54 protein-coding genes, 1 tRNA gene and 5 pseudogenes (1 of these 60 running past the window's edge) are annotated in these 55307 nt (G+C 64.4%); 24 read left to right on the plus strand and 36 right to left on the minus strand.

Going from position 1 to position 55307, the window contains the following annotated elements; all coding sequences use genetic code 11:
• The 10 genes from ACW9UL_RS11680 to sdhC form a co-directional block, all read right to left on the minus strand.
• Positions 1–376: branched-chain amino acid transport system II carrier protein (locus tag ACW9UL_RS11680; RefSeq protein ID WP_457787100.1), on the minus strand; the 376-nt coding region annotated here is incomplete at its 3' end.
• 459 nt (positions 377–835) lie between these two features.
• The gene (gene sucD, locus ACW9UL_RS11685) at positions 836–1723 is read right to left on the minus strand and encodes a succinate--CoA ligase subunit alpha (protein ID WP_021442499.1); all 888 of its coding nucleotides are present in this window, start codon (positions 1721–1723) and stop codon (positions 836–838) included.
• Positions 1723–2889: an ADP-forming succinate--CoA ligase subunit beta gene (gene sucC, locus ACW9UL_RS11690; protein WP_122107741.1), complete on the minus strand. Its 1167-nt coding sequence runs from the start codon at positions 2887–2889 to the stop codon at positions 1723–1725. The genes sucD and sucC overlap by 1 nt, the downstream gene beginning before the upstream one ends.
• A gap of 245 nt (positions 2890–3134) precedes the next feature.
• Complete coding sequence (gene lpdA / locus ACW9UL_RS11695) at positions 3135–4571, minus strand: dihydrolipoyl dehydrogenase (protein WP_021442501.1); 1437 nt, start codon at positions 4569–4571, stop codon at positions 3135–3137.
• 66 nt (positions 4572–4637) lie between these two features.
• Entirely contained in the window at positions 4638–5870 is a 1233-nt protein-coding gene (gene odhB / locus ACW9UL_RS11700; RefSeq protein WP_457787101.1) for a 2-oxoglutarate dehydrogenase complex dihydrolipoyllysine-residue succinyltransferase, read from the minus strand.
• Positions 5871–5936: 66 nt separating this feature from the next.
• On the minus strand, positions 5937–8768 hold the full coding sequence (locus tag ACW9UL_RS11705) for a 2-oxoglutarate dehydrogenase E1 component (RefSeq protein WP_397497246.1): 2832 nt from the start codon (positions 8766–8768) through the stop codon (positions 5937–5939).
• Positions 8769–9016: 248 nt separating this feature from the next.
• Positions 9017–9724 (minus strand): succinate dehydrogenase iron-sulfur subunit, encoded by a 708-nt coding sequence (locus tag ACW9UL_RS11710; RefSeq protein ID WP_021442752.1) that lies wholly within the window; start codon positions 9722–9724, stop codon positions 9017–9019.
• Positions 9725–9735: 11 nt separating this feature from the next.
• Positions 9736–11508 (minus strand): succinate dehydrogenase flavoprotein subunit, encoded by a 1773-nt coding sequence (gene sdhA, locus ACW9UL_RS11715; protein ID WP_021442751.1) that lies wholly within the window; start codon positions 11506–11508, stop codon positions 9736–9738.
• 3 nt (positions 11509–11511) lie between these two features.
• Positions 11512–11880 (minus strand): succinate dehydrogenase, hydrophobic membrane anchor protein, encoded by a 369-nt coding sequence (gene sdhD, locus ACW9UL_RS11720; protein ID WP_024308045.1) that lies wholly within the window; start codon positions 11878–11880, stop codon positions 11512–11514.
• Positions 11874–12260, minus strand: coding sequence for a succinate dehydrogenase, cytochrome b556 subunit (gene sdhC / locus ACW9UL_RS11725; protein WP_177342876.1), 387 nt, complete (start codon positions 12258–12260; stop codon positions 11874–11876). Before sdhC ends, sdhD begins: the two co-directional genes overlap by 7 nt.
• 349 nt (positions 12261–12609) lie before the next feature.
• Here sdhC and gltA point away from each other — a divergent pair, with 349 nt between their 5' ends.
• Complete coding sequence (gene gltA, locus ACW9UL_RS11730) at positions 12610–13890, plus strand: citrate synthase (protein ID WP_457787102.1); 1281 nt, start codon at positions 12610–12612, stop codon at positions 13888–13890.
• Between the two features lie 117 nt (positions 13891–14007).
• On the opposite strand, the gene ACW9UL_RS11735 is transcribed toward gltA, so the two are convergent.
• The 3 genes from ACW9UL_RS11735 to ACW9UL_RS11745 all read right to left on the minus strand — a co-directional run bounded on the left by ACW9UL_RS11735 (position 14008) and on the right by ACW9UL_RS11745 (position 15845).
• The gene (locus tag ACW9UL_RS11735; RefSeq protein ID WP_457787103.1) at positions 14008–14625 is read right to left on the minus strand and encodes an START domain-containing protein; all 618 of its coding nucleotides are present in this window, start codon (positions 14623–14625) and stop codon (positions 14008–14010) included.
• Positions 14626–14640: 15 nt separating this feature from the next.
• The gene (locus ACW9UL_RS11740; RefSeq protein WP_031303652.1) at positions 14641–14898 is read right to left on the minus strand and encodes a YkgJ family cysteine cluster protein; all 258 of its coding nucleotides are present in this window, start codon (positions 14896–14898) and stop codon (positions 14641–14643) included.
• 74 nt (positions 14899–14972) lie between these two features.
• Positions 14973–15845 (minus strand): NAD(P)-dependent oxidoreductase, encoded by an 873-nt coding sequence (locus ACW9UL_RS11745; RefSeq protein ID WP_457787104.1) that lies wholly within the window; start codon positions 15843–15845, stop codon positions 14973–14975.
• 96 nt (positions 15846–15941) lie between these two features.
• Here ACW9UL_RS11745 and ACW9UL_RS11750 point away from each other — a divergent pair, with 96 nt between their 5' ends.
• From ACW9UL_RS11750 to rhtA, 3 genes are all read left to right on the plus strand, one after another.
• Positions 15942–16490 carry a 3'-5' exonuclease gene (locus tag ACW9UL_RS11750; RefSeq protein ID WP_397497250.1) on the plus strand — a complete coding sequence of 183 codons (549 nt, stop codon included), beginning with the start codon at positions 15942–15944 and terminating at the stop codon, positions 16488–16490.
• 64 nt (positions 16491–16554) lie between these two features.
• Positions 16555–16836 carry a pyrimidine/purine nucleoside phosphorylase gene (gene ppnP, locus ACW9UL_RS11755; protein ID WP_003240864.1) on the plus strand — a complete coding sequence of 94 codons (282 nt, stop codon included), beginning with the start codon at positions 16555–16557 and terminating at the stop codon, positions 16834–16836.
• 138 nt (positions 16837–16974) lie between these two features.
• Entirely contained in the window at positions 16975–17826 is an 852-nt protein-coding gene (gene rhtA, locus ACW9UL_RS11760) for a threonine/homoserine exporter RhtA (protein WP_457787105.1), read from the plus strand.
• On the opposite strand, the pseudogene ACW9UL_RS11765 reads toward rhtA, so the two are convergent.
• From ACW9UL_RS11765 to ACW9UL_RS11780, 4 genes and pseudogenes are all read right to left on the minus strand, one after another.
• A pseudogene (locus ACW9UL_RS11765) lies at positions 17823–19589 on the minus strand (ABC transporter transmembrane domain-containing protein). The gene rhtA and the pseudogene ACW9UL_RS11765 overlap by 4 nt on opposite strands.
• Before the next feature lie 68 nt (positions 19590–19657).
• Entirely contained in the window at positions 19658–20092 is a 435-nt protein-coding gene (locus ACW9UL_RS11770; RefSeq protein ID WP_457787106.1) for a thiol-disulfide oxidoreductase DCC family protein, read from the minus strand.
• Positions 20089–20679 carry a DUF1287 domain-containing protein gene (locus ACW9UL_RS11775; protein ID WP_457787107.1) on the minus strand — a complete coding sequence of 197 codons (591 nt, stop codon included), beginning with the start codon at positions 20677–20679 and terminating at the stop codon, positions 20089–20091. The genes ACW9UL_RS11770 and ACW9UL_RS11775 overlap by 4 nt, the downstream gene beginning before the upstream one ends.
• Before the next feature lie 9 nt (positions 20680–20688).
• Positions 20689–21804: an ATP-NAD kinase family protein gene (locus tag ACW9UL_RS11780; protein WP_021442890.1), complete on the minus strand. Its 1116-nt coding sequence runs from the start codon at positions 21802–21804 to the stop codon at positions 20689–20691.
• 147 nt (positions 21805–21951) lie between these two features.
• Here ACW9UL_RS11780 and ACW9UL_RS11785 point away from each other — a divergent pair, with 147 nt between their 5' ends.
• On the plus strand, positions 21952–22131 hold the full coding sequence (locus ACW9UL_RS11785; RefSeq protein ID WP_021442891.1) for a PA1571 family protein: 180 nt from the start codon (positions 21952–21954) through the stop codon (positions 22129–22131).
• Between the two features lie 40 nt (positions 22132–22171).
• Here the strand turns inward: ACW9UL_RS11785 and msrB are convergent, their stop codons facing one another.
• Positions 22172–22567, minus strand: a complete 396-nt coding sequence (msrB, locus tag ACW9UL_RS11790; RefSeq protein WP_021442892.1) for a peptide-methionine (R)-S-oxide reductase MsrB — start codon at positions 22565–22567, stop codon at positions 22172–22174.
• Positions 22568–22846: 279 nt separating this feature from the next.
• On the opposite strand from msrB, the gene ACW9UL_RS11795 reads away from it, so the two are divergent.
• From ACW9UL_RS11795 to htpX, 3 genes are all read left to right on the plus strand, one after another.
• Positions 22847–24058, plus strand: coding sequence for a pyridoxal phosphate-dependent aminotransferase (locus ACW9UL_RS11795; RefSeq protein WP_021442893.1), 1212 nt, complete (start codon positions 22847–22849; stop codon positions 24056–24058).
• A gap of 6 nt (positions 24059–24064) precedes the next feature.
• The gene (locus ACW9UL_RS11800) at positions 24065–24517 is read left to right on the plus strand and encodes a hypothetical protein (RefSeq protein ID WP_457787108.1); all 453 of its coding nucleotides are present in this window, start codon (positions 24065–24067) and stop codon (positions 24515–24517) included.
• A gap of 89 nt (positions 24518–24606) precedes the next feature.
• Positions 24607–25479 (plus strand): protease HtpX, encoded by an 873-nt coding sequence (gene htpX, locus ACW9UL_RS11805; RefSeq protein WP_021442895.1) that lies wholly within the window; start codon positions 24607–24609, stop codon positions 25477–25479.
• A gap of 91 nt (positions 25480–25570) precedes the next feature.
• On the opposite strand, the gene ACW9UL_RS11810 is transcribed toward htpX, so the two are convergent.
• Positions 25571–26230 (minus strand): thiopurine S-methyltransferase, encoded by a 660-nt coding sequence (locus tag ACW9UL_RS11810; protein WP_457787109.1) that lies wholly within the window; start codon positions 26228–26230, stop codon positions 25571–25573.
• 103 nt (positions 26231–26333) lie between these two features.
• Between ACW9UL_RS11810 and ACW9UL_RS11815 the strand changes: the two genes are divergently transcribed.
• Entirely contained in the window at positions 26334–27101 is a 768-nt protein-coding gene (locus ACW9UL_RS11815; RefSeq protein ID WP_457787110.1) for a DODA-type extradiol aromatic ring-opening family dioxygenase, read from the plus strand.
• Positions 27102–27248: 147 nt separating this feature from the next.
• On the opposite strand, the gene ACW9UL_RS11820 is transcribed toward ACW9UL_RS11815, so the two are convergent.
• Positions 27249–28931, minus strand: a complete 1683-nt coding sequence (locus tag ACW9UL_RS11820) for a DEAD/DEAH box helicase (RefSeq protein WP_522731728.1) — start codon at positions 28929–28931, stop codon at positions 27249–27251.
• Between the two features lie 359 nt (positions 28932–29290).
• On the opposite strand from ACW9UL_RS11820, the gene ACW9UL_RS11825 reads away from it, so the two are divergent.
• Positions 29291–30082 carry a crotonase/enoyl-CoA hydratase family protein gene (locus tag ACW9UL_RS11825; RefSeq protein WP_457787112.1) on the plus strand — a complete coding sequence of 264 codons (792 nt, stop codon included), beginning with the start codon at positions 29291–29293 and terminating at the stop codon, positions 30080–30082.
• Positions 30083–30198: 116 nt separating this feature from the next.
• On the opposite strand, the gene ACW9UL_RS11830 is transcribed toward ACW9UL_RS11825, so the two are convergent.
• Positions 30199–30978: a spermidine synthase gene (locus ACW9UL_RS11830; RefSeq protein ID WP_457787113.1), complete on the minus strand. Its 780-nt coding sequence runs from the start codon at positions 30976–30978 to the stop codon at positions 30199–30201.
• Between the two features lie 137 nt (positions 30979–31115).
• Between ACW9UL_RS11830 and ACW9UL_RS11835 the strand changes: the two genes are divergently transcribed.
• The 6 genes from ACW9UL_RS11835 to ACW9UL_RS11860 all read left to right on the plus strand — a co-directional run bounded on the left by ACW9UL_RS11835 (position 31116) and on the right by ACW9UL_RS11860 (position 38146).
• Positions 31116–32444: a flavin-containing monooxygenase gene (locus tag ACW9UL_RS11835; RefSeq protein ID WP_021444506.1), complete on the plus strand. Its 1329-nt coding sequence runs from the start codon at positions 31116–31118 to the stop codon at positions 32442–32444.
• Positions 32445–32446: 2 nt separating this feature from the next.
• Positions 32447–33373, plus strand: a complete 927-nt coding sequence (locus tag ACW9UL_RS11840) for a bile acid:sodium symporter family protein (RefSeq protein ID WP_457787114.1) — start codon at positions 32447–32449, stop codon at positions 33371–33373.
• The gene (locus tag ACW9UL_RS11845) at positions 33373–34155 is read left to right on the plus strand and encodes an SDR family NAD(P)-dependent oxidoreductase (RefSeq protein WP_457787115.1); all 783 of its coding nucleotides are present in this window, start codon (positions 33373–33375) and stop codon (positions 34153–34155) included. Before ACW9UL_RS11840 ends, ACW9UL_RS11845 begins: the two co-directional genes overlap by 1 nt.
• Complete coding sequence (locus tag ACW9UL_RS11850; protein WP_457787116.1) at positions 34155–34895, plus strand: sulfite exporter TauE/SafE family protein; 741 nt, start codon at positions 34155–34157, stop codon at positions 34893–34895. Before ACW9UL_RS11845 ends, ACW9UL_RS11850 begins: the two co-directional genes overlap by 1 nt.
• Positions 34892–36679: an N-acyl-D-amino-acid deacylase family protein gene (locus ACW9UL_RS11855; RefSeq protein ID WP_457787117.1), complete on the plus strand. Its 1788-nt coding sequence runs from the start codon at positions 34892–34894 to the stop codon at positions 36677–36679. The genes ACW9UL_RS11850 and ACW9UL_RS11855 overlap by 4 nt, the downstream gene beginning before the upstream one ends.
• 120 nt (positions 36680–36799) lie before the next feature.
• Positions 36800–38146, plus strand: coding sequence for a class II 3-deoxy-7-phosphoheptulonate synthase (locus ACW9UL_RS11860; protein WP_397497269.1), 1347 nt, complete (start codon positions 36800–36802; stop codon positions 38144–38146).
• Between the two features lie 14 nt (positions 38147–38160).
• On the opposite strand, the gene ACW9UL_RS11865 is transcribed toward ACW9UL_RS11860, so the two are convergent.
• The 3 genes and pseudogenes from ACW9UL_RS11865 to ACW9UL_RS11875 all read right to left on the minus strand — a co-directional run bounded on the left by ACW9UL_RS11865 (position 38161) and on the right by ACW9UL_RS11875 (position 40394).
• A complete protein-coding gene (locus tag ACW9UL_RS11865; protein WP_457787118.1) occupies positions 38161–39393 on the minus strand; it encodes a winged helix-turn-helix domain-containing protein in 1233 nt (410 codons plus the stop codon).
• Positions 39394–39425: 32 nt separating this feature from the next.
• A pseudogene (locus tag ACW9UL_RS11870) lies at positions 39426–39908 on the minus strand (DUF3291 domain-containing protein).
• Positions 39909–40160: 252 nt separating this feature from the next.
• Positions 40161–40394 carry a DUF1127 domain-containing protein gene (locus ACW9UL_RS11875; RefSeq protein ID WP_457787119.1) on the minus strand — a complete coding sequence of 78 codons (234 nt, stop codon included), beginning with the start codon at positions 40392–40394 and terminating at the stop codon, positions 40161–40163.
• A 97-nt stretch (positions 40395–40491) separates the two neighbouring features.
• On the opposite strand from ACW9UL_RS11875, the gene ACW9UL_RS11880 reads away from it, so the two are divergent.
• Positions 40492–41346, plus strand: a complete 855-nt coding sequence (locus ACW9UL_RS11880; protein WP_021444561.1) for a LysR substrate-binding domain-containing protein — start codon at positions 40492–40494, stop codon at positions 41344–41346.
• Positions 41347–41376: 30 nt separating this feature from the next.
• Here ACW9UL_RS11880 and ACW9UL_RS11885 read toward each other — a convergent pair whose 3' ends face one another.
• Positions 41377–42129, minus strand: a complete 753-nt coding sequence (locus ACW9UL_RS11885; RefSeq protein ID WP_457787120.1) for a sulfite exporter TauE/SafE family protein — start codon at positions 42127–42129, stop codon at positions 41377–41379.
• Between the two features lie 100 nt (positions 42130–42229).
• Here ACW9UL_RS11885 and ACW9UL_RS11890 point away from each other — a divergent pair, with 100 nt between their 5' ends.
• The gene (locus ACW9UL_RS11890) at positions 42230–43192 is read left to right on the plus strand and encodes a LysR family transcriptional regulator (protein ID WP_122107714.1); all 963 of its coding nucleotides are present in this window, start codon (positions 42230–42232) and stop codon (positions 43190–43192) included.
• 119 nt (positions 43193–43311) lie between these two features.
• Here ACW9UL_RS11890 and efp read toward each other — a convergent pair whose 3' ends face one another.
• The 3 genes from efp to ACW9UL_RS11905 all read right to left on the minus strand — a co-directional run bounded on the left by efp (position 43312) and on the right by ACW9UL_RS11905 (position 45378).
• Positions 43312–43887, minus strand: a complete 576-nt coding sequence (gene efp / locus ACW9UL_RS11895) for an elongation factor P (RefSeq protein WP_031303472.1) — start codon at positions 43885–43887, stop codon at positions 43312–43314.
• 34 nt (positions 43888–43921) lie between these two features.
• Positions 43922–45064, minus strand: a complete 1143-nt coding sequence (gene earP, locus ACW9UL_RS11900) for an elongation factor P maturation arginine rhamnosyltransferase EarP (protein WP_457787121.1) — start codon at positions 45062–45064, stop codon at positions 43922–43924.
• Positions 45065–45171: 107 nt separating this feature from the next.
• Complete coding sequence (locus tag ACW9UL_RS11905) at positions 45172–45378, minus strand: hypothetical protein (RefSeq protein WP_122107712.1); 207 nt, start codon at positions 45376–45378, stop codon at positions 45172–45174.
• A 791-nt stretch (positions 45379–46169) separates the two neighbouring features.
• On the opposite strand from ACW9UL_RS11905, the gene ACW9UL_RS11910 reads away from it, so the two are divergent.
• Both ACW9UL_RS11910 and ACW9UL_RS11915 read left to right on the plus strand, forming a co-directional pair.
• Positions 46170–46406, plus strand: a complete 237-nt coding sequence (locus tag ACW9UL_RS11910; protein WP_119691472.1) for a type II toxin-antitoxin system ParD family antitoxin — start codon at positions 46170–46172, stop codon at positions 46404–46406.
• Complete coding sequence (locus ACW9UL_RS11915; RefSeq protein ID WP_457787122.1) at positions 46403–46720, plus strand: type II toxin-antitoxin system RelE/ParE family toxin; 318 nt, start codon at positions 46403–46405, stop codon at positions 46718–46720. Before ACW9UL_RS11910 ends, ACW9UL_RS11915 begins: the two co-directional genes overlap by 4 nt.
• Before the next feature lie 48 nt (positions 46721–46768).
• Here the strand turns inward: ACW9UL_RS11915 and ACW9UL_RS11920 are convergent, their stop codons facing one another.
• The 5 genes and pseudogenes from ACW9UL_RS11920 to ACW9UL_RS11940 all read right to left on the minus strand — a co-directional run bounded on the left by ACW9UL_RS11920 (position 46769) and on the right by ACW9UL_RS11940 (position 51578).
• Positions 46769–47650 (minus strand): RelA/SpoT-related domain-containing protein, encoded by an 882-nt coding sequence (locus ACW9UL_RS11920; protein ID WP_457787123.1) that lies wholly within the window; start codon positions 47648–47650, stop codon positions 46769–46771.
• Between the two features lie 5 nt (positions 47651–47655).
• Positions 47656–49761: an NACHT domain-containing protein gene (locus ACW9UL_RS11925; protein WP_457787124.1), complete on the minus strand. Its 2106-nt coding sequence runs from the start codon at positions 49759–49761 to the stop codon at positions 47656–47658.
• A gap of 81 nt (positions 49762–49842) precedes the next feature.
• The gene (locus tag ACW9UL_RS11930) at positions 49843–50613 is read right to left on the minus strand and encodes a hypothetical protein (RefSeq protein WP_457787125.1); all 771 of its coding nucleotides are present in this window, start codon (positions 50611–50613) and stop codon (positions 49843–49845) included.
• A gap of 53 nt (positions 50614–50666) precedes the next feature.
• Positions 50667–51317: a DUF4145 domain-containing protein gene (locus ACW9UL_RS11935; RefSeq protein ID WP_457787126.1), complete on the minus strand. Its 651-nt coding sequence runs from the start codon at positions 51315–51317 to the stop codon at positions 50667–50669.
• 50 nt (positions 51318–51367) lie between these two features.
• Positions 51368–51578 (minus strand): annotated as a pseudogene (locus tag ACW9UL_RS11940) (hypothetical protein).
• A gap of 30 nt (positions 51579–51608) precedes the next feature.
• Here ACW9UL_RS11940 and ACW9UL_RS11945 point away from each other — a divergent pair.
• From ACW9UL_RS11945 to ACW9UL_RS11955, 3 genes and pseudogenes are all read left to right on the plus strand, one after another.
• Positions 51609–51749: pseudogene (locus tag ACW9UL_RS11945) on the plus strand (DNA-binding protein); the annotation flags it as partial.
• A gap of 28 nt (positions 51750–51777) precedes the next feature.
• Positions 51778–51989, plus strand: a pseudogene (locus ACW9UL_RS11950) (tyrosine-type recombinase/integrase); the annotation flags it as partial.
• 51 nt (positions 51990–52040) lie between these two features.
• Positions 52041–52283: a type II toxin-antitoxin system Phd/YefM family antitoxin gene (locus ACW9UL_RS11955; protein ID WP_457787127.1), complete on the plus strand. Its 243-nt coding sequence runs from the start codon at positions 52041–52043 to the stop codon at positions 52281–52283.
• Positions 52284–52443: 160 nt separating this feature from the next.
• On the opposite strand, the gene ACW9UL_RS11960 is transcribed toward ACW9UL_RS11955, so the two are convergent.
• Positions 52444–52533 (minus strand) — tRNA-Ser (locus ACW9UL_RS11960).
• A gap of 94 nt (positions 52534–52627) precedes the next feature.
• The gene (locus tag ACW9UL_RS11965; protein WP_021444924.1) at positions 52628–52846 is read right to left on the minus strand and encodes a hypothetical protein; all 219 of its coding nucleotides are present in this window, start codon (positions 52844–52846) and stop codon (positions 52628–52630) included.
• A gap of 185 nt (positions 52847–53031) precedes the next feature.
• On the opposite strand from ACW9UL_RS11965, the gene ACW9UL_RS11970 reads away from it, so the two are divergent.
• Positions 53032–53721 (plus strand): crotonase/enoyl-CoA hydratase family protein, encoded by a 690-nt coding sequence (locus tag ACW9UL_RS11970; protein ID WP_397497292.1) that lies wholly within the window; start codon positions 53032–53034, stop codon positions 53719–53721.
• A 120-nt stretch (positions 53722–53841) separates the two neighbouring features.
• Here the strand turns inward: ACW9UL_RS11970 and nahK are convergent, their stop codons facing one another.
• On the minus strand, positions 53842–55307 hold the 3' portion of the coding sequence (gene nahK / locus ACW9UL_RS11975; RefSeq protein WP_457787128.1) for a hybrid sensor histidine kinase/response regulator NahK/ErcS'. Its footprint extends 1180 nt past the window's final position; the window shows 1466 of its 2646 coding nt (coding positions 1181–2646); its start codon lies off the right edge, out of view; its stop codon occupies positions 53842–53844.

Below are 55307 nucleotides of genomic sequence, written 5' to 3' on the forward strand. Positions count from 1 at the left end.
GGGTATAGAGCAGCAGCGACAGGCCGTCGTTACCGGTGAAGGGCGCCACGCCCATCTCGAAGGACACCACGGCGGTACGCGGGGTGGCGAACAGCGGGCCGATGGCCAGGTACACCGCCACCGCCAGAATGGCGCCGGCGAGCTTGCCGATGGGCGCGGTCAGGCGCTCCATGCCGCCGCCGACGCGGGCCAGGGCGACCACGGTAAGCAGCGGCAGGCCGACGCCGGTGAGTAGAAAGCCCAGCGCCGCCGGCAGCAGGTTCTCCCCCGCCGCCAGACCGGCGCTGGGCGGAAAGATGATGTTGCCGGCGCCGAGGAACAGCGCGAATGTCATGAAGCCGAGGGCCAGGAGGTCCGAGCCTTGCAAACGAGTCATAAAGGGGAATACCACAAGCAGGAAATCGAAGAGTTGCGGAGGTTTCCTTCAGGGATCGGGGAAACGTCGCCCGAGCGTTTGGCTCGAACCACTGCAGGCATCGCCAGGCGCTTGTGGCGCCATGGACACCGGATAGTTGCGATACTAACGAAACTTGCTCGTTAGCAGCACAGTTGCCGGACGAGCTGTCGAACTGGCGTAACTCCCTGTCGCATGCCCGACAGTTGCACGGCTCCGGCGACAACTGCCCTGCCCTGCCCCGCCTGCCTTCCTGTAGGAGCGAACGGGCGGCGTTCCGCTGTATTCGCGATTTCGCGATTTCGCGATTTCGCGATTTCGCGATTTCGCGACGAGCTTCGCGGATAAATCCGCTCTTTCGCAACATCGACAGGCGCCAGGAACAGGCCCAAACAAAAAGGCCACCCGAAGGTGGCCTTTTTGCGCAGAGTCAACGAAGGCTTAGGCCTTCTTGACTTCCCAACCGGTCAGCTCGGCCAGGGCCTTGCCGATGTCGGCCAGGGAACGCACGGTCTTCACACCGGCGTCCTGCAGCGCGGCGAATTTCTCGTCCGCAGTGCCCTTGCCGCCGGAGATGATGGCGCCAGCGTGGCCCATGCGCTTGCCGGGCGGAGCGGTCACGCCAGCGATGTAGGACACCACCGGCTTGGTGACGTTGGCCTTGATAAAGGCCGCCGCTTCTTCCTCGGCCGAACCGCCGATCTCACCGATCATGACGATCGCTTCGGTCTTCGGATCGTCCTGGAACAGCTTGAGGATGTCGATGAAGTTGGAGCCCGGGATGGGGTCGCCACCGATGCCCACGCAGGTGGACTGGCCGAAGCCGGCGTCGGTGGTCTGCTTCACGGCTTCATAGGTCAGGGTGCCCGAACGGGACACGATGCCGACTTTGCCCGGCAGGTGGATGTGACCCGGCATGATGCCGATCTTGCACTCGCCGGGAGTGATCACGCCCGGGCAGTTCGGGCCGATCAGGCGTACGCCCAGCTCGTCGCACTTGACCTTGGCTTCCAGCATGTCGATGGTCGGGATGCCTTCGGTGATGCAGACGATCAGCTTGATGCCGCCGTTGGCCGCTTCCAGGATCGAGTCCTTGCAGAACGGCGCCGGCACGTAGATCACCGACGCTTCGGCGCCGGTGGCTTCCACGGCTTCCTTGACGGTGTTGAACACCGGCAGGCCCAGGTGAGTGCTGCCACCCTTGCCCGGGGTCACGCCGCCGACCATCTTGGTGCCGTAGGCGATGGCCTGTTCGGAGTGGAAGGTGCCCTGCGAGCCGGTGAAGCCCTGGCAGATGACCTTGGTGTCTTTGTTGATCAGGATGCTCATTACTTACCCTCCGCGGCCTTGACGACCTGCTGGGCAGCGTCGGTCAGGCTGGTTGCCGCGATGATGTTCAGACCGCTGTCGGCCAGGACCTTGGCGCCCAGGTCGGCGTTGTTGCCTTCCAGACGGACGACCACCGGAATCTTCACGCCGACTTCTTTGACCGCGCCGATGATGCCTTCGGCAATCATGTCGCAGCGCACGATGCCGCCGAAGATGTTGACCAGAACGGCCTTCACGTTGCTGTCGGAGAGGATGATCTTGAACGCTTCGGTCACGCGCTCCTTGGTCGCGCCACCGCCTACGTCGAGGAAGTTGGCCGGCTTGCCGCCGTGCAGGTTGACGATGTCCATGGTGCCCATGGCCAGGCCAGCGCCGTTGACCATGCAGCCGATGTTGCCTTCCAGCGCGACGTAGTTCAGTTCCCACTTCTGCGCATGGGCTTCACGCGGATCGTCCTGGGACGGGTCGTGCATGGCGCGCAGCTTGGGCTGACGGTACATGGCGTTGGAGTCGATGTTGATCTTGGCGTCCAGGCAGTGCAGGTTGCCATCGGCCTTGATCACCAGCGGGTTGACTTCCAGCAGGGCCAGGTCGTAGTCCTGGAACAGCTTGGCCAGGCCAACGAAGATGTGGGTGAACTGCTTGATCTGATCGCCTTCCAGGCCCAGCTGGAACGCCAGCTCGCGGCCCTGGTACGGCTGCGCGCCGACCAGCGGATCGATGGTGGCCTTGAGGATCTTCTCAGGGGTTTCGTGGGCCACTTTCTCGATGTCCACGCCACCTTCGGTGGAAGCCATGAACACGATGCGACGGCTGGAACGATCGACTACGGCGCCCAGGTACAGTTCCTTGGCGATGTCGGTGCAGGATTCGACCAGGATTTTGCTGACCGGCTGACCGTTGGCGTCGGTCTGGTAGGTCACCAGACGCTTACCCAGCCAGTTGGCGGCGAAGGCCTTGGCGTCTTCCTTGCTCTTCACCAGTTTGACGCCGCCCGCTTTACCGCGGCCGCCAGCGTGGACCTGAGCCTTGACGACCCACTCGGTGCCGCCGATTTTTTCGCAGGCTGCTGCGGCTTCTTCCGGGGTGTCTACCGCGAAGCCCTTGGATACGGGCAGGCCGTATTCAGCGAACAGCTGCTTACCCTGATACTCGTGGAGATTCATGCTTGTCTACCGTCTTCGTTTAGGTATTGCGCATTCGGCGCTGTACTTGTGATACCGCGCCACCTGTGACTGCCTGAGCAGTCCGCCGGGCTTTCCGCGGCGCGTGTCGAGCACTCGACGCGGGCCACCCGCCGTGGTTCTGCTTGCAAACACCGCCGTGGCGATGAGGCGATTACGCGACGCCCCGCCTACCACGGCGGCTTACAACAATTTACGTGGCCGCACGAGGCGGCCACTCGTGACGCTTAGCGCTTCTTGCGGTTGGCGATGTGAATGGCGCCGCCATTCACCGCCAGGGCTGCTTCGTGCAGCGCCTCGGACAGCGTCGGGTGCGAGAACACCATCATGCCCAGGTCTTCGGCGCTGGTGCCGAATTCCATGCCGATCGCGCCCTGCTGCACCAGCTCGGCCGCGCTAGGGCCGATCACGTGAACGCCCAGCACGCGGTCGGTCTTGGCATCGGCGATGACCTTGACCAGACCACCGGTATCGTTGGCGGCCATGGCACGACCGCTGGCGGCGAACGGGAAGGTGCCGACGTTGACGGCAACGCCTTCGGCCTTCAGCTGCTGCTCGGTCTTGCCGACCCATGCGATTTCCGGGTGGGTGTAGATCACCGACGGGATCAGGTCGTAGTTCATCTGCGCCTTGTGGCCGGCGATGCGCTCGGCAACCATCACGCCCTCTTCCGACGCCTTGTGCGCCAGCATAGCGCCACGCACCACGTCACCGATGGCGTAGACGCCCGGCACGCTGGTGGCGCACTGGTCGTCGACGTAGATGAAGCCACGCTCGTCCAGGGTCACGCCGCTGTCGGCGGCCAGCAGATCGGTGGTCACCGGGCGACGGCCCACGGCCACGATCAGCTTGTCGAAGGTCAGCTTCTGCTCGCCTTCGGCGTCGGTGAAGCTCACGGTGACCTGCTTCTTCTTCACTTCCGAACCGGTCACGCGAGCGCCCAGGCGAATCTGCAGGCCCTGCTTGGTCAGGGTCTTCAGGGCTTCCTTGGCGATCTGCTCGTCGGCAGCCGGGAGGAACTTGTCCAGCGCCTCGATCACGGTGACTTCCGCGCCCAGGCGCGACCACACCGAACCCAGCTCCAGGCCGATCACGCCGGCGCCGATCACGCCCAGCTTCTTCGGTACGCTCTGGAATTCCAGGGCGCCGGTGGAATCGACGATCACGTCCTGATCGACCGGGGCCGGCGGGATGTCCACCGGACGCGAGCCGGAAGCCAGGATCACATTGCCGGCTTCGATGACCTGGGTCTTGCCGTCCTTGTCGGTGACTTCGACCTGCTTGTTCGCCAGCAGCTTGCCGTGGCCTTCGAGCAGGGTCACGCCGTTGGCCTTGAACAGGCCGGCGACGCCACCGGTGAGGTTCTTGATGATGCTGTTCTTGCGCGCCACCATGGCCGGGACGTCGATGGTCACGCCCTTGGCTTCGATGCCGTGCACGGCGAAGCCGTCTTTGGCTTCGTGGTATTTCCAGGAGCTGTCCAGCAGCGCCTTGGACGGGATGCAGCCGACGTTCAGGCAAGTACCGCCGAGGGCGACCTTACCCTCCTTGTCCTGGTACTTCTCGATGCAGGCGGTCTTCAGACCGAGCTGCGCTGCTTTGATGGCCGCTACGTAGCCACCAGGGCCGGCACCGATGACTACCACGTCGAATTTCTGGGTCATAACGTATTCCTTCTCGAATAAACCGGACGGCCCTGTGAACAGGGCCGCCGTGGGAGAGACTGGCTTTTAGATATCCAGCAGCAGACGCGCCGGGTCTTCCAGCAAGTTCTTGATGGTCACCAGGAAGGTCACGGCTTCCTTACCATCGATCAGGCGGTGGTCGTAAGACAGCGCCAGGTACATCATCGGGCGGATCACCACCTGACCGTTGATCGCCATCGGACGCTGGATGATGTTGTGCATCCCCAGGATGGCCGCTTGCGGCGGGTTGACGATCGGGGTCGACATCATCGAGCCAAAGGTACCGCCATTGGTGATGGTGAAGGTACCGCCGGTCATCTCCTCGATCGACAGCTTGCCGTCTTTGGCCTTCTTGCCGAAGGTGGCGATGCCGCTCTCGATCTCGGCCAGGCTCATCAGCTCGGCGTTGCGCAGCACCGGCACCACCAGGCCGCGGTCGCTGGATACGGCGACGCCGATATCCTGGTAGCCGTGGTAGACGATGTCGTTGCCGTCGATCGAGGCATTGACCGCCGGCAGGCGCTTGAGGGCCTCGACAGCGGCCTTGACGAAGAACGACATGAAGCCCAGGCGCACGCCGTTGTGGGTCTTCTCGAACAGCTCCTTATACTTCGCGCGCAGTGCCATGACTTCGGTCATGTCGACTTCGTTGAAGGTGGTCAGCATGGCCATGGAGGACTGCGCCTCGACCAGACGCTCGGCGATCTTGGCGCGCAGGCGGGTCATCGGCACGCGCTTCTCGGTGCGGTCGCCAGCGGCGAAGACCGGAGCGGCAGCGGCCGGAGCGGCGGCAGGCTTGGGCGCCTGCGCGGCCGGGGCGTTCTTCTTGGCTTCGACGGCGGCGACCACGTCTTCCTTGGTCACGCGGCCACCCTTGCCGGTGCCGGCAATGCTGTTCGGGTCGATGCCGTTCTCTTCGGCCAGCTTGCGCGCGGCCGGCGAGAGGATGGCGTCGTCGCCAGCGGCAGCCGGGGCGGCGGCCTGAGCCGGAGCAGCAGCAGCGGCGGCCGGAGCGGCAGCAGGAGCAGCGGCGGCGGCACCGCCTTCGCTCAGCTTGCCCAGCAGCTCGTTGGAGAGCACGGTGTCGCCTTCGTTCTTGATGATTTCAGCCAGGACGCCATCGGCCTCGGCCAGCACTTCGATCACCACCTTGTCGGTCTCGATGTCGACGATCAGCTCGTCGCGCTTGACCGCATCGCCCGGCTTCTTGTGCCAGGTGGCCACGGTGCCGTCGGCAACCGATTCCGGGAAGGTTGGGGCTTTGATCTCGATAGCCATTGTGTGTGTTTCCTTAAATTCGGTTTTTACCAGGAGGCGACACCCGCCGCCCCCTGGGTGAAGGCGTTAAACAGTAAAGGCGTCCTGCAGCAGTTTTTCCTGCTGTTCGGCGTGCATCGAGGCGTAACCGCAAGCCGGTGCGGCCGAGGCCTCGCGACCGGCGTACTCGAGGAACAGGGCCTTCTTGTGCGCACTGGCAACCCGACGCATGTGGTGCTGGCTGCAGTACCAGGCGCCCTGGTTCATCGGCTCTTCCTGGCACCAGACGATGTGCTTGAGGTTCTTGTACGGCGCCATCACCTCGGCCAGATCCTCTTCCGGGAACGGGTAGAGCTGTTCGATACGGACGATGGCGATGTCCTCGCGCCCCTCGGCACGACGCTTCTCCAGCAGGTCGTAGTAGACCTTGCCGCTGCACAGGATCAGACGCTCGACCTTCTTCGGATCGAGTGCATCGATCTCGCCGATCACGGTCTGGAACGAGCCTTCGGCCAGATCTTCCAGGGTCGAGATGGCCAGCTTGTGGCGCAGCAGCGACTTCGGCGTCAGCACCACCAGCGGCTTGCGCAGCGGGCGGATCACCTGGCGACGCAGCATGTGGTAGACCTGCGCCGGGGTGGTCGGCACGCAGACCTGCATGTTGTGCTCGGCGCACAGCTGCAGGTAGCGCTCCAGACGCGCCGAGCTGTGCTCGGGGCCCTGCCCTTCGTAGCCGTGCGGCAGCAGCATGGTCAGGCCGCAGAGACGACCCCACTTGTGCTCGCCGCTGGAGATGAACTGGTCGAACACCACCTGGGCACCGTTGGCGAAGTCGCCGAACTGGGCTTCCCAGATCACCAGCGCGTTCGGCACCGTGGTCGAGTAGCCGTATTCGAAGGCCAGTACCGCTTCCTCGGAGAGGAAGGAGTCGTACAGCTCGAACTTCGGCTGCCCTTCGTAGAGGTTCTTCAGCGCCACATAGGTGCTGGCGTCCTTCTGGTTGTGCAGCACCGCGTGACGGTGCGAGAAGGTGCCACGGCCGATGTCCTGGCCGGTCATGCGGATCGGGTGGCCTTCGAACAACAGGGTGGCGTAGGCCATGGTTTCGGCGTAGCCCCAGTTGATCGGCAGACCGCCTGCGCCCATCTTCTGGCGATCCTCGAGAATCTTCGCCACCTGGCGCTGAACCAGGAAACCCTCGGGGATTTCCAGCAGCTTGGCGGACAGATCCTGCAGGGTCTTCAGATCGAAGCGGGTGTCGTGACGCGCGGTCCAGGCGTGGCCCAGGTACGGACGCCAGTCGACGAACAGCTCCTTGTTCGGCTCCTTGACCAGGCTCTTGACCACGTGCTGGCCGTTGTCCAGCGCAGTGCGGTACTCGTCGATCTTGGCCTGCACCTCGTCGCTGCTCTGCACGCCGGCGGCAACCAGGGCGTCGGCGTAGAGCTCGCGGGTGGTGCGCTGCTTGGCGATCTGCTGGTACATCAGCGGCTGGGTGCCGTTCGGCTCGTCGGCCTCGTTGTGGCCACGACGACGGTAGCAGACCAGGTCGATGACCACGTCGCGTTTGTACTGCATGCGGTAGTCGACGGCCAGCTGGGTGACGAATAGCACGGCTTCCGGATCGTCGCCGTTCACGTGGAAGATCGGCGCCTGGATCATCTTCGCCACGTCGGTGGCGTATTCGGTCGAGCGCGAGTCTTCCGGACGGCTGGTGGTGAAACCGACCTGGTTATTGATCACGATGTGGATGGTGCCGCCCGTCTTGTAGCCACGGGTCTGCGACATCTGGAAGGTTTCCATGACCACGCCCTGGCCGGCGAAGGCCGCGTCGCCGTGGATGGAGATCGGCAGCACCTTGTCGCCAGCGGCGTCGTTGCGACGATCCTGGCGGGCACGCACCGAACCCTCGACCACCGGGGAGACGATCTCCAGGTGCGAGGGGTTGAACGCCAGCGCCAGGTGCACTTCACCGCCGGCGGTCATGACGTTGGAGGAGAAGCCCTGGTGGTACTTCACGTCGCCGGACGACAGGCCTTCGGTCTTCTTGCCCTCGAACTCGTCGAACAGGTCGCGCGGGTTCTTGCCGAAGGTGTTGACCAGCACGTTGAGGCGGCCGCGGTGAGCCATGCCGATGACGATTTCCTTGGTGCCGTAGGAACCCGAGCGCTGGATGATCTCGTCCAGCATGGGGATCAGGCTTTCGCCGCCTTCCAGGCCGAAACGCTTGGTGCCCGGGTATTTGGTGCCCAGGTATTTTTCCAGGCCTTCGGCAGCGGTGACGCGCTCGAGCACGTGTGCCCGCACCTCGGCGGAGAACTGCGGACGACCGCGCACGCTTTCCAGGCGCTGGGCGAACCAGTGGCGCTGACCGGAGTCGACGATGTGCATGAACTCGGCGCCGATGGTGCGACAATATGTCTGCTGCAGCGCATCGCGAATTTCGCGTAGCGTTGCCTCCTCTTTGCCGATGTACAGTTCGCCGGTGCGGAAGGTGGTGTCCAGATCGGCGTCGGTCAGACCGTAGTGGTTGATCGACAGGTCGGACGGCGCAGTGCGCACCCACAGCCCCAGCGGGTCGAGCTGGGCGGCCTGATGGCCACGCACGCGATAGGCCTGGATCAGACGCAGCACTTCCACCTGCTTCTTCTCGTGCTCGCTGCTCACGGTTCCCGCGGAAACCGGCTGGGCACGACGCGAATTCTTGGCGAGCAGGACGAAGTGGTCGCGAATGGTCGAATGCGACACGTCCATTGCAGCGCTGCCGTCGGTCGGCAACTTCTGGAAGTAAGTGCGCCACTCTTCTGGCACAGCGTTGGGATCGTGCAGGTAGAGCTCGTAGAGCTCTTCCACGTAGGCAGCGTTGCCACCGGATAGGTGGGCACTGTCCCACATGCGCTGCATCACGCTTTCTTGCATGCTTGGTCACCCTCGGTAAGGGGACACCACCGGCGTGGACACCGCATGGTCGTACCCGAGCCATGGTGCTGCGACTCGGATAAAGCCACTTCGGTTCCCGCAGATAGTCCGGGTACCAGCCCGGATGCCCCTGCTGGTCGTCATATTTTTCGAGTAGGAACCGCGGCTTTGTGGGCTGCGGTTCTGGCTTTACTGCGAGACCGACCGAAGCCGGGCTCGCAGGTGTTACGGGTACAGCAACTTGCGAATCAGGTACCGCTCTGCAGCAGCATGTTGCGTACGTGACCGATGGCCTTGGTCGGGTTCAGACCCTTGGGGCACACGTTCACGCAGTTCATGATGCCGCGGCAGCGGAACACGCTGAACGGATCGTCCAGCGAGGCCAGACGCTCGGCGGTCTTGGTGTCGCGGCTGTCGGCCAGGAAGCGATAGGCCTGCAGCAGCGCGGCCGGACCGAGGAACTTGTCCGGGTTCCACCAGAACGACGGGCAGCTGGTCGAGCAGCAGGCGCACAGGATGCACTCGTACAGACCATCCAGCTTCTCGCGCTCTTCCGGGCTCTGCAGACGCTCGATGGCCGGAGCCGGGGTATCGTTCTGCAGGAACGGCTGCACCTTCTCGTACTGCTTGTAGAAGATGCTCATGTCGACGACCAGGTCACGAATGACCGGCAGACCCGGCAGCGGACGAATCACCAGCTTGCCACCTTTGAGCCCCGCCGCGGACAGCGGGGTGATGCAGGCCAGGCCGTTCTTGCCGTTGATGTTCATGCCGTCGGAACCGCATACGCCTTCACGGCAGGAGCGACGGTAGGAGAAGCCTTCGTCCTGCTCCTTGATCAGCGCCAGCACGTCGAGAACCATGACGTCCTTGCCGCCGGTGTCGACCTGGAAGTCCTGCATGAACGGAGCGGCGTCCTTCTCCGGGTTGTAGCGATAAACACTGACTTGCAACATATCAGTCACCCTTAATAAGTCCGAACCTTGGGTTCAAATGCCGGAACGGTCTTCGGCGCGAAGTTGACCGCACGCTTGGCCACGCGCTTCTCACCCGGGAAGTACAGGGAGTGGCACAGCCAGTTTTGGTCATCGCGCTCTTCGAAGTCTTCGCGAGCGTGGGCGCCACGGGACTCTTTGCGAGCCTCGGCCGCCACCGCGGTCGCTTCGGCGACTTCGAGCAGGTTTTGCAGTTCCAGCGCTTCGATACGCGCAGTGTTGAACGCCTGGCTCTTGTCCGCGATCTTGACGTTCGCGATGCGCTCACGCAGGTCGGCCAGTTGTTGGATGCCCTTCTGCATGTATTCGCCGGTACGGAATACACCGAAGTAGTTCTGCATGCACTGTTGCAGCTCTTTGCGCAGCGGGGCGACGTCTTCGCCGGTGCTGCGCTGGTTGACGCCGGACAGGCGCGCCAGCGACTGCTCGATGTCGGTCTCGCTGGCACCGCGGACTTCCACGCCTTCTTTCAGCGCTTTCTCCAGGTGCAGGCCGGCGGCACGGCCGAATACCACCAGGTCGAGCAGCGAGTTGCCGCCCAGACGATTGGCACCGTGCACCGATACGCAGGCCACTTCGCCCACGGCGAACAGACCTTCGATGATCTTGTCGTTGCCGTTGGCGTCCTGGGTGATGGCCTGGCCATGGATGTTGGTGGCCACGCCGCCCATCATGTAGTGGCAGGTTGGAATCACCGGAACCGGCGCGACCACCGGATCGACGTGAGCGAAGGTCTTGGACAGTTCGCAGATGCCCGGCAGGCGGCTGTGCAGCACTTCTTCGCCGAGGTGATCGAGCTTGAGCAGCACGTGGTCCTTGTCCGGGCCACAGCCGTTGCCGGCGATCACTTCCTTGACCATGGAACGGGCGACCACGTCGCGACCGGCCAGGTCCTTGGCGTTCGGTGCGTAGCGCTCCATGAAGCGCTCGCCATGGGCGTTGATCAGGTAACCACCCTCGCCACGGCAGCCTTCGGTGACCAGTACACCGGCGCCGGCGATGCCGGTCGGGTGGAACTGCCACATCTCGATGTCCTGCACCGGCACGCCGGCACGCAGGGCCATACCCACGCCGTCGCCGGTGTTGATCAGGGCGTTGGTGGTGGAGGCGTAGATACGGCCGGCACCGCCAGTGGCCAGAACCACGGCCTTGGAACGGATGTAGACGGTTTCGCCGGTCTCGATGCAGATGGCGATGATGCCGACGATGGCGCCGTCCTGGTTCTTCACCAGGTCGACGGCGTACCACTCGTTGAGGAACGAGGTGCCGGCCTTCAGGTTGGCCTGGTACAGGGTGTGCAGCAGGGCGTGACCGGTACGGTCGGCCGCAGCGCAGGTACGGGCCGCCTGGGTCGGATTGTCCGGACCCTTGGACTGGCCACCGAACGGACGCTGATAGATGCGGCCCTGCTCGGTACGGGAGAACGGCAGGCCCATGTGCTCGAGTTCGAACACGGCTTCCGGGCCGACGGAGCACATGTATTCGATGGCGTCCTGGTCACCGATGTAGTCGGAGCCCTTGACGGTGTCGTACATGTGCCAGCGCCAGTCGTCGTTCGGATCGGCCGAGGCGATGGCGCAGGTGATGCCACCCTGGGCGGACACGGTGTGCGAGCGGGTCGGGAACACCTTGGTGACCACGGCAGTCTTGTGACCGCCCTGGGCCAGTTGCAGCGCAGCACGCATGCCGGCGCCGCCGCCACCTACGATGATGGCGTCATAGGAAAGAGTACGGATGCTAGCCATGAATCAGAAACCCCACAGAATCTGCACGCCCCAGACGAACATCGCGAACATGGCGATGCCGCACACGGCCTGGAACAGGAAACGCACACCGGTCGCCCACTTGCCCAGCGCCATCGGCGTCAGGTAGTCGGTGGAGATGGTCCACATGCCGACCCAGGCATGCACGCTCAGTGCAACCAGGGCCAGCAGGCTGAAGATGCGCATTGCGGTATGCGAGAACAGGCCGTGCCATTCGGCGTAGCCCATGCCCGGATTGCAGATCACATAGCCCAGCAGAAACAGCGTGTAAGCCGCGAGAACGACCGCAGAAACGCGTTGCGCCATCCAGTCATAGAGGCCCGAACGCGAGAAATTCGTGACATTAGTTACCATATCCACACCCCCAGCAGCACGATCACGACCGCCGAGACGGCGATGACGATTTGCGAGCCCAGCTTGCCGCCTTCCAGCGTCTCGCCGATGCCCATGTCCATGATCAAGTGGCGTACACCGGCCACCAGGTGGTACAGCAGAGCGGACAGCAGACCCCAGATCACGAACTTGGCCAGCGGGCTGGCCAGACATTCTTTCACCTGGGCGAAGCCCTCTTCGGAGGTCAGCGACTTGTCGAGGCCGAACAGCAGGATGGCGATACCGACAAAGAGGATGACACCGGAGATGCGGTGCAGAATGGACGTGTAAGCGGTGATTGGGAGCTTGATAGTCCTAAGGTCTAGGTTTACAGGTCGTTGGCTATTCACGGCTTTTATCACACTGAGAGCCCCTAACTATCAGGGCAAAGTTGTTGGGAAGTGCACTGGTCAGGTACCCATCACCCAAGGAGTGACGACCGCCATGATATGGCCGCAAAGCCCCTGGCGGTCGGGCGCAGAGTATAGACAGTTAGCAGACTAATGACAATGCAATGGCCTACCCCAAAAAGCGCATTGCAGGCGCTAAACAAATGGCGTAAATAGCGGCCTTTTTTCGCGGAAAAACCCGCCGAAACCCTTCTGCCGCCTGGGTTTTCGCAAATTGACTTTCGGATTTATCCCACTATAGTGGTGCGGGCCCTGCGTGGGGGGCTGTCTGATGATTTCAAGCATAACTAGGAGGCCACATATGGCTGACAAAAAAGCGCAGTTGATCATCGAGGGCAATGCCCCCGTCGAACTGCCCGTTCTGACCGGCACCATGGGTCCCGATGTAATCGATGTGCGGGGCCTGACCGCCACGGGTCGGTTCACCTTTGATCCTGGCTTTATGTCGACCGCCTCTTGCGAGTCGAAGATCACCTACATCGACGGCGACAAGGGCATCCTGCTGCACCGCGGCTACCCCATCGAACAGCTCGCCGAGCAATCGGACTACCTGGAAACCTGCTACCTGCTGCTCAACGGCGAACTGCCGAGCAAGGAAGAGAAGGCCAAGTTCGTCGGCACCATCAAGAACCACACCATGGTTCACGAGCAGCTGAAGAGCTTCTTCAACGGTTTCCGCCGCGATGCCCACCCGATGGCCATCATGTGCGGCGTGGTCGGCGCCCTCTCCGCCTTCTACCACGACTCGCTGGACATCAATAACCCGCAGCACCGCGAAGTCTCGGCCATGCGCCTGGTGGCCAAGATGCCGACCATCGCCGCCATGACCTACAAGTACTCCATGGGCCAGCCCATGATGTACCCGCGTAACGACCTGAACTACGCGGAAAACTTCCTGCACATGATGTTCAACACCCCGTGCGAGATCAAACCGATCAGCCCGGTACTGGCCAAGGCGATGGACAAGATCTTCATCCTTCACGCCGACCACGAGCAGAACGCCTCCACCTCCACCGTACGCCTGGCCGGCTCTTCCGGCGCCAACCCCTTCGCCTGTATCGCCGCCGGTATCGCCGCGCTGTGGGGCCCGGCGCACGGCGGCGCCAACGAGGCGGTGCTGAGCATGCTGGACGAGATCGGCAGCGTCGAGAACATCGACAAGTTCATCGCCAAGGCCAAGGACAAGAACGACCCGTTCAAGCTGATGGGCTTCGGTCACCGCGTGTACAAGAACTTCGACCCGCGCGCCAAGGTGATGAAGCAGACCTGCGACGAAGTGCTGGCCGAGCTGGGCATCAACGACCCGCAGCTGGAACTGGCGATGAAGCTCGACGAAATCGCGCGCAACGATCCGTACTTCAAGGAACGCAACCTCTACCCGAACGTCGACTTCTACTCGGGCATCATCCTCAAGGCCATCGGCATCCCGACCTCCATGTTCACCGTGATCTTCGCCCTGGCGCGTACCGTCGGCTGGATCTCACACTGGAAGGAAATGCTCTCCAGCCCGTACAAGATCGGCCGTCCGCGCCAGCTGTACACCGGCTACGAGCAGCGCGACCTGCCGAGCGGCCGCGACTGATCGCCAGCGCGACGCAAAAAAAGGCTGCCAGTGGCAGCCTTTTTTATTGGCTCGCAGTAAATACGGCGATATTTCTCCAAAAGGGCGGTGTTATCCGCGAACTTCGCGAATAACCCCCTACTTCCGCCCAGAACCCTCGACCAGCGCCTTGAGCGCTTTCAGCGTCTGCAGCGGCGCATCGACGACGAAGCTGTTGGCCAGCCAGGACGGCACGCTGCCGCCCGGCTCGGTATGCGCCTGGTAGACCACCTCCACCCGCCCCTCGTCCAGCGGCCGCAAGCGCCAGATGCCCTCCAGCTTGCGCACCCGCACATAGCCGCGCTGCTCCGGCAGGCGCGTCGGCGCCGCCGTGAGCCGACGGGTGACGCTGCCGTCGGCGCCGACCTCGGTGGCGACCTGCAGCACCGAATCGCGCGGCGTCACCGCCCAGGGCGTGGCGTAACGGCTGTAGATCCAGCTCAGCGCGCCTTCGCTGCCGAGCAGGCGCTGCTCGCTGCAGGCGTAGATCCAGGCGCAGGAGGCGGCGACGTCCTCCTGCAGGGCGAGCAGGGTCGGCATATCCGTGCGCAGGACGACCACGCCGCGATAGGCCTGGTAGCGCGAACCCGACACCTCGGCCAGGTACACGCGCACACCGCCCTCCTCCCGGGCCAGCCGCCATTGCAGCTCCGCGGCCGGCGCGCTCGCGGCCAACAGCAGCAGGCCCAGCAGAGCGCCTCGCACGCCTCCCTTCATCGACACTCCCAGCGTTCAGGGCACCGCCGTGGCCTGTTCCAGCCACCCCAGCAGACGGATGGCGGCCTCGCGGCTATCGCCGCAGACCTGTTCGTCGGCGCTGAAGCCGACGCACACCGCCGGCCGCTCCGGGCGTCCGAACAGGGCACAGAGATGCTCGGCGGACAGATGGATGCAACGCACGCCGGCCGGCTTGCCCTGGGGCATTCCGGGAATCGGCGAGCTGATGGAAGGCGCGATGCAACAGGCACCGCAGCCTGCACGACAGTCCATGACAAACCTCGACATGCGGATAGAACGGCGGCGATGCTAATTTCGCGCGCGCCGCCAGTCGAGGCCTTTCGCGATCAGCGGCCGCGCTGCAAGCGCGCCAGCAGGCTGGAAGTATCCCAGCGTCCGCCGCCCATGGCCTGCACCTCGGCGTAGAACTGGTCGACCAGTGCGGTCACCGGCAGTTGCGCGCCATTGCGCCGCGCCTCGTCGAGCAGGATCGACAGGTCCTTGCGCATCCAGTCCACGGCGAAGCCGAAGTCGAATTCGCCGGCTAGCATGGTCTTGTGGCGATTTTCCAGCTGCCAGGACTGCGCCGCGCCCTTGCTGATCACCTCCATCGCGCCATGCGCGTCGAGACCGGCGCGCTGGGCGAAATGCAGCGCCTCGGCCAGCCCCTGCACCAGGCCGGCGATGCAAATCTGGTTGACCATCTTGGTCAGCTGGCCGCTGCCGGCAGCACCCATCAGACGGATCATCCGCGCGTAGCTCTGGATCACCGGCTCGGCGCTGGCATAGGCCTCGGCCTCGCCGCCGACCATCACCGTCAGCACGCCGTTGACCGCGCCGGCCTGGCCGCCGGACACCGGCGCATCGAGAAAGCCCAGGCCGCGCTCGGCGGCGAGCGCCGCCAGCTCGCGGGCGACATCGGCCGACGCCGTGGTGTGATCGACCAGGATGGCGCCCGGCGCCATGCCGGCGAAGGCGCCCTGCTCGCCCAGCACCACACCGCGCAGGTCATCGTCGTTGCCCACGCAGCACATCACCAGCTCGGCGCCCTGGGCCGCCTCGCGCGGCGTCGGCGCGCTGCTACCGGCGTATTCGGCCATCCATTGTTCGGCCTTGCCCGGCGAGCGGTTGTACACCGTCACCTGATGGCCGTTGCGGGCCAGGTGCCCGGCCATCGGATAGCCCATCACCCCCAAGCCGATAAACGCGACCTTCGCCATAGCTACCTCCTCCAGACATAGACGGCAGAGCCTAACACGGGGTTTGCCCTGGCCGGAAAGCCCTTCCATACTGCCTGCGCACGCAAGGGAGGGCCTATGGGACATTGGTTGATCATCGACCTGGAAGCCACCACCGACGAGGGCGGCTGGCCAGTAGAGGAAATGGAAATCATCGAGATCGGCGCCAGCCTGGTCGGCGCCGACGGTCATGAGCGCGATCACTTCCAGCGTTTCGTCAAACCGCAACGACGCCCCTGCCTGACCGCCTTCTGCCGCGAGCTGACCCATATCAGCCAGGACGAGGTCGACGCCGCGGCGCCCCTGCCGCAGGTCTGGGCGCAGTTCGAGCGCTGGCTCGGCCAACACGCGCCGCGGCTGGTGGGCTGGAGCAGCTGGGGCGACTACGACCGCCGCCAGCTGGAGCAGGAATGGCGCCGGCACCAGCTCGCCAGCCTGCTCGCCGCGGTGCCGCACCTGAACCTCAAGCAGGCCTTCGCCAAGGCCCGTCAGCTGCCGCGGCCGATCGGCCTGCACAGCGCCCTGCAACTGGCCGGCCTGCAGTTCCAAGGGGCGCAGCATCGCGCGCTGACCGACGCGCGCAACACCGCTCGCCTGTTGCCGCTGGTGCTGCCGCTCAAAGACTGATGACGAAGAAAAGGCGCTTGGGCATACTGGCGGCCCCTTTTTAAACCCTCCCGAGGAATCGCAGATGTTCAAGGTCAACGAGTACTTCGACGGCACCGTCAAATCCATCGGTTTCGCCATGGCCGAAGGTCCTGCCACCATCGGCGTGATGGCCCCGGGCGAGTACGAATTCGGCACCAGCCAGCTGGAAGTGATGCACGTGGTCGCCGGCGCTCTGACCGTGAAGCTGCCGGGCAGCGACAGCTGGAGCACCTTCGAGGCTGGCAGCAACTTCACCGTACCGGCCAACAGCAAGTTCCAGCTGAAGGTGGCAGTGGACACCGCCTACCTCTGCGAATACCGCTAAGCTGCCGCAGCGCCTCGAAGAACCGGCCCTCGCGGCCGGTTTTTTCTTGCTCCCGCAGAAGTTCGGGCCCTCGGTGCGCACGGCGCACCCTACGCTCAGATGCACCTGAAAGCCTATCAACCCGCCAAGGACCGCCCCATGCCCCGCACCGCCCTTCTCGCGCCCATCGGCCTGCTGCTGGTGGCGATGATCTCGATCCAGAGCGGTGCCTCGCTGGCCAAGAGCCTGTTCCCGCTGGTCGGCGCCGAGGGCACCACGGCGCTGCGCCTGGTGCTCGGCGCGATCATCCTGTCGCTGGTGATGCAGCCCTGGCGCACCCGCCCGAACCTGGCCGCCTACCGCTCGCTGCTGGCCTACGGCCTGGCCCTGGGCGGGATGAACCTGCTGTTCTACATGTCGCTGCAGAGCATTCCGCTGGGCGTCGCCGTGGCCCTGGAGTTCACCGGGCCGCTGGGCCTGGCGCTGCTGTCGTCGCGGCGCTTGCTGGATTTCGCCTGGATCGCCCTGGCCGTCTTCGGCCTGTGGCTGCTGCTGCCCAGCGATCTGGCGCAGACCCAGCTCGACCCGCTGGGTATGGCCCTGGCCCTCGGCGCCGGGCTGTGCTGGGCGCTATACATCGTCTTCGGGCAGAAGGCCGGCGCTGCCCACGGCCGCCAGGCCGTGGCCCTGGGCACCTGGGTCGCCGCCCTGCTGGTGCTGCCCATCGGCCTGTGGCAGGCCGGCGGCAGCCTGTTCTCGGTGGATCTGCTGCCCATCGCCCTGGGTGTGGCGGTGCTGTCCTCGGCGCTGCCCTACAGCCTGGAGATGGTCGCCCTGACCCGCCTGCCGGCGCGCACCTTCAGCATCCTGATGAGCCTGGAACCGGCCATCGCCGCGCTTTCCGGGCTGCTGTTCCTCAGCGAGCAGCTGAGCTGGAACCAGTGGCTGGCGATTGGCGCCATCATCCTCGCCTCGGCCGGCGCGGCCGCGACGATCAAACCCAAGAGCTAGCCGGCCTCACCGAACTGCAACTCGGCCAGGCGCGCATAGAGCGGGCTGCCGGCCAGCAGCTGCGCGTGGCTGCCGATGGCCGCCAGGCGCCCCTGCTCGATCACCGCGATGCGTTCGGCCTGCTTCACCGTGGCCAGGCGGTGCGCGATCACCAGGGTGGTGCGCCCGGCCATCAGGCGCGGCAGGGCCTGCTGGATCAGGTGCTCGCTCTCGGCGTCCAGCGCGCTGGTGGCCTCGTCGAGCAGCAGGATCGGCGCATCGGCGAGCAAGGCGCGGGCGATGGCCAGGCGCTGGCGCTGACCGCCGGAAAGCCCCAGGCCGGCGTCGCCCAGGTGGGTCTGGTAGCCCTGCGGCAGGCGCTGAATGAACTCGTGGGCATGCGCCGCGCGCGCGGCCGCTTCCACCTCGGCCTGGCTGGCATCGAGACGGCCGTAGCGGATGTTGTCCTCCACCGTGCCGTAGAACAGCGCCGGATTCTGCGACACCAGGGCGAAGCAGGCGCGTAGCTCGCGCGGGTCGAGCCGCTCGATCGGCACGCCGTCGATCAGGATGCGCCCGCCCTGCGGGTCGAAGAAGCGCAGCAGCAGGTCGAACAGGGTCGACTTGCCGGCGCCAGACGGCCCGACCAGCGCCAGGGTCTCGCCAGCGCGCACCTGCAGGCTGATGCCATCGACCGCGTAGTGCTCCGGACGCCCCGGTTAGGCGAAGCGCAGATGCTGCAGCTCGATCTCGCCGCGCACCGGCTGCGCCAAATGCTGCAGCCCCTGTTGCGGCGCAGCGATCTCGTTGCGCGCGCGCAGCAGTTCGGCGATGCGTTCGGCCGCGCCGGCGGCGCGCTGCAGCTCGCCGATCACCTCGCTCAGGGTGCCGAACGAGGAGCCGACGATCAGGCTGTAGAACACGAAGGCCGCCAGCTCGCCGCCGGAAATGCGCCCGGCGATCACGTCCATGCCGCCGACCCAGAGCATCACCCCGACGGCGCCGAGCACCAGCACGATGACCAGGGTGATCAGCCAGGCGCGCTGGGCGATGCGCTTGCGCGCCACCGCGAACGCCGCCTCGGCGGACAGGCCGAAGCGGCGTTTGTCCTCGTCCTGGTGGTTGTAGGCCTGTACCGTCTTGATCTGCCCCAGCACCTCGCCGACGTAGCTGCCGACGTCGGCCACGCGGTCCTGCGACAGGCGCGACAGCGCGCGCACGCGACGGCCGAAGATCAGGATCGGCGCCACCACCAGCGGCAGCGCCGCCAGCACGATGCCGCTGAGCTTGGGGTTGGTCACCACCAGCAGCACGCTGCCGCCGACCAGCATGATCAGGTTGCGCAGCGCCATCGACAGCGACGAGCCGATCACCGATTGCAGCAAGGTGGTGTCGGCGGTCAGCCGCGACTGGATCTCCGAGCTGCGGTTGCTCTCGTAAAAGCCCGGGTGCAGCTCGATCAGGTGATCGAACACGCGCCGGCGAACATCGGCGACCACCCGTTCGCCCAGCCAAGACACCAGGTAGAAGCGCGTGTAGGTGCCCAGCGCCAGGGCCAGCACCAGGACGAAGAACAGCCCCAGCGACTGGCGCAACGCCGCCGGCGACTGGGTGGCCAGCCCCTGATCCACCAGCAGCTTGATGCCCTGGCCCATGGACAGGGTGATCGCCGCAGTGAACAGCAGCGCCAGCAAGGCGCCCAGCACCCGCCCGCGATAGGGCGCGATAAAGCGCCAGGCCAGGCGCAAGGCGCCGCGCTGACGGGAGGAAAGCAGCGATGTCATGGGGTTTCGGGTCGCCTCAGCAATAGATAGAAACCAGCGCCAGCCAGGCCGTCCGCACCAGCGGCCGCTCAGTCATGCAGAAAACGTTCGGCGTGGTCGGCGCTGGGCAGCAGGCATACGTCATGCCGCCCGAACAGGCGGTAGCGGTTCAGCGCAATGCGGTCGTAGCACCAGTCGCGCAGCGGTCGCGGGATCAGCCGCAATCCGGCCAGCCCCCGCCAGGGCCCGGGCAGCTGGGCGAGGATGCCCAGCACGGCGTCGGAACGCAGCAGCAGGCGCCCATTTTCGATCAGCGCCATGCTGTCGACACGCTCGCTGGGCAGCCCGTACCAGGCCAGCAATGCCTGCCCCTGGGCGGACTGCACCGACGCCAGGCGAAATTGCCGCGCACGGTCGTGGCGGATGAGGAATTTCGCCCAGCCGTTGCACAGCTTGCAGACGCCGTCGAACAGCACGACGCGCTCACCAGCGACGAGACCGGGCGGCAGTACAGGTTCAGTCATGGTGCGGCACTCGCCTGTCGAGCGAGCGGGCGGTAGTGGCCGGTGATGCGGAAGGCGAAGAGGATATCCTCCTCCTGAGCGCCACGGCCGATGTTGTGCAGGATCAGCGGCGTCCCCGTGGGAGCCTGGCGATCGCTGACGATGCCGATATGGGTGAGGCCGCGACCCAGATCCCAGGTGACGATATCGCCAGCCCGGTAGGTGGCAGCGTCCTGACTGACCGGCAACGACCAACCCTGGCGCTTGAACCAGGTCATCAGGTTGGGCACGCGGCGGTGGTCGATATTGGCGTCGGGACGGCTCAACCCCCAGTTGTTCGGATAGACGGCGAAATTGCCGCGCATGTCGCGGTGCACCGCCTCCTGCAGATCCAGCCCCTGCTGGCGCAGCGCGCGGATCACCACGTCGGTGCACACCCCGGTGGCCGTGGGCACGTCGCCGCCCGGATAGCTCAACTGGCGGTAAGCCGGGTCATAGCTCAGGGTCACGCCGACCTGCTGGCGCGCATCCAGCACCAACCTGTCAGCCTCGATGGCCTGCGCGGCCAGCGCCAGCGCCCAGGCCGACAGTAGAACCAGCATGCGCATCGCGATCTCCTATCGAGCCAAGGGATACAGCAGTTCTTCCTTATACCCGGCCCAGACCCGCACGGCATCGGGAAAGGCGTCGTCCAGGGTCACCTCGCCGCTGTCCACCAGCAGCGGGCGGCCTTCCAGCGTGGCCAGCTTGCGCTTGGTGGCCACCACGCGCAGGCGCTCCAGGCCGATGGCGCGCAGCACGCGCGGGCTGATCTGCTGGTTGCCACGGCCGAGGATATGGCCCTGGCCGCCGATGGCGGTGACCAGCAGATAGGCCGGATGCCCGTCGACCAGGGCCAGCAGCTCGGCCTCGTTGACGTCGCGGGCGATCACCCGGCCGTCTTCGATCACATCGACGCCCAGCAGCGTGGTGTCCAGCCCCAGGTTCTGCGCCAGGCCGTGCAGGGTCGAGCCGGGGCCGAACACATAGCGCACGCCCGGCTCCCACTGCGCCTCCAGCCAGGCGGCGAGATCGGCCAGCACCAGCTCCTCGGACTCCACCCCGCCCTGCTTGACCGCCTGCACATAACCGCCCTCCTGCGGCACGCACAGTTCGCCGTACCAGCGCGCGGTGACCCGGCCCTCGCGCAGGGCATTTTCGTCGATATCGCGCACCTCGCCGCTGGTCAGGCGCACCAGACCACCCTCGACCAGGCGCGCGGTCAGCTCGCCGGCGGCACGCGGGCTGATGGCGTAGACGCCGGACTGGATCTTCACCCCGGCCGGAATGCCCAGCACCGGTTGCCCTTGCCTGACCGCGGCGCAGACGTCCCGCGCCGTGCCATCGCCACCGGCGAACAGGATCAACGCCACCCCCGCGTCCTGCAGCTGCCGCACGGCGCGGCGGGTGTCTTCGGCGGTGGTGGCGCCTGCGCCCAACTCGCCCAGCAGGCGATGGGCGAAGCCCAGCTGCGCCAATAGATCGCCGCCCATGGCGCCCGGGTAGCTGACGAACTCGATGCGTTCGCGCAATCCCAGCAACTGCTCCAACGCGGTGCGGGTGCGCTGCGCCGCCTTCGGCTCGATACCCAGGGCCAGCGCCTGTCCGGCCACGCCGTCGCTGCCCTTGAGCGCCGCCGGGCCGCCGAGGCCGGCCAGCGGATTGATGATCAGACCTATATGGAAACGCGACATGAATTCCTCGTTCGAGACAGGCTGGCACGCCGCCTGCAATACGACCTTTGCTATGTGTTTTGTGACGGAGCAGCACCGTCGCAATTGTCACCGCGCCTTCATCTAGCCGCTCTAGACTGGCGCGCATCACTGATGAGGAGACAGGCCATGAGCTTGCACGACACTGCCGCCCAACGCCCCACCACCCCGGTCAAGCATCCGCAGATGCCGGTGGGCGGTTTTATCATCGATGGCCAGGGCCGCGAAGTGCCGATCACCGAAGGCATGATCCAGCAGGCCTGCGCCGAGCTGGAAAAGGCTCAGCAGCAGTCCCGGCGGCAAGGCTGAGGCGGCCAGGCGCCAGGCAGATCAGGCGCCTGGCGCTCCCTCAAGCGCGCGGCAGCAGTTTCAGCGACAGCGAATTGATGCAGTAGCGCAGCCCGGTCGGCCGCGGCCCGTCGGGGAACACGTGGCCGAGGTGGGCGTCGCACTTGGCGCATTTCACCTCGATGCGGTGCATGCCATGGCTGAAGTCGTCGAGCCGGGCGATCGCCTCGTCGCTGACCGGCTGGAAGTAGCTCGGCCAGCCGCTGCCGGAGTCGTACTTGGCGTCGGAATCGAACAGCGCCTCGCCGCAGCAGGCGCAGTGATAGACCCCCGGCGTCTTGCTGTCGTGATACTCGCCGGTAAAGGGCCGCTCCGTGCCGCCCAGGCGACAGACATGAAACTGCTCCTGCGACAGTTCCTCGCGCCAGGCCTCCAGGGGTTTGTCGAGTTTGTCCACGGGCAGGGTTCCTCCTCGATAAAAGCCAGGCGATGCGTGACAGCGCTGGCCTTGGTTGTACGCGGGGCGCGTTGAGTTCGCGGCGGAAGCCGCTGCTACCTGGCCGCGAGCTGGGCGCATCCTCGCTTAAAAAAGCCGGACTGGCACCTTTGCCGCGCTCAGGCCGCCACGTATGATTCGACGCCAGTCTGTCACCCGCGTTACAGGCTGCCAAGATTCTCCGTCGCGAGACTTTTGCAGCGTGCTTCGGCGGGTTATCCATCGCTCGGGATCCCTTACATGCAGGTCAGCAAATCGAACAAGCTCGCCAACGTCTGCTACGACATCCGCGGGCCGGTGCTCAAGCACGCCAAACGTCTGGAAGAGGAAGGCCAGCGCATCCTCAAGCTGAATATCGGCAACCCGGCGCCGTTCGGTTTCGAGGCGCCGGAGGAAATCCTCCAGGACGTCATCCGCAACCTGCCCACCGCCCAGGGCTACAGCGACTCCAAGGGCCTGTTCAGCGCGCGCAAGGCGGTGATGCAGTACTACCAGCAGAAGCAGGTGGAAGGCGTCGGTATCGAGGATATCTACCTCGGCAACGGCGTCTCCGAGCTGATCGTGATGGCCATGCAGGCGCTGCTCAACAACGGCGACGAGGTGCTGATCCCGGCCCCCGACTACCCGCTGTGGACCGCCGCGGTGGCGCTGTCCGGCGGCAAGCCGGTGCACTACCTGTGCGACGAGCAGGCCGGCTGGTTCCCCGATGTCGCCGACATGCGCGCCAAGATCACCCCCAACACCAAGGCCCTGGTGCTGATCAACCCGAACAACCCCACCGGCGCGGTGTATTCGCGCGAGGTGCTGCTGGATATCGTCGAGCTGGCGCGCCAGCACAACCTGGTGCTGTTCTCCGACGAGATCTACGACAAGATCCTCTACGACGAGGCCGTGCACATCAGCACCGCCTCGCTGGCGCCGGACGTGCTGTGCCTGACCTTCAACGGCCTGTCCAAGAGCTACCGGGTGGCGGGTTTCCGTTCCGGCTGGGTGGCCATCTCCGGGCCCAAGCACAAAGCGCAGAGCTATATCGAGGGCCTGGACATCCTGGCCAATATGCGCCTGTGCGCCAACGTGCCGAGCCAGCATGCGATCCAGACCGCGCTCGGCGGCTACCAGAGCATCAACGACCTGGTGCTGCCCAACGGCCGCCTGCTCGAGCAGCGCAACCGCGCCTGGGAACTGCTCAACGACATTCCCGGGGTCAGCTGCGTCAAGCCGATGGGCGCGCTGTACGCCTTCCCGCGGATCGACCCCAAGGTCTGCCCGATCCACAACGACGAGAAGTTCGTCCTCGACCTGCTGCTGTCGGAGAAACTCTTGATCGTCCAGGGCACCGCCTTCAACTGGCCCTGGCCGGATCACTTCCGCGTGGTCACCTTACCAAGGGTCGACGACCTGGAGCAGGCCATCGGCCGCATCGGCAACTTCCTCAAGGGCTACAGCCAGTAGGCCGGCATGGATCTGCAGATCGACGACTTCTACAAGGACGCCGCCGGCGGCCTGCTGCTGCTCTATCAGGCCTTCCCGCGCAAGCTGGCGCTGTACGTCGAGGACCTGATCGGCCGCGAGGAGCCCGACGAGTTCGGCCTGCCGAGCAAGCGCCACCAGGCCTGTCTCGGCGCCCTGCTGTGGCTGGCCGAGGAAGGCTATCTGCGCTTCGAGTCGACCATCGCCTACGACGCGCTGGACCAGGCGGTGCTGACCGAGAAGGGTTTCCTGCGCCTGTCGCGGGCCATTCCCCACGCCGTGGGCGAGGGCCAGGCGCTACCGCCCAGCGTGCGCCGGGTGCATGCTACCCTGGCCTTCCAACTGCGCGAGGCGCTGGCCCAGCAACACGGCGAACGTACCGCGCGCCTGACCCGCCTGCTGTTCGAGAGCAATCTGCAGGGTTCAAGCGACATAGTTTGAAATAGTCGCTGGTTGAAACCCTGGGGGGCGCGCCCTTATATAGCCCGCATTACTCGTACGTCTTTCCCCGTGAGGAGTCCGTTCACACCATGATGCGCATTATGTTGTTCCTGGCCACCAACCTGGCGGTGCTGATCATCGCCAGCATCACCCTCAAACTGCTGGGGGTCGATCGCTTCACCGGCCAGAACCATGGCAGCCTGCTGATTTTCTGCGCCGTGTTCGGTTTCGCCGGCTCGCTGGTGTCGCTGTTCATCTCCAAGTGGATGGCGAAGATGAGCACCGGCACCCAGATCATCACCCAGCCGCGTACCCGCCACGAACAGTGGCTGCTGCAGACCGTCGAGGAGCTGTCGCGCGAAGCCGGGATCAAGATGCCGGAAGTCGGTATCTTCCCCGCCTACGAGTCCAATGCCTTCGCCACCGGCTGGAACAAGAACGACGCGCTGGTCGCCGTCAGCCAGGGCCTGCTCGAGCGCTTCTCCCCGGATGAAGTGCGCGCGGTGCTGGCCCACGAGATCGGCCACGTGGCCAACGGCGACATGGTCACCCTGGCGCTGATCCAGGGCGTAGTGAACACCTTCGTGATGTTCTTCGCGCGCATCTTCGGCAACTTCGTCGACAAGGCCATCCTCAAGAACGAGGACGGCCACGGCATCGGCTACTTCGTCGCGACCATCTTCGCCGAGCTGGTACTGGGCATCCTGGCCAGCATCATCGTCATGTGGTTCTCGCGCAAACGCGAGTTCAAGGCCGACGAAGCCGGCGCCCGCCTGGCCGGCACCGGCGCGATGATCGCCGCGCTGCAGCGCCTGCGCGCCGAACAGGGCGTACCGGTGAACATGCCGGACAGCCTGACTGCCTTCGGCATCAACGGCGGCCTGAAGAACGGCCTGGCCGGCCTGCTGATGAGCCACCCGCCGCTGGAAGATCGCATCGAGGCGCTGCGCCGCCTGGGTTGATCGCAAGCAACAAAGAAAAGGCGACCTGCGGGTCGCCTTTTTTGCTTCATAGGGCCGCGTGCAGCATCCCTGGCGGCGCGCGTGGTGCAGCCTACACAAGCTTCTCCAGCCGATAGACCACCTCGTCCAGCGCCTTGAGCTCGTGACGGATGAACTTCCAGTTGCCCGCCAGCACGTCCTCGCGCTGCAGCTCCTGCACCTGCCAGGCGGCGGCGAAGTGCCGCTGCACCTCGTCGTCGCCGACGGCGAAGGGCGGCCCGTCCATCTGGCTCTGGGCGTAATCCAGGGTGATCAGCAGGCCGCGGCAACCGTCCGGCAAAATCGCCGTCAAGTGCGCCGCATAGCGCTCGCGCATCGCCGGCGGCAGGGCGATCAGCGCGGCGCGATCGAACAGCGCCTGGCAATCGGCGACGTCCTCGGCGCGCAGGGCGAAGAAATCGCCGCACCACAGCTCCAGCGCGCCGGCGCGGTAGAGCTTGAACGCCCCGTGCCGGACGACCTCGGCCTGCAGGCCCTGCTCGGCGAAGAAGTCCTGCACGGCCTTTTCCGCCAGCTCCACGCCCAGCACGCGATAGCCCTGGCCGGCCAGCCAGGCCAAGTCCAGGCTCTTGCCGCACAGCGGCACCAGCACTCGCGCGCCCACAGGCACCGCCAGCGCCGGCCAGTGCCGTTGCAGGTAGGGATTGACCTGATCCAGGTGAAAACCGATCTGATCGCGCGCCCAGCGCTCCTGCCAAAAACCTTCGTGCACGCAAAACCTCCAGGTAAATCGATGATAAGGCTCAAGAATTTATGCTGGTATCGGATAGGTCCAGCCACCAAGATGGCAGCATCCTACTCCAGGAGTTAGCACCATGCTGCCTTCGCTCTTCATCTCCCACGGCTCCCCCATGCTCGCCCTCGAACCGGGCGCCAGCGGCCCGGCCCTGGCCCGCCTGGCGGCCGAGTTGCCGCGCCCGCGCGCCGTGCTGGTGGTCTCGGCCCACTGGGAAAGCGATCGCCTGCAACTGACCAGTGCCGGGCGCCCGCAAACCTGGCACGACTTCGGCGGCTTTCCGCCCGCCCTGTATGCCGTGCAGTACCTGGCCCCCGGCGCGCCTGCGCTGGCGGCAGAGATTGCCCAGCGCCTGAGCGATGCCGGCTTGCCCGCCGCGCTCGACCCGCAGCGCCCCTTCGATCACGGCGCCTGGGTGCCGCTGTCGTTGCTGTACCCGGCCGCCGACATCCCCGTGCTGCAACTGTCGCTACCCAGCCAGCTCGGCCCCGAGCTGCAGACCCGCGTCGGCCGCGCCCTGGCCGGTTTGCGCGCCGAGGGCGTGCTGCTGATCGGCTCCGGCAGCATCACCCACAACCTCGGTGAACTCGACTGGCGCGCCGGCCCCGAGGTCGTCACCCCCTGGGCCAGGGAGTTTCGCGACTGGATGGTGGCCCAACTCGAAGCCGACGACGAAGACGCCCTGCGCCGCTACCGCCAGCTGGCGCCGCACGCCGCGCGCAACCACCCCACGGACGAGCACCTGCTGCCGCTGTTCTTCGCCCGCGGCGCCGGCGGCGCTTTCAAGCTGGAGCACGCCGGCTTCACCTACGGGGCGCTGGGCATGGATATCTACCGCTTCGGCTGAACAGGCGCAGGGCCTTGCCCGGGTATCGCTGCGCTCAACCCAGGCTACGCGCCTGGCAAGCCCATCGGCCCCGGACTGCATCCGGGCTACAGGCCAGAAACGAAAAAGCCCCGCACTTGGCGGGGCTTTTCGTTTATCGCTGCGCGATCAATCCTCGCGGTAGCGGCGCAGCTTCAGGGCCTTGCCGGCAACGCGGGTGTCCTTGAGCTTGCCGAGCAAGCGATCCAGGCCATCTTCCGGCAGCTCGACCAGGCTGAAGGTCTCGCGGATCTGGATACGGCCGATGGCTTCGCGAGCCAGGCCGCCCTCGTTGAGGATGGCGCCGAGCAGGTTCTTCGCGGCGATACCGTCGCGCGTGCCCAACGCGGTACGGCAGCGCACGCGACCTTCGGTCAACGGCAGCGGCGCGCGACGTTCGCGGTACTCACCGCGCTCAGTGCTGCGCTCGCCATCACGCTCACGACGCTCGCGCGGCGCACCACCGGCGCCCGGCACCAGCGGCTGCTCGCGCTCGACGCTGGCCAGATCCAGGGCCTGGCCGTTGGTAGCCTTGCGCAACAGGGCGGCGGCCAGCCCGCGCGGGCTGCAGCCGATTTCGGCGGTCAGGCGGTCGAGCAGCTCGCCATGACTGGCTTCGGCATCGGCCACCAGCGGCGCCAGGCTGCTGGTGAGCTTCTTGATCCGCGCATCCAGCACCTGCTGGGCGTTCGGCAGCTTGACTTCGCCGACCTTCTGCCCGGTGACGCGCTCGATCACCTGCAACATGCGGCGCTCGCGCGGGGTCACCAGCAGCAGTGCGCGACCGGTACGGCCGGCACGACCGGTCCGGCCGATACGGTGCACGTAGGATTCCGGGTCATAGGGCATGTCGACGTTCATCACGTGAGTGATGCGCGGCACGTCGAGGCCGCGGGCGGCCACGTCGGTGGCGATGACGATATCCAGGCGGCCGTCCTTGAGCGAATCGATCACCCGCTCACGCTGGTTCTGGGCGATGTCACCGTTCAGCGCGGCGGCCTTGTAGCCCTTGGCTTCCAGCGCGGCGGCGAGGTCCAGGGTGGCCTGCTTGGTACGCACGAAACCGATCAGCGCATCGAACTCCTCGACTTCCAGCAGGCGCAGTACGGCGGCGTGCTTCTGGTCGGCGTGGACCATCAGGTGCGCCTGCTCGATGGCAGTCACGGTCTGGGTCTTGGAGGCGATCTTGATGTGCTGCGGGTTACGCAGGTGCTTCTCGGCGATGGCGCGGATCGAGTGCGGCAGGGTCGCGGAGAACAGCACGCTCTGGCGGCTTTCCGGCATGGCCTCGAAGATCACTTCGAGGTCGTCCATAAAGCCCAGCTTGAGCATCTCGTCAGCCTCGTCGAGCACCAGGTACTGGATGGTCGACAGCACTTTCTCGTCGCGACGCAGGTGGTCGACCAGACGGCCCGGGGTGGCCACGATGACCTGCGCGCCCTGGCGGATGGCCTTGAGCTGCGGGCCCATGGGTGCGCCGCCGTAGACGGCGACCACGTTCAGGCCGGGCATCTGCTTGGAGTAGGTTTCGAAGGCGGTGGCCACCTGCAGGGCCAGCTCGCGGGTCGGGGCGAGGATCAGCACCTGCGGCTCGCGCTTGGCCGGGTCGACCTTCGACAGCAGCGGCAGGGCGAACGCGGCGGTCTTGCCGGTGCCGGTCTGCGCCTGGCCGATCATGTCATGGCCGGCGAGGATCACCGGAATGGCCTGCGCCTGGATCGGCGAAGGCTCTTCGTAACCGACGGCGGTCAGAGCGGCGAGAATATTGGGGTGAAGTCCGAGCGCGGCGAAGCCGCCGATTTCCTGGGTCATGGGTCTGCCTCTAGTGCATCCGCAAAGACCCATGTTCCAAAGCTGCGCATGCCGTGTAAGACCTTGTGGGTCACCCTGGCAGCCTGGTTCGGCGGGGATTTGCGAAGACGTGATGAAAAGTGAATCGTCAAGGATAGTCCGCTGCGGGACTGGCTGCCGAAGTCGAGCTTCGGGCGAATTGCGCTACCTGAACGTGGCCAGAGAATTGGCCGGCGCGCACTATACCGGAAATTCCTGACGCGGGTGGCGGTTTTTGCAGTTTCCCCGGCCGTGCGCTGCCAAACGGTCGCCGCCATGGACAAGCGCGCGGCGGCCGGCTATATCCCTGCGACCTCCTCCACGAGCCAAGGATCATCCTCATGACCTCCTCCGACCGCGGCCGCGTCAGCCGCGAAAAACGCGGCCACATCCTGCTGCTCGGCCTCGACCGGGTGGCCAAGCGCAATGCCTTCGACCTCGACATGCTCGACGACCTGTGCCGGGCCTACGGCGAGTTCGAGCGCGACGACGAGGCGCGCGTGGCGCTGGTGTTCGCCCATGGCGAGCACTTCACCGCCGGACTCGACCTGGCCAAGGTGGCCGCCCAGTTCGCCGCCGGCTGGCAGATTCCCGCGGGCGGTTGCGACCCCTGGGGCGTGTTCGGCGGGCCGCGGGTGAGCAAGCCGGTGCTGCTCGCGGTGCAGGGCTACTGCTACACCATCGGCATCGAGCTGATGCTGGCCGCGGACATCAACCTGTGCGCCAGCAACACCCGTTTCGCCCAGATGGAGGTGCAGCGCGGCATCTTCCCCTTCGGCGGCGCCACCCTGCGCCTGCACCAGCAGGCCGGCTGGGGCAACGCCATGCGCTGGCTGCTCACCGGCGACGAGTTCGACGCTCACGAGGCCTATCGCCTGGGGCTGGTGCAGGAGGTGCTGGCCAGCGAGGAACTGCTGCCCAAAGCGTTGCACCTGGCCGAACGCATCGCCGCGCAGGCGCCGCTGGGCGTGCGCGCCACCCTGGCCTCGGCGCGCCAGGCGGTGCGCGAGGGCGAAGCCGCGGCGGCGGCCGCGCTGCACGGCACGGTCAAGCAGCTGATGGCCAGCGAGGACGCCGCCGAGGGCGTGCGCGCCATGCTCGAACGGCGTCCGGGGAATTTTCAGGGGCGCTGAGCGGAACCAGCCGATGCATGACGGCCTGCAAGCCAGGCTTGCGTAGGGTGGATCGCGCGTCACCGATCCACCGCTTCTGGTGGCTGCAGACAGCGACATCCCCCCTGCCCTGCGCCTCAGGTGGCCGGGCGCAACGCCTCGATCAAGGGCTGCAGCGAGTAGCCCAGGCGCGGCGCCAGTTCGCCGGCGCGAGCCTGCAGGCGGCCGCGATCCAGTTGCTGGTCGAGGTCGGCGGGGATCAGCAGCACCACGTTGCCCTCCTTCACCGGGCATTCCCAGTAGTGGCGGTGGTAGAGCCCACGCAGCAGCGCGGCGCCGAGCGGCTTGCCGTCGTTGCCGGCCCACTGGTTGATGATCAGCCAGCCGCCGGGGTTGAGCTTTTCCCGGCAACGCTCGAGAAAGCGCCAGGCCAGGTGGCCGGCGCCCGGCCCCTGGTCGGTGTAGAGGTCGAGGAAGATCAGGTCGGCGGTCTCGGCGCTGCCGAGCAGCTCGGTGGCGTCGCCGATGCGGATGGTCAGCCGCGGGTCGTCATCCAGGCCGAGAAACTCCATGGCCAGACGCGGCACGTCGGGGCGTAGCTCGATGGCCTCGACGTCCTCCAGGGCCAGGAACTTGAGGCAGGCCTGGGTCAGGTTGCCGGCGCCCAGACCGAGAAACAACGCGGTCTCCGGCGCATCGTGGCACAACGCGCCGAGCAGCATGGCGCGGGTGTAGTCGTACTCCAGCCAGCTCGGGTCGCCGGCGAACACGCAGCTCTGCTCGATGGCCTCGCCGAACTCGAGGAAGCGGTAGGCGCCGATCTGCACCACGCGGATCACCCCGAAGGCATCGCGCACCTCGGCCAGCAGCACCTCGTCCTGCATCTGCAACTCGTCGCTCGGCGGCAATCCCGACATGGCTCTCCCTCCAGCAGTGACATCCCGCACCAGAAGCGACGGGGCAAAGGCGCCGATTGTCATTGAAGCGGCCGCCCCCGGTCACGCGATAATTCCAGCACTTGCGCTGCTCACTCATAACAATAACGAGGTTCGCCATGTACGCCATCATCGGCGCCGGTCCCATGGGCCTGTGCACGGCCCGGCAATTGAAGAAGCACGGCATCGACTTCGTCGGTTTCGAGCTGCACAGCGATGTCGGCGGCCTGTGGGACATCGACAACCCGCACAGCACCATGTACCACTCGGCCCACCTGATTTCCTCCAAGGGCACCACCGAGTTCAGCGAATTTCCCATGCGCGCCGAGGTGGCGCCCTACCCGCACCACAGCGAGATGCGCCGCTATTTCCGCGACTACGCGCGGCAGTTCGGCCTGTACCCGCACTACCAGTTCGACACCCGAGTGGTGCAGCTGCAGCGCCTGGACCAAGGCTGGCAGCTGATCAGCGAGCGCCATGGCGAGCGCCGCGAATGGCGCTTCGACGGCGTGCTGATCGCCAATGGCACCCTGCATACGCCGAACCTGGCGGCGCTGCCGGGCGAGTTCAGCGGCGAGCTGCTGCATTCTTGCGCCTACAAGAGCGCCGAGCTCTTCGCCGGCAAGCGCGTGCTGGTGGTCGGCTGCGGCAATTCGGCCTGCGACATCGCGGTGGATGCCGTGCACCGCGCCGCCTCGGTGGATCTGTCGGTGCGCCGCGGCTACTACTTCCTGCCCAAGTTCATTCTCGGCAAGCCCACCGACACCTTCGGCGGCGCGATCAAGCTGCCGCGCCGGCTCAAGCAGCTGGTCGACGGCCTGCTGGTGCGCGCCCTGGTCGGCAAGCCGTCGCAGTACGGCCTGCCGGATCCGGACTACCGCCTGTACGAGTCGCACCCGGTGATGAACTCGCTGGTGCTGCACCACCTCGGCCACGGCGATATCCGCGCCCGCGGCGATATCGTCGCGGTGGACGGCCACAGCGTGCGCTTCGCCAACGGCGAACAGGCCGAGTACGACCTGATCCTGATGGCCACCGGCTACAAGCTCGACTATCCCTTTATCGAACGCGGCGAGCTGAACTGGCCGCAGGGCGCCGGCGCGCCGCAGCTGTACCTCAACGTTTTCCACCCCGAGCGCGACGACCTGTTCATGCTCGGCATGGTCGAGGCCTCCGGTCTCGGCTGGCAGGGCCGCGACGAGCAGGCCGAGCTGGTGGCCCTGTACATCCGTCAGCTGCAGGCCGGCAGTCCGGCGGCCGAAGCCTTGCGCCGGCTCAAGCGCGAACGCGCCGGGCAGCGCCTGGACGGCGGCTACCGGTACCTGGATCTGGAGCGCATGGCCTACTACGTGCACAAGGACAGCTATCGTCAGCGCATCGCCACCCACAGCGCGGCGCTGCGCCGCGAGCTGGCCGCCGGCGCCGTGCCGGCCGCCCAGGGAGCCTGAACGTGGAAGCCGTCACTATCGCCTTCGACCCCAGCAGCCTGGTGCTGATCAACCTGATCGTCGCCCTGATGATGTTCGGCGTGTCGCTCGACCTGCGCGCCGAGGACTTCCGCCGCATCGCCCGCGCGCCCAAGGCGCCGCTGATCGGCCTGCTGGCGCAGTTCGTGCTGCTGCCGGCGCTGACCTGCCTGGCCTGCTGGGCGCTGCGCATCCAGCCGGAACTGGCCCTGGGCATGGCGCTGATCGCCGCCTGCCCCGGCGGCAGCTTCTCCAACATCATGACCTGGATGGCGCGCGGCAGCGTCGCCGTGTCGGTAAGCATGACCGCGGTGTCCAGCCTCGCCGCCAGCCTGCTGACGCCGCTGAACTTCGCCCTGTACGCCTGGCTCAACCCGTACACCCGACCGCTGCTGACGCAGATCGCCCTCGACCCGCTCGGCCTGCTCCTGCTGGTGCTGCTGGTGCTGGGTCTGCCATTGGTGGCCGGCATGTGGGTCGGCCGGCGCTTTCCGCAGCTGACCCTCAAGGTGGAAAAACCGCTGCGCCTGTTCGCCCTGCTGGTGATGCTCGGTTTCGTCGCCCTGGCCTTCAGCCGCAACCTCGAGCAGTTCACCACGCACTTCCACCTGTTCTTCTGGCTGGTGGTGGCGCACAACGCCCTGGCCCTGAGCATCGGCTACCTCAGCGCGCGGCTGAGCGGTCTGGCGGCCGCCGAACGTCGTGCCATCACCCTGGAGGTGGGCATCCAGAACTCGGCGCTGGGCCTGGTGATCATCTTCACCTTCTTCCCCCAGGCCGGCGGCATGCTGCTGATCGCCGCCTTCTGGGGCTGCTGGCACCTGGTCTCGGGCCTGGCCCTGGCCTGGTTCTGGTCGCGCCGCCCGCCGCCGCCACTCACAGCCCCGCTGATCGCTCTCGGAGAAAAATGATGCGAGTCGTCCTAATCACCGGCGCCGCCAGCGGCCTCGGCTGGCAACTGGCGCGCGCCTGCCACGCCCGCGGCGACGCCCTGCTGCTCACCGATATCGACGCGAGCGGCCTGGCCGCGCGCGTCGGGGAGCTGGGCCAAGCGCGCGTGCTCGGCGTGGCCGGCGATATCACCGATCCGGCGCTGCACCAGCAGCTGCTGGCGACTTGCCGCGCGCAATTCGGCCGCCTCGACGTGCTGCTCAACAACGCCGGCATCACCCACCGTTCGCCCACCGTGTGCACCGCCCCGGCGGTGCTGCGCAAGGTCATGGCGGTGGACTACCATGCGCCGCTGGAGCTGACCCTCGCCGCCCTGCCGCTGCTGCGCCAGAGCCGCGGCCAGGTCGTCGCCATCGGCTCCATGGCCGGTTGGATGCCGGTGCTCGGCCGCGCCGGCTACTGCGCGGCGAAAAGCGCCCTGGGCCAGGCCTTCGAGGTGCTGCGTGCGGAGATCGGCCGCGACGGCATCGGCCTGCTGATGGTCTACCCGAGCTTTCTCGACACCCCCATCGAGCGCAACGCCCTGGGCGGCGACGGCCAGCCGGCCGGCCATGCGCGCTCGACTGTAGGCCGCATTCGCGGCGCCGACTGGATGGCCGGAGAAATCCTCAAGGCCCTGGCCGCGCGCCGCGAGCGCCTGTTTCCGGATCGCGGCAGCTGGCTGGCCAGCCTGCTCTGGCGCGTCGCCCCGGCCCTCTACTACCGGCAGATGAGCCGGCGCTTCGCCGGGGAGCTGGGTTGATGGCCTTCGCCCCCTACGCCCTCGGCGCCTTTATCCTGCTGGCCTACACCCTGGAGGCAGTCACCGGTTTCGGCAGCATAGTGATCGCCCTGTCGCTGGGTGCGTTGCTGCTGCCCATCGACCAGCTGCTGCCGGTGCTGGTGCCGCTGAACATCGGCATGACCGGCTACCTGGTGTGGCGCCACCGCGCGCAGATCGACCGCCCGCTGCTGCTCGGCACCATACTGCCGGGCATGCTCGCCGGCACAGCGCTGGGCTACCTGCTGCTGCCCTATCTCGACGCGGCGCTGCTCAAGCGCGGCTTCGGCCTGCTGATCCTGTGGTTCGCCGGGCGCGAACTGTGGCGCCTGCGCCATGCCGCGGCGCTACCGCTGCGCCCGGCCTGGCTGACCCGCGCTATTACCCTCGGCGCCGGCCTCAGCCACGGCCTGTTCGCCTCCGGCGGGCCGCTGCTGGTCTACGGCCTGGCCGGCACGACGCTGGACAAGGCACGCTTTCGCGCCACCCTGGTGACGGTCTGGTTCAGCCTCAACAGCCTGCTGACCGCCGCCTTCCTGCTCGACGGCCGCCTGCAGCCGGCCCTGCCCCAGGTGCTCGCCTACGCCCCGCTGCTGCTGCTCGGCCTGTGGCTGGGCGAACGCCTGCACCGGCGCTTCGACGAGCGCCATTTCCGCCTCGCCATCTACTGCCTGCTGCTGGTCACCGGCGTTCTGCTGCTGGCCCCCTGGAGCCTCGCATGAGTTTCGACATCGTCATCAACAACGGCCTGTACTTCGACGGCAGCGGCGCCCCCGGCGCGCTGCGCCATATCGGCATCAAGCACGGCCGCATCGACACCCTCAGCCTCAGCCCGCTGGATGAGCGCGGCGCCGAGGTGATCGACGCTGCCGGCAAGTGGGTCACCCCGGGCTTTCTGGAAATCCACTCGCACTACGACGCCGAAGTGATCGCCGCGCCGGCGCTCAAGGAGTCGGTGCGCCACGGCGTGACCAGCGTGACCATCGGCTCCTGCTCGATCAGCATGGTGCTGGCCGACGCCGAGGACTGCTCGGACCTGTTCACCCGCGTCGAGGCGGTGCCGCGCGAATACGTGCTGCCGATCCTCCAGGAGAAGAAGAGCTGGCGCGACGCCGCCGGCTACCGCGCCTTCTACGACCAGCATGCACTGGGCCCGAACGTCAGCTCCTTCCTCGGCCACTCCGAGCTGCGCGTGGCGGTGATGGGCCTCACGCGCGCCACCAGCAAGGTGGCGCCGAGCGAGGCCGAGCTGAAGCGCATGGAGCAGTTGCTGGAGGAGGCGCTGGACGCCGGCTGCATCGGCCTGTCGGTGATGACCACGCGCCTGGACAAGATGGACGGCGAGCGCGCCTGGTCCAGCCCGCTGCCCTCGACCTTCGCCAGCTGGAAGGAGTTCTCGCGCCTGTTCGCCATCCTCCGCCGCCGTGGCGCGGTGCTGCAGGGCGCGCCGAACGCGGTGACCAAGGTCAACGTGTTCGCCTTCCTCTGGCAGGCCCACGGCTGGTTCAGGAAGCCGCTCAAGTGCACCATGCTGACCGCCCTGGACCTCAAGTCGCAGCCGCTGCTGCACCGCTTCACCCGCCTCTCCGGCTGGCTGGCCAACCGCGTGCTGCGCGGCCACTTCCGCTGGCAGACCTTGCCGGCGCCCTTCACCCTGCGCCTGGAAGGGCTCAACGTGAACGCCTTCGAGGAGTTCGGCGCCGGCGAGATCCTGCGCAATATCAGGGACCCGGACGAGCTCTACGCCAAGGTCAAGGAACCGGCGTTCCGCGCCCTGTTCAAGCAGCAGGTCAAGGCGGTGCTGACCAAGGGCCTGTGGCACCGCGACTTCTCCGACTGCTGGGTGACCGAGTGCCCGGATGCCAGCCTGGTCGGCCAGAACTTCAGGCAGCTCGGCGAGAGCCGCGGCCTGGACGCGGTGGACGCCTACTTCGAGCTGGCCTGCCAGTACCGCGAAGCGCTGAAGTGGAGCACCTGCTACGGCAACGATCGCGAGCCGATCATGCGCAAGCTGCTGGCCAGCCCCTGGACCCACCCCGGCTTCGCCGATTCCGGCGCGCACCTGCGCTCCATCGCCCAGTACAACTTCCCGCTGCGTTTTCTCAAGTACGTGCGCGATGCGCAACTGGCCGGCGAGCCCTTCATGGAACTGGGCCAGGCGGTGCGCCGCTGTAGCGGCGAGCTGGCCGACTTTATCGGCGTGGACGCCGGCTATATCCGCGTCGGCGACCGCGCCGACCTGGTGATCGTCAACCCCGAGGGGCTCACCGAGGAGCTGGACGCCATCGCCGAGGCGCCGATGGAAGTGCTCGGCCTGACGCGGGTGGTCAAGCGCAACGACGCGGCGGTGGAGGCCACCCTGATCAACGGCCGCATCGCCTACCGCCGCGGCCTGGAATACCCCGAGGAGCTGGGCAAGACGCAGGATTACGGGCGCTTCCTGCCGGGCCGCGAGGTGCTGCCGCGCCGCCAGCCGGCGGCGGACCTGCAGCCGACCACCGCCTAGGCTGCGCGCGCACCGCACCCGGCCCTCGGTGCGCACGGCCTGGCGGGCCCACACACCCTACGGCCAGCGGGCTTATCGGTTACCATGCAGGTCTGTCCGATTAGCCGATAGAGACGCCGCATGTCGCACGCCTGGAGCCCCGCAAGCTGGAGAGCCAAACCCATCCAGCAGCAACCCGAATACCCCGATGCCGCCCACCTCGACCGGGTCGAGCAGACCCTGGCCGGCTACCCGCCGCTGGTGTTCGCCGGCGAGGCGCGCGAGCTGCGCCGGCAGTTCGCCGAGGTCACCCAGGGCCGCGCCTTCCTCCTGCAGGGCGGCGACTGCGCCGAAAGCTTCGCCGAGTTTTCCGCGGCGAAGATTCGCGACACCTTCAAGGTGCTGCTGCAGATGGCCATCGTCATGACCTTCGCCGCCGGCTGTCCGGTGGTGAAAGTCGGGCGCATGGCCGGCCAGTTCGCCAAGCCGCGCTCGTCCGGCAGCGAGACCATCGATGGCGTCACCCTGCCGGCCTACCGCGGCGATATCGTCAACGCCATTGAGTTCGACGCCGCCAGCCGCGTGCCGGATCCGGAGCGCCTGCTGCAGGCCTACCACCAGGCCACCGCCAGCCTCAACCTGCTGCGCGCCTTCGCCCAGGGCGGCTTCGCCGACCTGCACCAGGTGCACCAGTGGAACCTGGACTTCATCGCCAACTCGGCCCTCTCCGAGAAGTACCACCAGTTGGCCAACCGCATCGACGAGACCCTGGCCTTCATGCGCGCGGTCGGCATGGACAGCGCGCCGCAGCTGCGCGAAGCCAGCTTCTTCACCGCCCACGAGGCGCTGCTGCTGAACTACGAGCAGGCCTTCGTGCGCCAGGACAGCCTCACCGGGCGCTGGTACGACTGTTCGGCGCACATGCTGTGGATCGGCGACCGCACCCGCCAGCTGGACGGTGCCCACGTCGAGTTCATGCGCGGCATCGAGAACCCCATCGGGGTCAAGGTCGGCCCGAGCATGGACCCGGACGAGCTGATCCGCCTGATCGACGTACTCAACCCGGACAACGACCCGGGCCGCCTCAACCTGATCGTGCGCATGGGCGCCGACAAGGTCGAGCAGCACTTCCCGCGCCTGTTGCGCAAGGTGCAGGGCGAAGGCCGCCAGGTGCTGTGGAGCTCCGACCCGATGCACGGCAACACCATCAAGGCCTCGAGCGGCTACAAGACCCGCGACTTCGCGCAGATCCTCGCCGAGGTCAAACAGTTCTTCGCCGTGCACCAGGCCGAAGGCAGCCACGCCGGCGGCATCCATATCGAGATGACCGGGCAGAACGTCACCGAATGCATCGGCGGCGCCCGCCCGGTCACCGAGGACAGCCTGTCGGACCGTTATCACACCCACTGCGACCCACGGATGAACGCCGACCAGTCGCTGGAACTGGCCTTTATGATCGCCGAGACGCTCAAGCAGGTACGCCGCTAGGAGACATCAGTGCCCTAGCCCGGCGGCAATCCGGGCCAGGTCTCGAGCAAGGCCCCGCGCAAGCGCTGCGCCGGCTGCGAGCGGCAGTGCAGCGCCACCCCGTCCAGCCCCAGCCACTGCGCCAGCGCTCGCAGCGCGCCGGCCAGCGCCCATAGCGCGTCCTCGCTCGGCCACGCCGCCTCCAGATGCACGGCATGCACCGCCAGACGACCCTGCGCCCGTTCGCTGCGCAGGTCGACACGGGCCAGCAGGCGCTCCTGGTACAGGAACGGCAGCACGTAGTAGCCGTGCATGCGCTTGTGCGCCGGGGTGTAGATTTCCAGGCGGTAGCGAAAGCCGAACAGCCGCTCGGTGCGCTCGCGGGCCCAGATCAGCGAGTCGAACGGCGACAGCAGCGCGCTGGCCTCGATCCTGCGCGGGATGCTCGGCTCGCCGAGGCAGTAGCCCGGCGCCTTCCAGCCCTCGACGCGCAGCGGCCGCAGCGCGCCGGCCTCGACCAGCTCGGCCAGACGCGCCTTGCAGTCGGCGGCGTCGAGCCGGTAGTAGTCGCGCAGATCCTGTTCCGTGGCCAGCCCCAGCGCCGCGGCCGAGCGCAACAGCAGGTGGCGCTGCGCCTCGGCCTCGTCCGGCTCCGCCTGCGCGAGGATGGCGGCGGGAATCACCCGCTCGGGCAGGTCGTACAGGCGCTCGAAACCGCGGCGTCCGGCCACCGTCACTTCGCCTGCGGCGAACAGCCATTCCAGCGCGTGCTTCTCCTCGCTCCAGTCCCACCAGGGGCCGGCGCGCTGCTGGCGGCTGGACAGGCTGCCGGCGCCCAGCGCGCCCTGCTCGCGCACCGCCTGCAGCACCCGGGCGATCACCTCACCGCGTTGTGCGCCGAATTCCGCCAATTGCCGGTAGATGCCGCGTCCCTGCGCCGCGCGGCGCATGCGCCAGCGCAGCAGGGGATGTATCTCCAGCGGCAACAGCGAGGCCTCGTGGCCCCAGTACTCGAACAGCGCGCGCTGACGCGGCTTGCCCCAGGCCAACTGGTCGAGCAGCTCGGGCGCGTAGTGGCCGAGACGGGAAAAGGCCGGCAGGTAGTGCGAGCGCACCAGCGCGTTGACCGAATCGAGCTGCAGCACGCCGAGGCGCTCGACCTGGCTCAGCAACTGACGCCGGCCGACGGCGCCGCGCGGGGCACGACCGAAGCCCTGGGCAGCCAGTACCAGGCGCCGGGCTTCGGCGAGGGAAAGTGAATCGAGCATGGGGCCGTCCCTGGTGTGGCGATGCGCCCAGACTAGTCGCGCGCCAGCTCCAGTGGCAACGACGGCTGCGCGTCGGGCGCCAGGAAGCGCTGGCGAAAGCTGAAGGCCGCAGGCGTCGGCCCCTCGCGGCGCAGGCGCTGCAGACGTTCGGCCGCCTCCTCGAGGCTCGGCCGCTGTCCGGCCGCCACCCACCAGAGCACCAGATGCGCCTGCGCCACCGGCTCGAACCATTCGCGGCGGCGCTTGAGCATCTCGCGATGGGCCGATTTGTAGACTTAGTCGCTCAGGCTCTCGACGTCGCGCCAGAGCGACAGATTGACCAGCACGTCCTCACCGAACGGGCGCAACGCGGTGGCGTCGCCTCCCTCGTCCGCGAGGCGCCAGACGAAGCCCGGCGAGGCCTCGGCCAGGGCGTTGATGCGCTGCAGATTGGCGACGAAATCGGCCAGCGGCGGCGAATCCAGCGGCGCCGCCAGGTTGGCGATGTTCAGCTGGGCCAGGTGGTAACCGGGCATGGGCACTCCTTGTCTATCCATTACATGATGCGGTTATTGGGCTGCGCTGCCGAGCCGGCGAGCCCCACAGCGCCACGGCCTCAGAACCGCTTCAAAGTCTGCTGTGAGTCGGCACTGCTGCGTTAAAAACAGGCTCGGGCTGCTCATTTACAGCTCGTAAAGTCGAGCGCGACTCCGACCGGCCCTCGCCTGTTTTGGCGGGGCCGCCATCGGTATTGCATTGCTCTAGCTCGCGAGCCTTTGAACAGGCTCTCAGCGCTTGAACGGATCGTCCCAGAACGGCCGCTCGCTCTCCTGCAGCGCATCGGCGCGGCTCAGGCCGATGTCCTTGAGCGCGGCATCGTCGAGCATGCCCAGACGGCGGCGCTGCTCGGCCAGCTGCCACCAGCGGCGCAACTGACGCGCCATCGACAGCAAGCGGGCGCCCAGGCGCGGAGCGGCGAAGTGCAGCGGCTGAGCGACGGCATAACCTTTTTGACCTTTCATCTCTTTGCCCTCCCTGTGGGGTTGGCGCCAGTCTCGCGCCGGGCTTAAGATCAATCCAACGAATGTTTCTTATGCACTGCATCTGGGAGATTGATGGATGGCCCTGTACCCAAGCATCGACAGCGAACTGCTGCGTACCTTCGTCGCCATCGTCGACCAGGGCGGCTTCACCCGCGCCGCCGAGGCGGTCAACCGCACCCAATCGGCGGTGAGCATGCAGATGAAGCGCCTCGAGGAAGACGTGATGCAGCGCCCGCTGTTCCAGCGCGACGGCCGCCAGGTCAGCCTGACCGCCGAGGGCCAGCTGCTGCTCGGTTACGCCCGACGCATCCTCAAGCTGCACGGCGAGCTGCTGACCACCCTGCGCGAGCCGCACATGGTCGGCACCGTGCGCATCGGCACGCCGGACGACTACGTGATGCGCTTCATGCCCGGCATCCTCTCGCGCTTCGCCCAGGCCTACCCCATGGTGCAGGTCGAGCTGCACTGCGAACCCTCGTTCCAGCTGCTGCAGCGCCAGGATCTGGACCTGACCATCGTCACTCGCGAACCGGGCAAGGAAATCGGCCAGTTGCTGCGCCAGGAGCGCATCGTCTGGGCCGAGGCCCAGGGCTTCAGCCCGCACGAACAGGAGCCGCTGCCGCTGGCGATGTTCAACTCGCAATGCTTCTGCCGCTCCTGGGCGTGCAATGCGCTGGACGCCATGGAGCGCGAGTACCGCATCGCCTACACCAGCCCCAGCCTGTCGGCGATCATGGCGGTGGTCAGCGCCGGCTTGGCGATCACCGCGCAGCTGCAGAGCCTGATCACCCCGGACATGCGCATCATCGGCGAGGCCGAGGGGCTGCCGGCCATGCCCTCGGCGAGCATCGTGCTGCTGCGCAACGAGGCCAGCCAGTCGCCGGTCACCGAGTGCCTGGCCGAGCATATAGTCGAGGGCTTTCGCCTGTAGCCGGAGGCAATCCAGCAGCGCCCGCCGCTGCTACTCCAGGGCCAGCAGCGCCGCACAGACCAGCAGAAAACCGCAGAACAGGCTGCGCAACAGGCGCTCCGGCAACGCGTGGGCCATGCGCACGCCCCAGCTGATGCTGAGCAGCCCGCCCACCGCCAGGGGCACGCCCATCCACCAGTTGACGTGCTGGTGCAGCGCGTAGGTCAGCAGGGTCACCCCGGTGCTGGGCAGCGCCAGCGACAGCGATAGCCCCTGGGCCACCACCTGGCTGGTGCCGAACAGGCTGGTCAGCACCGGCGTGGCCACCACCGCACCACCGACGCCGAACAGCCCGCCCATGGCGCCGGAGACTCCGCCCAGCGCGCCGAACCAGCCCCAGGGATGACGCAGCTCGGCGCTGGCCGGCGCCTGGCGCATCGACATGCGCAGCAGGTTGTAGGCGGCCAGGGCCAGCAGGAAGCCGACGAAGGCCCAGCGCATGGTGCACGCCTCCAGCCCCACCGCGTAGAGCGAGGCCAGCCAGGCGCAGAGCAGGCTGGAGCCGCCGAGCAGCAGTGCGTGGCGCGGATCGATGCGGTTGCGCTGGTGGTAGCGCCACAGCGCCAGCATCACGTTGGGCACCACCATCACCAGGGCCGTACCCTGGGCCAGCTGCTGATCCAGGCCGAACAGCACGCCGAGCACCGGAATGGCGATCAGCCCGCCACCGATGCCGAACAGCCCGCCCAAGGTGCCCAGGCTCAGGCCCAGCAACAGATTCAGCGAAAGATCGAGCAGATTCATGGCACCTCCAGGCAATGGGCGCATGCTAATCAGGGGCGGATGGCGCGGAAACGCATAGCCACGCACAATGGCTGCGCTTATCACGCACAACAGAGTCGCCATGAACCCCGATGCCCTGACCGACCAGCTGCAACTCTTTCTCGACGTGCTGGAGGCCGGCAGCTTCTCCGCCGCCGCGCGCCGCCACCCGCTGACGCCCTCGGCGGTGGCGCGGCGCATCGACGCCCTGGAGCGCGGCCTCGGCAGCAGCCTGTTCAGCCGCAGCACCCACGCAGTGCGCGTCACCCCGGCCGGCCTGGCGTTCGCCGAGCGCGCCCGGCGCATCCTCGCCGAGCTGCACCTAGCGCGCGCCGAGGCGGTGTCGCTGAGCAGCGCGCCGGAGGGGCTGATCCGCATCGACGCGCCCTCGCCCTTCGGCCGCCGCCACCTGGCCCCGGCCATCGCCGAGTTTCTCGGCGCCAACCCCGGGCTGGACGTGCAGCTGCGCCTGATCGACAGCTTCACCGACCTGCACGGCGAACACCTCGGCGAAGTGGACATAGTCGTGCGCATCGGCCCGCTGCCGGACAGCCGCCTGGTCGCCACGCCGCTGGCCTCGATGACCCGCATCCTCTGCGCCAGCCCGGACTACCTGCGCCGCCGCGGCATTCCGCGCAGCCCGCTGGAGCTGGAACAGCACGACGGCCTCGACTGGGACAGCCTGGCGCCGCCCTACGCCTGGCGCTTCGAGGCGGACGGCAAGCTGCAGCTGTGCAAGCCCAAACGCCTGCGCCTGACCACCAACAACGCCGAAACCCTGCTGTTCAGCGCCCTCGCCGGCCTGGGCATCGCCCACCTGCCGACCTGGCTGAGCAGCGAGCACCTGCAGCGCGGCGAACTGCTGCCGCTGTTCTGCGAGACCGGCCTGCCGCCGGCAGAGCCGGTGAGCATCTACGCCCTGCGCCTGGAACGCGAAGCCAGCCCGCGCACGCGCCTGCTGCTGAGCTTTCTCAAGCAGCGCTTCGGCTTCCCACCGCCCTGGGACCAGGCCCTGCAGGCCGGCCTGGCGACGCCGCAGCAATAGCACGGGAAACCGTGGGAGGAGCTTTGGCCACGACAAAGCCGGAGCCTTGCCGGCGGCAGAGCCCGAATTCCGGGCACAAAAAACCCGGCGCAAGGCCGGGTTTTGTCTGACGCGCAGGCTTAGGCTTGCGGCGCCTGGGTGCGGCCCTTGTAGGAACCGTCACGGGTGTCGATCTCGATCCAGTCGTCGATGCCGACGAACTCGGCGACCTTGATCTCGGTGCCGTTGCGCAGCTTGGCCGGCTTCATCACCTTGCCGGAGGTGTCGCCACGGGCGGCGTTCTCGGTGTAGACCACCTGACGCACGATGGTGGTCGGCAGGTCGACGGAGATCACCTTGCCTTCGAAGAACACGGCTTCGCAGACGTCGGTCATGCCTTCTTCGATGAACGGCAGGACGCTTTCCAGGTCTTCGGCGCGCAGTTCGTAGGAGTTGTACTCCGGATCCATGAACACGTAGTCCTCACCGCTGATGTAGGACAGGGTCACTTCCTTGCGCTCGAGGATCACCGGCTCCATCTTGTCGTCGGCCTTGTACACGGTCTCGGTCTTGGAGCCGTTGAGCAGGTTCTTCAGCTTCATCTTGACGATGGCGCTGTTACGGCCGGACTTGGTGAACTCGGCCTTCTGGATCAGCCACGGCTGGCCGTCGATCAGGGCCACGCTGTTGGGCTTCATTTCTTGTGCGGTTTTCATACGAATATCCGAAATATGCGGGAGGTACAGAAATCTAGGCCGCGTATGATAGCCAATTTCGGTAAAACTGTTCCAGCGCCGTGGCAAGGTCCGGCCGAGCGGCCTGCTCAACGCACCAGCGCTCGGCGTGCGCCGCCAGCTCCGGCCAGACCGGCAACAGCCTGTCCCAGGCCTCGCCCATGCCCTTGCCGGCGTTCCAGGCGCGGCACAATTCGCCCAGGGCTGCGGCCGCCGCGGGCGACAGTTCGGCGCCGTACAGCGCCAGAAAAGCTTCCAGCTTGTCCCAGTGGGCGCCCTCCTCCTGCTGATAGATGTGCCAGAGCAGCGGTCGCCCGGCCCACTGCGCGCGGACGAAGGAATCCTCGCCGCGCACCGCATTGAGGTCGCAGCACCAGAGCAAGCGGTCGTAGTCGTCCTGCGCCATGAACGGCAACACCTGGATCTGCAAGCTGCCGCGCTGCCGGCGGTCGCCGGGGACCAGCCCGTCCTCGCCGAGCCAGGCCTGCAGGTCGCCGAGGATCTTGCCCTGCGGCACCAGCAGCTGACTGGCCTGGCGCTCGTCTGCCAGCGCCTGCAGCCAGTCCGCCAGCCCCGGGTTCTCGTAGGCGAACAGCGAGATCAGCCGCGCGCCGGCCTGGCGCGTCACGCCGAGGCGCTGGAGAAAGGCCTGCTGCGCCGCCGCGTCGGCCTGGAAGGCGCGCCGCCGCGCCAGCAGATCGCCCTCGCGCAGCAGACCGCCGGTGCCGGCGACGAAGCCGGGAAAGAAGAAGAATTTCTGCAAGCCGCCCGGCTGCGGCGACGGCAAGCCATGGCAGCCGGCCACCCAGTCCTCGGCGCTGAGGTATTCCAGGTTCAGCCACAGCCGCCGCGCCCCGCTGGCGGCCATCGCCTCTATATAGGCGGGCGGCAGGTGGCAGGCGAAGGCCTCGATCACCACCTCGGCCGGCTCCACCGCGGGCCAGGGCGCACTCCAGTGACACAGCTCGACGCCGGCCAGCTGCTGGCGGGCGGCCGTGGTGCTGGCCTCGGGGCACAGGCGCGCGAAGGCGGCCAGCTCGTCCACCCACAGGCGCACCGCATGGCCGTGCTCGGCGGCCAGCTGACGCGCCAGACGCCAGGTCACCCCGATATCGCCGTAGTTATCCACCACGCTGCAGAAAATGTCCCACTTCGCCACGCATGCGCCCCTCGGAAAAAGGCCGCCAGTGTACCTCGCGAACAAGAAAAAGCCCGCCAGAGGCGGGCCAAGGGGAGCGCGGGAGCACGCGCAGGAAAACCATGGAATCAGGCCAGCAGCGCGGCGCCCTCGTCGCGCGCGGCAGTGCTCAGCAGCCACACCGCCTGGCAGGCCAGCGCGGCCTCGCGCGATGCGAAGGGGCCGGCCTTGGGCTGGCCGTCGACCATCAGCAGCCAGCACGCCATATGGCCGTCGGACCTGAGTTCGGCGGGTACGGCGCTGCCGACCAGGGACACCACATCGATACGGGACATAACGACCTCCAACTGAATCTGCGTTGAGTCCACCTTAGGCGCCTGGCCGTCTGCGCGGAAATCAGTGCTTTCGATAGTCACCATGGTTATTGCCAATGGATCGCGGCCGGCCGCTCAGATGTCCGCTTGATAGAGAGCCAGCACGACGGGCGCATCCGCGGCCAGGGCGTAGGGGGCGCCGGCCATCAGCATGGCCAGAGTCAACGAGCTGAGCTTGAAGCACGGCTGCCTGGGCGTATCTCTCCGCAAAAACGAAAGGACCGCTCAGCAGATGCCACGAACGCCGGGAACCTCGACAGCGCTCCGCTGCCGCCAGCCGGAATCGGAGTTAATGATATTTACTGTTATTTGCCAGTTAAGCGTATTTACAAACCACACAAATTGCCCCGAGTCACACGCACCACTCTGGCACGCGAATAGACGGCGAAGTACTGGAAATAGAGAGACTGCGGCGCCCTGGACTTGACCGGCCCCGGGAGCGCTCGCGATGCGCAGGCCAGCACGTCCGAAGCCGCTAGCGAGCGGCGCCTGCCGAGCGCAGGCGCCGTACAGGCTGACCAGGCGAAAAAGCCCAGCGCAAGGCTGGGCTTTTTGAAAGTGGCGGTGAAGAAGAGATTCGAGCCTGTTTTGGTAGCGGGTCAGTGCGTGCCAAAGCCGCTCAATACAGGCTTTCCGCTTCCCTCGCCTGCTCGATTTGTCGCTATACGGCTCTATGATTTCGACACTTTTTCGACACCATCCGCCAAACCCGCGCTATGATTCTTGGCAAAATTTGCCAAGAGGAACGCCCAATGAGCACCATGAACATCTCCCTGCCAGACGCCCTCAAAAGCTTCGTCGATGAACAGGTGAGCCAGCGCGGTTACGGCACCAGCAGCGAATACGTGCGTGAGTTGATTCGTAAGGATCAAGACCGCCAACACCTTCGTGGCCTGCTGCTTGCCGGTGCTGCATCTGCTCCCGCCGCCCCAGCCGATGCCGACTACTTCGAATCGCTCCGTGCCCGCGTGCGGAACGCTCAAGGATGAAGCAAAAACCCATTATCCCGCGTGAGTTAGCAAACAGAGACGTAGACAGCGCCATTGCCTACTACCTGGAAGAACAGGCCGAGAAAGCCGCACTAGGCTTCATAGATGCCCTGGAGCGAGCCTATAAGCAGATAAGCCGTCACCCGGCCTCCGGTTCGGCGCGTTACGCCCATGAACTGGATCTGCCCGGTCTACGCTCCTGGCCGCTTCAGCGCTACCCCTACCTGGTCCTCTATGTCGAGCAGGATAATCATATTGATGTGTGGCGGGTGCTGCATAGGATGAAAGACATTCCACGCCTTCTCACCCCGTAGCATAGAAAGAAGGGGTAGATCTATTTATCGCAAATCCTTCCTATTAGTCTACCCGGCCAACTTCTTGATTCTTGATGGCGTTACATTTAAAACATTATCAGATATATCAAAGATAAGATTTGACACATAAACGACATTATCAACGGTCAATGGAAGAGAGGAAAATTTATCTGCATAGGCACTTAAAACACGCCCCCTATCGACTCTAAGCAGTCTTTTAGGAACTTCACGCTCAGTATCAAATATATCTTTTAGAGCATCACCAAGACCACCAGCCATTCTCATCCTAAACTTTAAATTTAACATCGCCTCCCAACTTTGTTTCTTATAATGACGATAAGCAAGATCTTCAAAAATCTTCCTCATACCCCACTCACTGGTCTCCAAGGCTGCAGCTATCCCATTTAAAGCCCTTGATAGATCATCATTACCGAGCCAGTGCTCTTTTTTCTTGTACCTTAAATCATGCTCAACTTCATGCCACCCTTCTGAAAGAACGCTTCTGACCTGCACTTCAAAAGTAGTATCAATTGGACGCTCATATATATTCTGAATCATATCAGCCGAATATATACTGGGAACCTCAAAAACCAAGTTGTATCTCGTTACGGAAAACTCCTCGCTACCAGGGCGATCAATTGCCGAATCGCTTTCATAGAAACTGTAGGCATCACATAATATCTTTCTAGCAATTTCGATATCATCCGAAAAATACAGCACAACACGAATACCAATAGCATCCTGTATTTTCTTTCCACCCTGCGAATATTTTAAAGTACCAGTATTCTCACAAACTGCTTTTATTTTTTTCAGAAGCGAAGCCCCATCTTTCCCGCGCCCAAAAACTCTGCATAGAATTCCGCAAGCAGTAAGTTTTCGCTCAACCTCTAAGCGCAACGCTTCTGCCAAGTGCCTGAATTCGCTATCCATAATCATTACCTCCCCAATATCGCTCTTATTTCATTTATGGCACTCAGGTTCAGTTCCACAAAAAGTGACGATCGCGCCTCTGCCAATATTCCCTTCTTTTTGAGAGAACCAATAGCGCTATACATATCTTGCGGCGTAATGTTTCCAGCGTCTGCAAAATTACAAATCCCACGAATAGGACGATGCTTGTGTGTTATGGTCTCTCGACCAACAGGCCAAAACTTCTCCAAAACTGCACACTCCGCACGCGCCAGCGCATCGAAATGAACATCATCGCCCTCTTGCTCTTCGGCCATTGCGTCCTCTATAAATCCATTATCAGCAACACATCCTGGGAAATATATATCCCCCACAAAACCTGGCGATTTAATAAATATGCAATTGAAAAACTTGCACTCAAAAAAGCTGACACCATCTAGCCTATCTGAATAAAACACACACGAGGTAAACTGACAGCCATTAAACTGAACACTCCTTACTGCTGTATCACGCCCAAACTCTACATCTTTAATGGCTAAAGAATTAATTTCACCGTCACCAAGATCAAAATCGATCCTCTGCAACAAACTTAAAGAAGCGCTCACCTTGTTAGTGAGACTGACAAACTCTAAAGACTCTCTTATTCTATTCCATAATATTTCTTTGGTTTCTTTTGATCTCGTCCTATAGGAAAAAACTGCGGGTTCCAGATAGCGCCAATCATCACATATCCAATCAGAATCATTTGCAATATCTCTTGCAATATAATGCCCAAAAACAAACTCATTAATGAATTCGATTTTTGTAGGGTTTCGAGAACTCCTATCTAAAAAAGCATGGCTTGCAAGCTTGTTTGCAATACCTTCTGGGGCCGGTCTATTTTCAGTTGGATATCTATCAATCGCCAAGTTAATTAAGTCCTCCCCTTCTGATAGTATTAAATCCATTATGTAGGACCTATCTTCGGACTTATACCCACCCGCAACCATGTCATGAGCTACAATATCCAGCATTGCGTTTTGTTCATCTGCAGACATCGCCAGATCTTGACGCTGCCTCTCTCGCTCAAGAATAAAGTCAAAATAACTATCAACCAAACCTTCTGGCTTACTGCATATAATTCTTAACTCTTCATCTGATATATATCTTAGAAAAGACAGCAGCACAGGGTTTGCAATTGATTTGATCTCGATTCCTGACAACTCAAGAACTTCTCGTCTTGGTGCCTCTAACCAATCCGTTACCTTGGGCTCATTGATCTGAATTTTTACTAAAGAAAACTCAGATTTATTATTTTCAACCCATGCATGGAACCCATCCCCTTCAAAAAGCATAGTTTTACGAGTGGTTAGGATAATTTTTGCCTGCCCCTTTAAATACTCTCCAATTGTCTCCAGCATGGGTTCTTTAGAGTCAAAGTCCTTATCTGACTCTTCATTATCCCTTAGTAGCTCGTCAAAACCATCCAATATAGTGACAATTCTACCGCTTGCAGTTTCATCCTTTATCAATTTTGAAGAAAGACTAGGAAAGGAACGATCAATCTCATCTAGCAATACGTGTTTAAAAATCCGCGCCTGTCTATTTTTTGACAACTCTGCAAGCAAAGGAATTCTATCTTGCATTGAGTTAATTTTTGAGGCCAATTCATAGGCAGCGCAGGTCTTACCATAGCCAGCGGCCGCCTCAACTACGAATATAATTGGTAGTGGATCGTTTATCCTATCCAGCACTTCCTCTGAAATATCTTTTGTGCCGACAATTCCATTAATCGTATATGGCGCACTTAAATATTTATACTCAGAAGAATCGCTATATTTCCTACTAATAGATCTAGTGAAAGAATTATAGTCCGCACTAATTTTTCTTCTATACAAATCTACCGCAAAGAAGCTCTTAAAAAGACGCTCCTCAAACCCCTCAAAATATTCTAAAGTCTCGCAAGAGTAGCCAACCAAAGAGAGCTCTTGCTCTAAAGCTGACGCATCAGCATTTTTCTTTGTCTTTACAATCTCTACGTTTTTAAACGGCCCAGTGACCAAGAGAAACGCGATAAGCCCTTCTTCCGGCCGCTCTTCCTCTATTGAAAATCCGTACCTTAAATACGCTGACTTAACTTTTTCGAAATCCATTTATTTGATCCACCATTATTTAATTAATTTTTTGCTTGATTATTTCGCAGCATATCAATTAAGCCGCTGCGAAGAATACAATTACCCCATTGGATTAAAACTGCTCGCTGCAGAGCAATAGCGAGTCTTCATACGGTCACTATGCGTCTTACGGTCACTGCCATAGCGGGCACGCCAGGTTCTGCATTGTTCATGAAAGTGCTGTTTGGCGGCCTTACGGCATTCGCGGTAGTCGATTGATCCACGCCGGTGATTGGCGCAGACGCTGGTACCGTCAATGTAGTTGTTCACCGATAACCATTCCGCCAGGTAGTTCGTGCCGCCGTTCCAGCTCTTGATCCACTTGAAAGTATGCTCGCGGCTTACCTGCTTGGCTTGGCGCTGCTGTGTTTGCTGGGGTGCTTGGACTATGCGATGGGTGGCTGGCGGTGTGTATGTACTGGCCGGTTGTTTAGGTGTGTAGTTATTATCACTGAATACGTTCTGAGAACTGGCAATCGCCCTCGCCTTTTCTTCCTCCGTCCATTCCATCGAGGCATATGGCTGAGGCTGATTGACGGGTTGGTGTGCAACCCGCTGCGCGGGTGGATCGATGGGAATGGATGGCAGCCTTATGCTCTCTTCCGGCGCGCTGTAGGGCTGTGGCGCCGGTTGCTGGCTGAACAAGGGTTTGCCGTCTACATGGATCGCCTGCTTGAGCTGATCAACGTTGATCACGATTGGTTTTGCAAACAGCGCGATCACGCCCCAGGTAATCGCGGAACCCATGCCCAGGATGGCTGCCATCCGCCACGGGGCTGGCTTTTTCTTGCTACGCAGATAGCATGGTGCGTCGTCCCAGTCAGATTTCATGCTGCCTCCCTTCTAAAGCCTCAGACAAGATACTTCCTTGTTAGAATGTAATACTAATAAGAAATCTGCCTCATCACGGCATCAACCCATGCGAAATATTTTTCATCAGATATATCAGCCTCCACTATCTGCTCCCCATCCGCCTCAACAATAATCCGCCCTTTTCCCTCCGGCAGACTTATCTTAATAAATTCAGGAAGCCCCCACTTGGGATCAAAACTCGGATCATCCGTCATTAACTCCACAGTTACGTCGACGGGGAAATATCTAGAAAAAACACTCGTGGCAGCCAGATATAACTCTACAATCTCTATATACTCTAACGCCTCATCACCCGTTGGAGTATAATATTCGTGCTCGACGGTATTCCTTAGCTTATTTATTCTTTTAATTATTGCAGGACTAAGCACCCCACATTTTCCCAAAAACTCTAATTTCGATGGGAAGTCCTTCTTCCCTTTTGTGAGCTTCCATCCCAGAGCATATGCCAACCCCTCCACTTGATAGTGTAGCGCCCGCTTTGCATTAGACACTGCGTTTATCAAGCACCTAGATTCACTGTATTGCTCATACCCCGCATAATCTGCCTGAGCATAAGAAAGGTACATTTCAGGCCATATACCTTCCTTGGGGTAGTATATCTGCACTCCTTCCCGATCAATGAAATACCAACCAATCATTTCAGGGTCATACTTATTGACCATTTACTCACCCCCTCGGGCGTACCAGCGCCTAGCTACGTCCGTTGTAATCGCTATCCCGCGCTTTGATCGGGCAAGTTTGAATTAGCCTGATCGTATTCGGGTGCTTGTTTGCCCCGCTTCCGGTGCAACTTGGCCGCTGGCGATCCATAGCACATAGCTAGGGAACAGCTTCACCAGCACCTCAACCTCCTCGGTGCTGATGCGAGCCTTCCGGTAACGCAGGTTCTTTCACCTTCTCCAAGTGATATCAGATTGCCTCACAAGCTTGACCCGAATAGTGACGGAACGAGCATGGAACTGGAAGAGCTGGAACCTTCGAAGCTGATAGGCCCGCAACAGGACGTGGAAACCGTCGAATCCAGGGCCGACCGCAACGGCCTGACCTACGACACCGGGCGGGCCTGGGCAATAAAAGGCGCTCTCCCTACCGTAAACCCAGTCGATGCCTATCGATAGTGAGCTGGAGAAGGCCTCGATCAAGCTACCGGCCGGCCAGGCCACACACTTACTGCGGCACACCTTCGCCAGTCACTTCGTCACACGGGACGGGAACATCCTGAGACTGCAGAAGATCCTGGGGCATAGGTCGCTGGCGATGACCATGCGCACCTGTCGCCGGACCATCTGCAGGGCTCACTGCGGCTCACCCCACTAACCGACGACGGGCATTAACATCCCGCACTTTTGCCATACGCTTGCGGCATAAATCGGGAGAATCGCTCCATGCACACCCTTACTGCAAGCGAAGCACGCGCCAACCTCCATCAGCTGATCGATCAATCCGCCGAATCTCACCAGCCCATTCTGATAACCGGTAAGCGGGTGAACGCTGTGCTGATATCCGCCGAGGATTGGGAAGCGATTCAGGCAACCCTGCACTTGCTTTCCATCCCTGGCATGAGCGAATCCATCAAGGCAGGCATGTCCGAGCCAGGAGACCAATGCGCGAAGACACTGGATTGGTGATTTCGCTAAGTGTCTAGCTGGGGCCACTGCTGGAAGGGTTCCAGCTGTGGCCGCTGCGAGGAAAACCCGGCGTTCGACACTTCTTCGACACCTGCCGAACGCCAGAAAGCAAAAAGCCCCGAAAGCTTGTGAGCTTTCGGGGCTTTAGGTATTGCGAAAGTGGCGGTGAAGAAGAGATTCGAACTCTTGATACGGTTTCCCGTATACACACTTTCCAGGCGTGCTCCTTCAACCACTCGGACACTTCACCGGATTTCGACGTTTTTGCGTGTAGCCCGTCGAGGCGCGCTAATGTAGTCGAATGTTTTCCCGATGGCAAATTTTTTTTCAGAAGATTCATGCGCTTAAGAGCAGGACGGGTCTTCGCCGCGGCGCTCGCCGAGCAGCTCGTCGAAGCGCATGTGGCCGAACAGCAGAAAACCCAGGGAGATGAACAGGCCGACGGCGAACAGGGCCAGCACGCCGAGCGGGTTGTGCAGCTGCGGGCGCTCGCCGATCAGCACCGAGACCAGCAGCAGGACGAGCGCCGCGGCGACGCAGAGGATGGACGACAGCAGATTCATGGGCGACTCCTTCGATTCGCCGCCCACTCTAGTTGCCGCCCCGATCCCTCGACCAATTGCCATCGGCCATCGCGGCAATAGGCGAAATCGCTGACCCGCCGGTCAGCCGCGGCGCTTTACCGCAGCGGTGCGGCTGAGTACCTTCTGCCCACATTCAGCCCCGCGGCCTTAATAAGGAAACTGCCATGAGCGACCTGATCAGCTACCAACTCGAAGACGGCATCGCCACCCTGACCCTGAGCAACGGCAAGGTCAACGCCATCTCCCCCGATGTGATCGCCGCCTTCAATGCCGCGCTGGATCGCGCCGAGCAGGATCGCGCCATCGTCATCCTCACCGGCCAGCCGGGCATCCTCTCCGGCGGCTACGACCTCAAGGTGATGACCTCCGGCCCGCAGAACGCGATCAACCTGGTGGCGGCCGGCTCGACCCTGGCGCGGCGCATGCTCGCCCACCCCTACCCGATCATCGTCGCCTGCCCGGGCCATGCGGTGGCCAAGGGCGCCTTCATCCTGCTCTCGGCGGACTACCGCATCGGCGTCGAGGGGCCGTTCAATATCGGCCTGAACGAGGTGCAGATCGGCATGACCATGCACCACGTCGGCATCGAACTGGCCCGCGACCGCCTGCGCAAGTCGGCCTTCCACCGCTCGGTGATCAACGGCGAGATGTTCGATCCGCAGGGCGCGGTGGACGCCGGCTTCCTCGACAAGGTGGTGCCGGCCGAGCAACTGCTGGCCACCGCCCAGGCCGTGGCCCAGCAGATGAAGAAGATCAACATGACCGCGCACAAGAACACCAAGCTCAAGGTGCGCAAGGCGCTGCTGGAGACCCTGGACGCGGCCATCGAGCTGGACAAGCAGCATCTGATCTGAGGCCGCCCCGCTTTATCCGAGCCCGGCCTGATGCCGGGCTTTTTGTTGGCTATGCCCCGCTATGTGTCGATGCTCCGATCCGGCGTTTTTATGGCGCGGCCACGGGCGAAGCGCCTGCTCCTAGGCGCCCAAGCCGCCGCGTTCGAGCAGATGACTCATCGCCGCCTTCAGCTTCATCGGCCGTACCGGCTTGTGCAGCAGGCTGTGGCCCAGCTCGCGCATCTGCTGCTTGAGCTCGTTGCTGTAGTTGGCGGTGATCATCAGCGCCGGTAGCGCGGCGCTGCGCCGGGCGTTGATCTGCGCCACCGCGTCGACGCCGTTGCGTTCGTCGTCGAGGTGGTAGTCGGCGATCAACAGGTCGGCCTCGGCGTGGTAGTTGTCCACCTGGCGCGCCAGGTCTTCTTCGCTCAGCGCCGTGACCACTCGGCAGCCCCAGCCTTCGAGCAATGTGCGCATGCCGGCGCAGATCGCCGCGTCGTTATCCAGCACCCACACCCGCGCGCCGGAGAGGCGCTCGAGCAGCTGGTCCGGGCTGTCGTGCAGCGCCCGCGCCTTGGGCGCCAGGCGAGTCAGCGGCACCTCGACGGCGAACATCGAGCCCCTGCCCGGCTGCGAGGCCACGCGGATGCGGTGGCCGAGCATGCGCGCGATCTTGTCGACTATGGCCAGGCCCAGGCCGAGGCCGCGGTCCTGCTTGCGCTGCACCGTGTCGCCGCGCTTGAACTCCTGGAAGATCTCGCCGAGCTTGTCCGGCGCGATGCCTATGCCGGTGTCCCACACCTCGATCGACAGGCTGTTGCCGCGCCGCCGGCAGCCGAGCAGGATGCGCCCGCTGGCGGTGTAGCGGATGGCGTTGCTCAAGAAATTGCGCAGGATCCGCGCCAGCAGCTGCAAGTCGCTGCGCACCAGCGCCGAGCTGGGCAGGTAGTCCAGGCGCAGGCCCTCGCTACCGGCGATCTGATGGTATTCGGCGGCGAGGTTCTCCAGCAGCTCGCTGACGGCGAACGGGGCGATGTCCGGCTTGATCACCCCCGCGTCGAGCTTGGAGATATCCACCAGGGTGCCGAGCAGGCTCTCCACGTCCTCCAGCGAGTTGCTGACGTTGCGCACCAGCGGCGCGCAGCCGGACAGGTCGTCCTTCTCCAGCAGCGCGCTGGTGAACAGCCGCGCGGCGTTGAGCGGCTGCAGCAGGTCGTGGCTGACCGCGGCGAGGAACTTCGTCTTCGACAGGTTGGCCTGTTCGGCCTCGCCCTTGGCCTCGCGCAGGCGCGCCGCCATCTGCGTACGTTCGTCGATCTCGCGGCGCAGCTGCTCGTTGACCGTGGTCAGCTCGGCGGTGCGCTCGCGCACGCGCTGCTCCAGGTGCTGGTAGGCCTGGTGCAGCGCCTCGGCGGTGCGCCGGCGCTCGGTGATGTCGCGGATCAGCACGAAGATCCCCACCACCTCGCCGCTGGCCTGGCGGTTGGGCACGTAGGAACGCAGCATGTAGCGCTCCTGGCCGCTGTGGTTGGTCTCGGCGAACTCGAAGGTCACGCTCTCGCCGGACAGCGCCCGCTCGACGTAGGGCTCCAGGCGCCGGCAGTGCT

The organism is Pseudomonas sp. PL-6 (assembly GCF_054110165.1).

Coding starts and splice junctions, on each gene's coding strand:
- ACW9UL_RS11860 (WP_397497269.1), top strand. CDS start 36,800: ATGTCGCACGCCTGGAGCCCCGCAAGCTGGAGAGCCAAACCCATCCAG.
- ACW9UL_RS11770 (WP_457787106.1), bottom strand. CDS start 20,092: ATGACTGAACCTGTACTGCCGCCCGGTCTCGTCGCTGGTGAGCGCGTC.
- ACW9UL_RS11740 (WP_031303652.1), bottom strand. CDS start 14,898: ATGGACTGTCGTGCAGGCTGCGGTGCCTGTTGCATCGCGCCTTCCATC.
- ACW9UL_RS11830 (WP_457787113.1), bottom strand. CDS start 30,978: ATGTCGGGATTGCCGCCGAGCGACGAGTTGCAGATGCAGGACGAGGTG.
- ACW9UL_RS11845 (WP_457787115.1), top strand. CDS start 33,373: ATGCGAGTCGTCCTAATCACCGGCGCCGCCAGCGGCCTCGGCTGGCAA.
- ACW9UL_RS11800 (WP_457787108.1), top strand. CDS start 24,065: ATGGATCTGCAGATCGACGACTTCTACAAGGACGCCGCCGGCGGCCTG.
- ACW9UL_RS11745 (WP_457787104.1), bottom strand. CDS start 15,845: ATGGCGAAGGTCGCGTTTATCGGCTTGGGGGTGATGGGCTATCCGATG.
- ACW9UL_RS11875 (WP_457787119.1), bottom strand. CDS start 40,394: ATGAAAGGTCAAAAAGGTTATGCCGTCGCTCAGCCGCTGCACTTCGCC.
- ACW9UL_RS11825 (WP_457787112.1), top strand. CDS start 29,291: ATGACCTCCTCCGACCGCGGCCGCGTCAGCCGCGAAAAACGCGGCCAC.
- ACW9UL_RS11955 (WP_457787127.1), top strand. CDS start 52,041: ATGCACACCCTTACTGCAAGCGAAGCACGCGCCAACCTCCATCAGCTG.
- sdhA (WP_021442751.1), bottom strand. CDS start 11,508: ATGGCTAGCATCCGTACTCTTTCCTATGACGCCATCATCGTAGGTGGC.
- rhtA (WP_457787105.1), top strand. CDS start 16,975: ATGCCCCGCACCGCCCTTCTCGCGCCCATCGGCCTGCTGCTGGTGGCG.
- lpdA (WP_021442501.1), bottom strand. CDS start 4,571: ATGACCCAGAAATTCGACGTGGTAGTCATCGGTGCCGGCCCTGGTGGC.
- ACW9UL_RS11815 (WP_457787110.1), top strand. CDS start 26,334: ATGCTGCCTTCGCTCTTCATCTCCCACGGCTCCCCCATGCTCGCCCTC.
- ACW9UL_RS11750 (WP_397497250.1), top strand. CDS start 15,942: ATGGGACATTGGTTGATCATCGACCTGGAAGCCACCACCGACGAGGGC.
- ACW9UL_RS11735 (WP_457787103.1), bottom strand. CDS start 14,625: ATGAAGGGAGGCGTGCGAGGCGCTCTGCTGGGCCTGCTGCTGTTGGCC.
- ACW9UL_RS11820 (WP_522731728.1), bottom strand. CDS start 28,931: ATGACCCAGGAAATCGGCGGCTTCGCCGCGCTCGGACTTCACCCCAAT.
- ACW9UL_RS11780 (WP_021442890.1), bottom strand. CDS start 21,804: ATGTCGCGTTTCCATATAGGTCTGATCATCAATCCGCTGGCCGGCCTC.
- ACW9UL_RS11785 (WP_021442891.1), top strand. CDS start 21,952: ATGAGCTTGCACGACACTGCCGCCCAACGCCCCACCACCCCGGTCAAG.
- ACW9UL_RS11775 (WP_457787107.1), bottom strand. CDS start 20,679: ATGCGCATGCTGGTTCTACTGTCGGCCTGGGCGCTGGCGCTGGCCGCG.
- ACW9UL_RS11915 (WP_457787122.1), top strand. CDS start 46,403: ATGAAGCAAAAACCCATTATCCCGCGTGAGTTAGCAAACAGAGACGTA.
- odhB (WP_457787101.1), bottom strand. CDS start 5,870: ATGGCTATCGAGATCAAAGCCCCAACCTTCCCGGAATCGGTTGCCGAC.
- ACW9UL_RS11930 (WP_457787125.1), bottom strand. CDS start 50,613: ATGAAATCTGACTGGGACGACGCACCATGCTATCTGCGTAGCAAGAAA.
- ACW9UL_RS11795 (WP_021442893.1), top strand. CDS start 22,847: ATGCAGGTCAGCAAATCGAACAAGCTCGCCAACGTCTGCTACGACATC.
- ACW9UL_RS11865 (WP_457787118.1), bottom strand. CDS start 39,393: ATGCTCGATTCACTTTCCCTCGCCGAAGCCCGGCGCCTGGTACTGGCT.
- ACW9UL_RS11970 (WP_397497292.1), top strand. CDS start 53,032: ATGAGCGACCTGATCAGCTACCAACTCGAAGACGGCATCGCCACCCTG.
- ACW9UL_RS11890 (WP_122107714.1), top strand. CDS start 42,230: ATGAACCCCGATGCCCTGACCGACCAGCTGCAACTCTTTCTCGACGTG.
- ACW9UL_RS11910 (WP_119691472.1), top strand. CDS start 46,170: ATGAGCACCATGAACATCTCCCTGCCAGACGCCCTCAAAAGCTTCGTC.
- ppnP (WP_003240864.1), top strand. CDS start 16,555: ATGTTCAAGGTCAACGAGTACTTCGACGGCACCGTCAAATCCATCGGT.
- ACW9UL_RS11935 (WP_457787126.1), bottom strand. CDS start 51,317: ATGGTCAATAAGTATGACCCTGAAATGATTGGTTGGTATTTCATTGAT.
- sdhD (WP_024308045.1), bottom strand. CDS start 11,880: ATGGTAACTAATGTCACGAATTTCTCGCGTTCGGGCCTCTATGACTGG.
- ACW9UL_RS11880 (WP_021444561.1), top strand. CDS start 40,492: ATGGCCCTGTACCCAAGCATCGACAGCGAACTGCTGCGTACCTTCGTC.
- ACW9UL_RS11710 (WP_021442752.1), bottom strand. CDS start 9,724: ATGTTGCAAGTCAGTGTTTATCGCTACAACCCGGAGAAGGACGCCGCT.
- ACW9UL_RS11705 (WP_397497246.1), bottom strand. CDS start 8,768: ATGCAAGAAAGCGTGATGCAGCGCATGTGGGACAGTGCCCACCTATCC.
- gltA (WP_457787102.1), top strand. CDS start 12,610: ATGGCTGACAAAAAAGCGCAGTTGATCATCGAGGGCAATGCCCCCGTC.
- ACW9UL_RS11905 (WP_122107712.1), bottom strand. CDS start 45,378: ATGTCCCGTATCGATGTGGTGTCCCTGGTCGGCAGCGCCGTACCCGCC.
- ACW9UL_RS11850 (WP_457787116.1), top strand. CDS start 34,155: ATGGCCTTCGCCCCCTACGCCCTCGGCGCCTTTATCCTGCTGGCCTAC.
- ACW9UL_RS11925 (WP_457787124.1), bottom strand. CDS start 49,761: ATGGATTTCGAAAAAGTTAAGTCAGCGTATTTAAGGTACGGATTTTCA.
- sucC (WP_122107741.1), bottom strand. CDS start 2,889: ATGAATCTCCACGAGTATCAGGGTAAGCAGCTGTTCGCTGAATACGGC.
- ACW9UL_RS11885 (WP_457787120.1), bottom strand. CDS start 42,129: ATGAATCTGCTCGATCTTTCGCTGAATCTGTTGCTGGGCCTGAGCCTG.
- sucD (WP_021442499.1), bottom strand. CDS start 1,723: ATGAGCATCCTGATCAACAAAGACACCAAGGTCATCTGCCAGGGCTTC.
- ACW9UL_RS11965 (WP_021444924.1), bottom strand. CDS start 52,846: ATGAATCTGCTGTCGTCCATCCTCTGCGTCGCCGCGGCGCTCGTCCTG.
- htpX (WP_021442895.1), top strand. CDS start 24,607: ATGATGCGCATTATGTTGTTCCTGGCCACCAACCTGGCGGTGCTGATC.
- ACW9UL_RS11835 (WP_021444506.1), top strand. CDS start 31,116: ATGTACGCCATCATCGGCGCCGGTCCCATGGGCCTGTGCACGGCCCGG.
- ACW9UL_RS11855 (WP_457787117.1), top strand. CDS start 34,892: ATGAGTTTCGACATCGTCATCAACAACGGCCTGTACTTCGACGGCAGC.
- ACW9UL_RS11920 (WP_457787123.1), bottom strand. CDS start 47,650: ATGGATAGCGAATTCAGGCACTTGGCAGAAGCGTTGCGCTTAGAGGTT.
- efp (WP_031303472.1), bottom strand. CDS start 43,887: ATGAAAACCGCACAAGAAATGAAGCCCAACAGCGTGGCCCTGATCGAC.